Genomic DNA, 57671 nt, shown 5'->3' on the forward strand with positions numbered 1-57671 from the left:
TTCGGTCTCCTCGGCCGTGAACTTCGTCCAGCACGCCGGCCTCGAGGCCCTCGAGACCGAGGAGCCGGTCGCCGAGATGGTCGATGCCTTCGAGGACCGGCGCGATCTCGTCATCGACCTGCTCGACGACCACGGCGTCGACGTCGCCGAACCCGAGGGGGCGTTCTACATGATGCTGCCGGTCGACGAGGACGATCAAGCGTGGTGCGAGGGCGCGATCGAGGACGCCCACGTCGCTACGGTCCCCGGCAGCGCCTTCGGCACCCCCGGCTACGCGCGGATTTCCTACGCCGCGAGCGAAGAACGGCTCGAGGAGGGTATCGAGCGGCTGGCCGAGGAAGGTTACCTGTAGCGCTTCTCGAGATCTCGATACGGCGACTCGTTTTCTGTCGATCGCCATCGGCCGCGGGTTTATATCCGAAGGCGCGGCCACGCCCCGTATGGACTGTCCGACGTGTGGGAAGTCCCTGGCGACCGAACAGGGGATGCGCCAGCACCACACGAAGGTACACGGCGACCCGCTTCCGAATCGGACGTGCAGCGGCTGCGGGCTCGCGTTCTACGATCCGAAAGCACGTCGTGAGTACTGCGACGACTGCGATCCGAACGCCGGCGAACACAACGGGAACTGGCGCGACGCGACGGAACTGACCGACTGCACGCGCTGTGGGTCGACGTTCGAATACTATCCGTCCGACAAACCGGGCGTCTACTGTTCGGACTGCGTCGAAGCTGCTGAGGGGCTGCTCCCGGACAATCCGTCGATAAAAGCGGAGCGAGTAACAGTCGGTTGTCAGTCGTGTGGCGACGACCTCGAGGTGCGGCCGGCACGGATCGACGAGCAGGAACGGGGGTTCTTCTGTACGCTCGCGTGCTACGGCGACTGGCTATCAGCGAACGTCGTCGGCCCGGACCACCACCAGTGGGAGGGCGGGCCGATCGAATACGGCCGGTCGTGGTGGCAGGTTCGACGGCAGGCGCTCGAACGAGACGATTACGAGTGCCAACACTGTGGCGTTGAGGCGGCGGAACTCGACCGAAACCCGGACGTGCATCACCTCGAGCCCGTTCGGTCGTTCGAGGACCCCGAGGACGCACACGTACTGGAAAACGTGGTGACGCTCTGTCGGAGCTGTCACCGACGCGCCGAGGAAGGTCAAATAGCCGTTTCGTCCGCCGGCGAAAAGTAACACTATTGTGCGGCGGTTTCGTATGCGGAAGTGAAGTCCCGTGGTGGTGAGCAAATCCGATGAATTTGCGAACGACACGGGACGACGAGTGAAACGAAGAGTCCCGTGGTGTAGTGGCCAATCATATGGGCCTTTGGACGTGTTCGGTTCGTTCCGTCACGGAAGCAAGCCCATGACGGCGGTTCGAATCCGCCCGGGACTACTTTTGCGCCGACCAAACTCGTGAGACGTGAGTATCCCGGCGGTTCGAACCCGTTCTGAGATCTCCGGTAGAGTGAGGATAAACAACTGAACGCCGGGGTCGGCTATCTTGATTCAGCGAGAGAATCCCGCCCTTCCCGTGAGTGACGAGTGTTCCGACGCCCAGTCGGAACCGAGGAGCGAACAGGGCGGGAGTGAATCGCGTAAGCTCTGTGCAACAAACCACTCGGTTTCTCCTTGCTGAATACCCCACGTCACAAGAGTTATTTTTCTTGGGTGTCTTGTATCTGCTAAGGCCAAATGGAGTGTCATCTGCAAACAGGGTCGCACACAGTGTACGCACTCCAGTATCACTTCGTGACCGTCACGAAGTACCGAGCCGATATTCTCACAGATGAGCGGCTGGAGCGTGTCGCTGAAATCGCCCACGATATTGCAGATGACTTCGAGGCCGACATCAAGAACGTGGACGGCGGAACCGACCACGTTCACATCCTGTTTCGGACCAAACCAACCACAGACCTCACGAAGTTCATCAACTCGCTCAAAGGCGTCACGTCTCGCCGGATTCGCTCAGAGTTTCCTGAAGTGACACAGACGCTCGAAGATGCGTTCTGGCAACCGGGATACTTCCTCGCCACGACCGGCCAAGTGAGCATCGACGCGCTGATGGACTACGTGGAAAACCAGTAGTATGACCGCGACAACCACGAAAACGCTGGAGGCCACGCTCGCCCCGCCGACAGCCCACAAAGAGCGCAAACTGTGCGACCTGCTCGACACCTACCGGGCAGGACTCCACGAGGCGTTCGAGGCCGGGTGCGAGACGATGACCGCCACCAGTGATGTAGTGACGCCCTACAACCTGCCGTATCAGGCGAAGGCGGCCCTGTGTAACTACGTTCCGCAACTGCACGGAACCTACGATGCACAGGAGTTGGACGACGACCACCCAGTTCGACTCACCAACCAAGCAGCCGAGTTCGACCACTCACCGGAACGGGACTACGAGTTCACGTGGTGGGTGCCACAGCCCGGTCGCGGGACGAATTTCTGGATACCACTCCGTATCAACCCCGCTCAAGAAGAACTGTGGCACGACCTCGTGGACGGTGAAGCGTCGGCAGGCCAACTCCGCCTGCAACGTCACCGCACGTCGTGGACGCTTCACGTCACCGTCGAGTTCCCGGTCGAAGAACCGAACTACGAACCGACAGACGACGATGTAACACCAGTCGGCTTCGACATTGGCGAAGCACACCTGCTCGCGGGCTGTGCCTGCGAGCAGGGGACTTCGACTGACCCACTGCTCATCAACGGTGGTCGCGCTCGTCACCTTCGCAAAGAGATGTTCACGACGCTCAAGCGACTCCAAGAGCGTGACGCCGCACAGTGGCGGATAGACGAGCGATTCGACCACTACCAGAACGCACTCACAGACATCATCGAGAAGGCGTCTCGACGTGCCCTCGAGTACGCCTGTCGATTCGAGAAACCAGTCCTCGTGCTGGAAGACCTTTCGGACATCCGCGAAGACCTCGATTACGGTGAGTGGATGAACCGACGCCTCCACGCATGGGCGTTCGCTCGCTTGCAGGAGCGCATCGAGGACAAAGCACGAGAGGCTGGCATCCCGGTCGAATACATCCGCCCGGAGTACACGAGCCAGACGTGCCACGAGTGCGGCCACATCGGGTATCGGGACGGCGATGAGTTCCGGTGTCAGAACGACGAGTGTTGGGTGTCGGAGTACCACGCAGACATCAACGCGGCGGTCAACATCGCTGACCGCCACAACCCGTGGGGTGAGAGCCTGCCGCTGAAACCGGCGGGCGATGACATCTCACGGGATGGGAGCGCCTGTGACAGCGCCGTGACCCACCGAGAGACGAGCGAGAAATCCTCGCAGATGACTCTCTCGACTTTCCACGGGTCGGAACCCTCTGCCAGCAACAGCGAAACTTAGCTGGTATTCCCATGCCGGGAAGCCGCGCCGTTCACGGCGCGGAGGATGTCACTTCGAGACGAGCGTCTCGTCTTTGGCGACCACCTCGTCACGTTTTCGATCGACGAAGAGCGCGTCCTGCCACTCAGGATCGTCAGCATCCGTGTTCTCCGTTCCCGACTCGTCCTCGAGGGCCTCCAGTCTGGCGGCGGTATCGAATTTGGCAGCCGACAGCGACCTGTGGGCCTGCTCGCCGATCACTTCGATCTTGTGCCGGGCGCCTCCGGGGACGTAGACGAACTCCATCGGGCCGATTTCTATGACTTGATGGCTCCCGTCTTCGCGTTCGAGTGTGTACTTGGCTCGCCCCTCGAGACACAGGTTCACTTCATCGAGTCCGGGAACGTGCGTGTGCCAGTCGATCCGTCCGGATGGCTCGAGTTCGAAGTAGAGGAGTCGGAACTCGTTCGTTCTGATGATCAGTGGCGAATGCCGTACGGCCTCGGAATCCGCGCCGTGCGCCGCCGGCGTCTGAACCTTGTACATCGTTTGCTCGGGGAGATGCTTGTGGGCAAGGTCTTCCGGTGTTAGCTCCGAGTCGTCTTTCTGATCCATGACTAGGTGTCAAACGACGCGAACGGTATTGTTCTTATGCCCCGTGATCAATCGTCGTGAGCGCCGTTCGTGAACGGTGGTGGCGTGTTCTACTGTCGTGTAACAGAGCGAGGTGTCGCTCCAGATGGAGACCGCCGCCGACCTGCGCGCTCTCGAGTAGGACTGGCCGGTCAGGGCAACCGTACTGAACGAAACCCGATCGAATACCGCCGACCGGACGGACAGCACATTCGGGAGACCGTTCCGGTCACGGACTTCGATCCGCAATGGCCGAGCGGCCGGCGCTAACAACTCCATAGTAATCCTCGCGTCCTCGAGGAGAGAGGATATGTTCGGAACGAGCGGAATCCGTGGACCGGTCGGTGAAGAGATGACGGCTGCACTCGCGCTCTCGGTCGGTCGTGCCGTGGCCTCCGAGGGCTACGATCGCGTCGTCGTCGGACGAGACGCCCGGGAGAGTGGCGCGGTCCTAACCGATGCGCTGATCGCCGGGGTACGGGAGTGTGGCGGGGACGTTCTCGAGGCCGGCATCGTGCCGACGCCAACGGTCGCCCGAGCGGTCCAGCGGACCGGCGCGGACGCGGGTGTCGTCGTCACGGCCTCGCACAATCCTGCGTCGGACAACGGGATCAAACTTCGGGCTGCCTCCGGGACCGCCTTCGATCTCGAGCAACGCAAGGCGATCGCGACGCGCGTCGAAACCGACGAGTACGACCTCCGCCCCTGGGACGGACACGGGTCGCTCGAATCGCTCGAGGGCGCGCTCGAGCGACATGCGACGGCGGTGGCCGAGTCCGTGTCGATCGACGATCCACCGAGCGTCGTCGTCGATATCGGAAACGGGACCGGGGGGATCACCGCCCGCGTACTCGCGGATCTCGGCTGTGACGTCGTGACGCTGAACGGGCAACGGGACGGGCGCTTTCCGGGCAGGCCGAGCGAGCTGACGCGGGAGACGCTCGGCGACCTGTCGTCGGTCGTGGCGACGACGGCCGCGAGCCTCGGCATCGCACACGACGGCGATGCCGACCGGATGGTGGCCGTCGACGAGACCGGGACGTTCGTCCCGAAAGACGTCCTCCTCGCCCTGTTCGCACGCGAGGCTGCAACCGCGGGCGACACGGTCGCCGTGCCGGTGGGGACGAGCAGGGCCGTCGACGACGCGCTCTCGAGGACCGGTGCCTCGGTGACCCGAACGCGGGTCGGTGACGGTGCAGTGGCGGAACGCGCTGTGCAACCGGGGATCGTCTTCGGCGGCGAACCCAGCGGCGCGTGGATCTGGCCGGCCGAAACGCCGTGTCCGGACGGGCCGCTCGCGGCGTGCAAACTCGTCGAACTCGTCGCCGCGCGGGGACCGCTCTCGTCGCTCGTCGACGGCGTCGAGACGTATCCAATCCGTCGTACGTCCGTCAGGGTCGACGAGAAACGGGCCGTGATGGACCGGGTTCGCGAGGACGCCCGAGATCGGTACGACGACGTCGATCTGCTCGATGGCGTCTACGTCGGTGTCGACGACGGCTGGTTGCTTCTTCGGGCGAGCGGAACCGAACCGATCATCCGGCTCACGGCCGAGGCACGGGACGAGTTTCGAGCCGAACAACTGGAAGCGGACGGTATCGGACTCCTCGAGAGCGCGATCACGACCGTGTCGGGACTCCGACCGTGAGCGGCGATCTCGTGCTGGTCGCGAGTGCGTCGATCGGCCGTTCTCGAGGCCGAGAGCGTGTTTAACGGAGTGATAATGAAGTGATCCGTCTGCGACGTTGCCGGATAGAGACGTGGTGGAACGAACAACGATGCTGCGGTGGGATGTCCGCAGCAGTCGAGCGAACACGAACGTGACAATGAGGGATAATTGAGCCGATGACTCGGACGTTTCGCCGCGACGACGCGACAGCAGGGAGTACCGAGGCCGAATCGACCGGGCTGGAAACGCTGCTCATCGGTATCGATGCTGGGTGTCTTCCGGTTTTCGAGCGATTGTTCGAGGCCGATCGGATACCGACCATCGAACGGCTCTGCACCGAGGGGGTGACTGCGCCCCTCGAGTCGCAGATCCCCCCGTGGACGCCGAGCGCCTGGCCGTCGATCTATACGGGTGTCAACCCCGGGAAACACGGCGTCGTCGGCTTCGTCAGCTACGACGGCTACGACTGGCACGTGACGAGCAACGACGACGTCCGCGAGCATCCCCTGTGGACGCTGTTGGATCGCCACGGCCGCTCGAGCGTCGTCGTCAACGCGCCGGTCACCCACCCGCCCGACGAGTTCGACGGGGCGATGATCCCCGGATTCCTCGGCCCCGAGGACCCGCCGTGTCACCCCACCGGACTCTTAGACGACGTCCGCGACGCGATCGGCGACTATCGCGTGTACCCGAGCTACACGCGCGACGACGACTCGCTGTCCGACGACGCAAAGATCGAGGAGTACCGATCCCTCGTTCGGATGCGCGGTCGGGCGTTTCGCTACCTCGTCGACGAGTACGACCCGGACTTCGGCTTCGTCCAGTTCCAGAAGACCGACACGGTCTTTCACGAGTTCAGCGGGGAGCAACGACACGTCGATCGCGTCTACGAGACGACCGACGAGCAGATCGGGGCGATCCTCGAGGCCTGCGACCCGGACCGCGTCTTCCTCGTGAGCGACCACGGGATGGGCCAGTACGAGGGCTACGAGTTCCGGGTCAACGAGTATCTGCGCGATATGGGTTACCTCGAGACGACCACCGGCGGCAAGGGAATGCCGTCGTGGACGCCGATGCGGCGGCGACTCCGCGAGGGCGAGACGGTCGACACCTGGGAGCCGGGCACGGTCGCACGCGCGGCCTCGATCGCCGCCCGGTTCGGGATCACCGCCCGCCGCATCAGAGCGGCGCTCGAGCGGGTCGGGCTGGCCGACGTCGCCATCGAGTACGCTCCGGGCGGCGTCTCCAGAACGGCCAACGAACAGGTCGACTTCGCCGAATCGGCAGCTTACGTCCGTGCGCGGACCGAACTCGGGGTCCGCATCAACCTCGAGGGGCGGGATCCGAACGGCGTCGTTCCGCAGTCGGAGTACGAGGAACTGCGCGAGGAACTCATCCGGGCGCTACAGGCCATCGAAACCCCGGACGGGGAGCCGTTCTTCGAGACGGTCGCGCCCCGCGAGCAGTACTTCCACGGCGACGAGATCGAGGAAACGGTCGACATCGTCACGATCCCCGCCGACTTCGAACACATGCTCTCCGAGCAGTTGGCCGACGGCGACTACTTCGGTCCCGCCGAGCCCTGGAATCACAAGCTCGACGGGATCTTCGTCGCGGCGGGCGAGGGGATCGCCGAGAGTCCCTCGCTCGAGCGGGCCCACCTCTTCGACGTCGCGCCGACGATCATGGCCGCGATGGGGGTCCCCTACAGCGACCGCATGGACGGCAGCGTCGTTCCCGTCGTCGACTCCGTGGGGTCGGCCACCTATCCGGCGTACGCGGATCGGGACGACGAGTCCCGGCCGGCGACGGACGAGGCGGTAACCGATCGGTTGGCCGACCTCGGCTACATGAACTGAGTCGCTGACGGTTCGGGCCGTTGCAAGCCGCTTATGCGTGGTATAAGTATAGGTAGGCGGCCCCGACGACCGAATACGATATCTGGATCGCAATGGGAGTTATCGCAGAAGTCCATCTCGTCCACGACGATCTGCCGCTGGTACCGACGATCGAGCGCTGTTCCGGCGTGCCGATCCGATACGAGTACGAGACGACGGTCGACGAGCGACGACTGCAGTTCGTCTCCGCGTTCAGCGATGAACATGCCCCCCTCGAGGAAGCGATGGCCGCCGATCCGACCGTCTCGAATCCGACGCGTGTCGCCGCGTTCGACAATCGGGCGATCTATCGCGTCGCCGTCGATACCGACCTCGAGATCGTGCCCGATCGCTGTGCTGCGGCCGGGCTGTTCGTCTTCACGATCGCGAGCGACGAGGGCGGCTGGGTCACGCGGGTTTCCCTTCCCGACCGGGACGCGCTGTCCGCGTTCCGCGCCCACTGTCGCGACCGTGGGATCTCGTTTCGCGTGAACCAACTGTACGATTCGTCGGTCTCGGACGACCGGACCTACTTCCTGACCGACCGACAGTACGAGATCCTCATGATGGCCTACTACGACGACTATTTCGAGGTGCCACGCGGGGTCACACAGGACGACCTCGCCGAACGGCTCGGGGTTTCGGATTCGGCGGTCTCCCAGCGGCTTCGGCGAGCGATTTCGACGCTGATCGGTGCCACGATCGAAAACGGCCGCCCGCCCGAAGCGTTCGAGAACGATTGCGGTTGAACAATTGGTTAGAAAATGACACTAGTTTACATCGGAGACGATATTGGGTCCACTATGGTCGACCGGAATACGCCTCAAAGAGGCCCAATAGCGGCCCTTATCGGCAGTCGGATTTCCGAAGCCCCGAATCGAAGACACGAATATACGGGTATCCAGTTACTGTCGGTTAACTAATAGTTCTCGCGATCAGTTCGGGGTGATCGGCTCTCGAACTTAAAAGCTTGCCATCCGAATCCATAGATACTGGACCCCATCATCACTCAGGAAAGAGTGACTCTCAATGTCGGATGGAAATGATCTGCAGCGCTCGAATCGTACCAGTTCTCGTCGTTCTCGGTCGGCCGCCAGGGAGGACGGTCGGCGATCCCTCGAGGAGGTAAGTTCACGGACACGCTCGCGTCGCCGGTTCCTGGGAGGGGCGGTCGCGGCGTGTGTCGCCGGAGTCGGACTCACGTCGACTGTCAGTGCATCGACGGATCCGTACAGCCAGTATTACGACGACTACGCGACCGTCGTCGACGTGACCGAGGCCGGGGCGGACGCGACGGGCACCGAGTCGATCACGCCCGTTCTCGAGGAGCTTCGGGGTGACGACACGCTACTCGTGTTCCCGGAGGGGGAGTACTTCATGGATGAACAGTTCAGGTTCACGGGGTTCGAGAACTTCGGCGTCGTCGGCGAGAACGCGACGCTGATTCCGGCGAACTACCACGACTTCGACGGCCCCCAGTATCGGTTGTTCCGCCTCGGCGTCTCGTACAGTCCCGGGGGTCACCTCCGCTTCGAGGGGTTCGACGTCGATCAGTCGGCTCCCGAGACGGGGATCCGAACGATCGAGGCCTACGCGTCAGACCGCCTCGAGGTGCGTGACGTGACGGTTCGGGGCTTCCACGACAGCGGGACGTGGGGGCCGGGGCTGTTCAACGTCACCGACCCCGACGGTCGGGGGATCGTCGAGCGGTTCCGAGCGCCGGACGGCGGCGCGTGGGTGGAAAACACCCCGAACGCGGGCAACCGCTGGCGCGGCCCGATCGGGATCGAAGCGAACCAGAACGCGGGCACGCTCGAGTTCAGACACTGCTGGCTCGGCGGGTTTCCGAACAACGGACTCTACGCCGCGGGCGGTGACGGGACGATCATCGTCAACGGCGGTTGGTTCCGGAACAGCAACGGTGCGAACGTCCGCGTCGGCGGCCGAGACAGCGAGATCCGATGGCCGACCGTCGAAGTCGATTCGACGCGTCCGGAAGACGTGTCCCAGCGGGGCATCCGGATCGAAAGCGGACGGAACATCGAGATCCACGGTGCCGCCGTGGAAATCACCTCGCCCAAACCGACCAGTCACGCGATCTCGGTGATGAACACCTGCGAGAGCGCACGGATCGACAACACTCGCCTGCACCTCGAAGGGTCTGACGTGAACCACGGCATCGTCGTCTCCCCCGAATGCGGGGAGGCGACGATCGTCGAGACGGAGATCACCCACGAAACCGCGGGCGGCTATCCGCTCTGGATTCGGGACAGCGATAGGACCGAGCAGGTACTCGCCGAATACCTCACGATCACGGGGCAGGCGGGCGACGCCAGCGGCTTCCGCGACGGGATCCGCTGTGAACGCGACAACTGTCGGTTCAGCCACGTCGATGTCGCCCAGCATGGGCGCGACGGGGTGGACCGAAACGCCATCGTCAACACGGGGGCGGACCTGACGGTCTATCAGAGCGATCTCCGCGCCAGTCAGTATCCGTTCGTCGATCTCGGTTCCGACGCACTCGTTCGCGACTCGACGCTCGAGTCGTCGGGCGGTCACGAGGCGGTCTGTCTCTACTCCTCGTCGACGAATCCGACGTTCAAGAAGAACCGGCTGGTCGACGGGATTCGCGACCTCGGTGCAAGCGGCGTCACGACCTGGGAGAACACGTACCAGTAACGAGCGCCCGGGTTCGGGGCCGCGGCGAGGTGGCAGCTACCGGTCGGCGATTCCGGTTCCATGCCGCCGCTTGGCCCCGTTTAACGCCCGTATAATAACGCCACGCTGTCGCCACCGTCTCGCTACAGTGACTCCGTCGGACCGAGGCCGATCGTTGGCGAGAGGGGCGGTCGACCGTCCCGGGGGGAGACCGTGAACAGGAGTATCGCGAGCGGCGTCGTTTCGGTCGTCAGTGCCAAAGTAGTCGTTCTCGTCGTCACTGCGCTCTCGACGCCGCTTTTGTACCGGCTGCTCGGTGCAGCGGCCTTCGGCGAGTACGCGTTTTTGCTGTCGGTCTTCGCGATCTACATGATCTTCGTCAGCTCCGGCGTCACCGACGGCGTCCGGAAATTCCTCGCGGAGGACCGCGCCGCGGCCAACTGGAGCGAACACGTCGTCGGCTTCTACCTGCGGCTGGCGATCTCGCTCTCGGTCCTCGGGGCCCTCCTGCTAGTGGTTGCGACGCGGGTCGGACTCGTCAGTCGGGCGTTCGGACCCGAACTGACGAGCTATTTCTACGTCCTCGCTGCACTCGTCGTGACGGCGCAGTTCCGCGATTACGCCCGGAAGACGCTCATGGGCTTCGGCCTCGAGCGGTACTCGGAACCGCTGAAGATCGTCGACAAGGTCGGATTCGTCGTCGTTGCAGTGCCGCTGGTTTACCTCGGTGCCGGGGTGTTCGGCGCGCTTGCAGGGCAGTTGGTCGCGAGTACGCTCGTTGCTGCCATCGGGTTAGCCCTCGTCCATCGGCGGGTCTCGTTGTCGTGTCTCTTCAGTCGCCCGACGGAGCGGTTTCCCCGGAGACAGATGCTCACGTTCAACTCGATGAGCATCGCCCTGGTCTTCCTGTTGATGTCGCTCTATCACATCGACATCGTGATGCTCCAGCGGTTCACGGAGAGTTCCGCGGTCGGAAACTACAAGGCGGCGCTCACGCTCGCCGAGTTCCTCTGGTTTATCCCGATGGCCCTTCAGACGGTGTTCGTCCACTCGACATCGGAACTATGGTCCCAAAACCGGCTCCGGGAGATTTCGGATCTCGCGTCCCGGACGACGCGGTACACGTTCTTGCTGACGGCCGTCATGGCGGTCGGTCTCGCGGCGTTAGCCGATATCGCCGTGCCGATCTACTTCGGCGCGGATGCCACGCCGGCGATCACGCCCCTGTTGCTGTTACTTCCCGGATCGCTCGGCTTTGCCCTTGCACGCCCGATCCTGGCGATCTCACAGGGGAAGGGTATGCTCCGATATCCGGTCGCGGCCACCGGCGTTGCGGCCGTGATCAACGTCGTCCTCAACGTCGCTCTGATCCCCCGCTTCGGAATGCACGGTGCCGCTGTCGCGACCAGCGTCGGATACGGATCGATGTTTCTGTTCCACTGTTGGAGCGCTCGACTGGTCGGCTTCGATCCCCTCTCGGACGCCCGGCTCGGGCGTTCGATACTGGCGACCGTCCTCGCAGCCGTCCCGATCGTCACCCTCTCGACGGTCATCGGGAACCCGTGGCTCGCACTCGCGGTCGTTCCGCCCGCCGGCTTCGTGATCTTCGTCGTGTTCGCACTGCTCGTCGGCGCACTCGATCCGGCCGAGCCCTTCGAGGTGCTGTCGACGTTCCCCGACCCGCTCGGCGCGAAGGCGGACGCAATACGCGGTTGGCTCGCGGCCGGCGGGACGAAACAACGGGAGCAAAACAGGTTACACAGTCTGCTGTTCGTCGTCGGATTATCCCTGCTCGTCTCGGGGCTCACACTGGGGCTACTCGGCTCCGGGATCGAGAGCGTCGCGCCCTGACCGAGTCGGTACGTACCACGGACTCTCGAGCCCGGTTACCCCTTCCAATCGATCACTGTCGTGATACCGGAGCCGTCGAGACGTCCGGACAGCTGCGTACGTACCCGATCCTGCGCGTGTCCGGTGTTACTGGATCTGGATCTCGAGGCTGTCGCTTTCGGCCATGTCGAACACCATCGCCAGCAGGAGAAACGCCGTTCCGGCGACGAACAACAGCAGGCTCGTCACGCTCCCGACGGCCGGTGTGCCGGGACTCGAGAGCGCGGCAGAGACGACCATGCCGACGCCGAGGACGCCGGTCGTCGCCGTCGCCGCTCCGAAGAGGTAAAACAGTGCGAGCGGGTGGAAGTCCAATACGAGGTACTTCGTTTTCAGCCGCCACAGGAAGTTGCGAAGCAACATCGACGAGACCTTGGGAATGTACCGCCAATATGTAATACTCGACTCCTCGTCGCCGTAGACGGCCGGCATCGCCACGTCGGCGACGCGCATCCCGTGGACGTTTAGCTTCACCAGCAGATCGTTGCAGTAGCCGTAGTACTCGTAGAGGTTCTCGACCTCGATCGCCGCGAGGGCGTCGTGGGAGATCGCCGTATATCCGTTCTGGGGGTCCATCGTTTTCCAGTAGCCGGAGGCGATCTTCGTCAGGAAGGTCAGAACCGCGTTGCCCACGAACCGAAATCGTGGCATCGCGTCCCGGTACTCCCGGGACAGGAGCCGGTTGCCCTTCGCGTAGTCGGCCCCACCGTCGACGATCGGATCGAGGAGCCGCTGCATCTGTGAGAGGTCCATCTGCCCGTCCGCGTCGACGGTGACCGTCGCGTCCACGCCGTCCGCGAGCGCGGCGAGATAGCCGGTCTTGATCGCCCCGCCGGCACCGCGGTTTTCCGTGTGCTTGATCGGGACGACGCGGCCGATGGCGTCGTGGACCGCCGCCCGGTTCGTGAGCGCGGACGCACCGCCGTCGGCCACGAGCCGATCGACGGTCTCGCCGTCGCCGCGCTCGGCCGCGGTCGCGTCCGCCCGGGCAGCCTCGCGGATCTCGTCCCAGGTGCCGTCCGTCGACCGATCGTCGATCGCGTAGATCCGATCGACGTACGCGGGCATCTCGCGGATCACGTCACCGACGAACCCCTCCTCGTTGTAGGCGGGCAACACGACGCCGACGCTCGCGTTCCGGTACATCAGCGATCGCCTCCGCTCGTCCTCTCCAGCAGGTCGGTCGCGGTGACGACGTCGACGTCTTGCGTGTCGACGTACTCGAGCAGGTCCGCGAACGCGCGCTCGCTCATCCCGTTCTCGCCGATGTGTTCGAAGTGCAAGACCGCGAGCTGTCCGTACTCGGCGGCGAAGTCGACGTAGGATTTCGTCACGTCGCCGGCATCGCCGGCGAAGAAACCCGCGTTGTGTGGGTCGGTAAGCGGCAACCCGTTCGGACCGCCACCGAACCGGAACGCCTGCTCGTGGTACTCCCGGACGAGATCGCGGGCGGTCGAGCCCAGGACGTTTCGCGGCGTGACGAAGTGCTTCGCACCGTCCGCGAAGCCGCGGCTCTCGAGGGCCGCTTTCGTCCCCCGAATCAGCTCGTCCTGTGTTTCCGGCGGGAACTCGTCGAGGGACCGCGCGCCGGTTCGCGGCCGGGCCGCCATATCCCAGCCCGCGGCATCGAGTTCGGAGAGTGCAGCGTTCGTGAGCCGTCCCGTTTCGCCGACGGCCTCCGGGATGACTGCTTCGACGCCCGCGAAGCCGTACGCCTGCAGCTGCTCGAACGCGGCCGTGTAGTGGCTTTCGAGCGTGCCGTCGAACAGGAGCATGACCGCGCCGGTTTCGGGACGGTCGACCGCACGAAGGTCGTCGACCCGACAGTCGATCGGGCCGGTTGAGTCGGCACGACGGCGGGCGATCAGCCGTACCTCCCGGACGTCGGTCAGATCGGGCTGGCCCTCGACTCGATCGGTCCCGAAGTCGACCCGGACCCACCGATCGGTCGGCCCGACGAGCGTACGCTGCATGGCGTGGACGTTGCGCGAGTTCGGTGCGAACAACTCGAGCGTGAGGTGCAGCTGTTCGCGGCCGGTGAAGCTGACGGCAAGCGAGAGGCTCTTGTCGCTCAGATCCAGTCCGTCCGGAATCGTCCTGTAGACGGCTGCATACTCGGTATCCTCGGCGGCCGTGAGGTGGGCCGACTGCGAGCCGACGTACGGGTCGGCCGTCCCGGCCTCGAGTTGCCCGGCGTCGATCATCGGCGTCCATCGGCCGAGATCCTCGAAGCGGTCGATCGGGTCCCCCGGAAGGGACAGTCGGTCGCCGGCCTCGTCGCCGTCGTTCCCGTCGCTCGACTGGGATGTCGCCGGCTCGCCGTCCGCGCCACGCCACTCCCGCATCTGCGAGAGACAGCCGGCGAGGCCGAGCGTTCCGGCCGCTGCAACCGTCGTTACGAACGATCGGCGGTTTCTGTTCGTCATCGACCGCGTCGACGAACCGTTCGCCCTTGCTTATACGGCTATTAGTGCGGGCATCACGATCGAACGCCGTCGATCTCGAGCCGGCCGGTCGCCGAGGGGGCGAGTCGACGCGGCCGCAGCCGTCCGGTGGTGGCGTTTATCGACGCGATAATAATCCGAGACGCGCCGGAACTGCCGGGAAATGACTCGCGTCAGCGTCATCATCCCGACGTACAACAGAGCGGCGACGCTTCCGCGCGCGATCGACAGCGCGCTCGCACAGACGATCGACGACCTCGAGGTGGTCGTCGTCGACGACGGTTCGACCGACGACACCGAGTCGGTGCTGGCCGAGTACGAGGACCCGCGGGTGCGGCCCGTAATCCACGCGACCAACCGAGGCGCGAACGTCGCCCGGAACACGGGACTCGACCACGCTCGCGGCGAGTACGTCGCCTTCCTCGACTCGGACGACGAGTGGCAGCCCGCGAAACTCGAGCGCCAGCTCGCGGCCCTCGAGGATCGCTCGAGCGACTGGGTCGGCGCCTACTGCGGGACGGCGTACGATCTGTCCGGCGCGAGCGGACGGCTCCGGTCGGTCGCCGCGTCCGTACTCGCTCGCTCGGACGACGAACCGACGAAAGAAGGTGGCGAAGAACTGATCGGCGAGATCCTCGCGGACAACGTCCAGCCGGGCGCGGGGTCGACGCTACTCGTTCGCACCGAGGTCGCCAGAGAGGTCGGCGGCTTCGACGAGGACCTCGACCGGTTCCAGGACCCGGAGTTCTGTCTGCGCGTCCTCGAGTGCGGGAACCTCGCGTACGTCGACGCGGCACTCGTTCGCCGCAACGAGACCGGCCATCCGCCCGCGGACGTGACGAGAACTGCGAGCCGACAGTACCTGTCGGCCTACGAATCCGAGGTCGAGCGTTTCGAGGCTGAGGGCTACGAGATCCGCTCGAGGCACGAACTCATCATCGCGAAGCGGTACTTCGCGGAGGGGCGGTTCCTGCGGGCCCTCTGGCACTTCCGCAAGGCTGGGGCGTCGCCGCGGACGTATCCCGGCGTCTGCTGGGTCGCCGGGGCCGGGCTTCGACGGCGATCGCGACCGATCGTCGCGGCGCTCGTCGCCCTGCTGGTCGTAATCACGCTCGGACGGCACACGCGTTCCGAGTGAGCGGTCCCCACCGATCGTCTCGAATCGGCACCGAACAGCGCGAATCGACGCACGACGGGACGGTTGCAGAACTGAAACGGTACTGTTTCCATCGGTTATCGCACCTGTAGTAAACCCGTTCGGAACCGACGGGTCGACCGGATGAGACGTGATATCCACTCACGACGATCCGTATTGGCCGTCACAGCCAGTTGTGTACTCGCGAGTGCAAGCGCCGCCAGCGTCGTCGGCGATACCGCCCGATCGGACGCGGGGACCGTTTCTCGAGCGTCGTTCGTCGTTCGCGAGGGGACGCCCGAAGAGACGACGGTGTACGTGACGACCGCGGACGCCGAGGGACCGACGGCGGTCGTCGTCGGCGGGATCCACGGGAACGAAGTCGCGGGCTATACGGCCGCTGGCCGGATTGCCGACTGGCCGATCGACGCCGGCACGCTCGTCGTGATCCCGGCGGCCAACGCCGTCGCCATCGAACGCGGGACGAGAACCGATGACGACGGAAACAACCTCAATCGACAGTTCCCGGAGGGCGAACCCCCGGGAACGGAACTCGCAGGGGCCATCTGGGACGTCATCACCGAATACGACCCGGACGTCGTCGTCGATCTCCACGAGTCGACGGGCATCTACGCGGGCGATCCCATGGATGGCGTCGGCCAGGCGATCTTTCACGGCGAGAGCGATGCGGCCGCCGACACCGCTGCCGCCGTCGCCGACGCCGTGACCCGGAATTTCGTCGACGACCCCGAACTCGAGTTCCGGCCCGGGCCGTTCTCCAGCCCCGAGAGCGATCCGACCGGCTTGCTCGTCCACAAAGCCGCCCGCGATCTGGGGGCCGATGCGTTCCTCGCGGAGACGCTCTCGACGGGCGTCGAACTGGAAACCCGCGTCCGGTGGCACACGGCGATCGTCGACCGACTCCTCGCGGGCGAGCTGTTGCTCGAGGACGCCGGCGACGGCAGTCCTCCCGAGAACCGGGACGGCACGGAGCCCTCGGAACCGGTCGACGACGGCACCGACGACGAGGGCCAGACCGGGGAGTCACCCACTGCACGGATCACGACCGCCCCGGAATTGGGTTCCGACACGACGCTCGAGCCCGGGCAGACGGTCACGCTCGACGCGTCACAGTCGTCCGACCCGGACGGAGAACTCGTCCGCTACGAGTGGCGTCTCGGTGATACCGGCTCGTTCGACGAGACCGGGGAGACGATCGACGTGACGATCAGCGCGACCGGCGACCACCCGGTGGCGTTGCGCGTCGTCGACGACGACGGAGCGGCTGACGTCGATCGGCTCACGCTCTCGACGGACTGCTAACCGCTTCTCGTTGCAGTCCAGTACCTGCCTCGAAACAGAGACGCATCGTTACCCGCTGTCGGTCGATTCGGTACGCGACTCCCGCTCGACGAAACGCCCTCGTGGGGCCCGAATCAGTGGTCGGCCACACGCAGCTTCCAGAGGTCGTCGAACGTGATGACCTCGATGTCAGCACTGTCGATGTACTCGAGCAACGACTCGTAGTCGTCCTCGGCCATCGTGTTGTTGGCCTCGAACGTGTGGAAGTTCAGAATCGTACACTGGTTGTGTTTGGCAGCCAGATCGACACACCGCTTCGAGATGTCGAGGTCGTGCCCGATCGTCCGCGGGAGGGCGAGCGGATCGAAGCCGTAGACGCTCGTCGTGTTGACGTTGCCGGCCTGGTTGAACCCGCCACAGTAGTGATAGTCGGTCGTCCGCTCGAGGCTCGTCTTGTCGAAACTGTTGTGCGGATGGACGATGTAGTTCGCCCCCTCGAAGCCGTTGTCGATGTACCACTGTTTGTCCCGCCTGAGCCGTTCGTCGATCGTCTCCCCGTCGTCGAGTTCGTGAATCGGATCGTGGGTTCCGTGGACGACGATCTGATCGCCTGCCTCCTGTCGCTCCTGCAGTTCCGAGATCGACATGTGCCCGTCAACACCCTGTTCGGCCCACCGCGGCACCGGTGCCTGCACCGCTGGGAACCCGTACTCGTCGTGCAGCGGCGCGGCCGTCTCGTAGTAGTCGAGCGTTCCGTCGTCCCAGCTCAACATGACGTAGCCCTGATCGGGCGTCTCGTGGGTGCGCAGGTCGTCGATCCAGACTTCTGCCTCCGGCATCGAGTGCAGCACCTGCACCTCGAGCCGATCGAGGTGATCCAGCGAGGGCTCGGGCTCGCTTTGCTGGAAGACGCCGGGGCTCGTTCTGAACCAGCCGACATCGGGCGCACGATACCTGATCTGACGGAGGGAGTAGACCTTCTCGCTCCCGAACTGGTCGACGAGACGCAGGCTGACGGCGATACTGTCGGGCGTCGTCGTTCGCACCGCGACGGACAGATCCGTCGCCGTCAGGTCCTCGCCGTCGAGGCTCCGTTCCGCGATGACGTTCTCGCTCCCGTTTGACTCGAGCCTGAAGCTCTGTTCGCCGTCGAAAACGACGTCGGTGTCGGCCGTTCCCGAGCCCTGAACGACTGTCCAGGCGTCGAGATCGCCGAAGTCGTCCAGCGATTCGCCCGGCTGCCGGAACCGGTCCCGGCTATCGAACGCCGTCTCGAGCGCTGGGACGCCGTCCGCAAGCCCCGGCGTGGCCGAGTCGTCCGGCGCATCGGTCCCGTTCGACGAACCGGTGTCGTCCCGATCGACCGCCGACTCGATACGATCCGCACAGCCGGCCATTCCGACGGCACCGACTGCACCGGACAGTGCGAGGAACCGACGTCGCGTGGCGCGTTTCCGTGTCATTGGCGAGCCGATGCTACCGACAGCGATCCCATTATTATAGATCCGATAGGCCGGATCGACCGTCGTCGGGATCGACCCGGACCCGTCGAACCGGTGCTTAACGGTCGCATAGTAATTGCACGCTCGGCCGGAGGAAGGCTACGGAGGCGGACGTGCGGACGGCCGTTCGGACCCGTCCCCGCATCCGGACGCCGTCTGCGAGGTGGTCTTCGACGATGAACAGGGAACTCTTCGGTGTATTCGGCGGTATCGACACGTTCGAGCAGTTTCGATCCAGCGACGACTTCGACGAGGTACTCGCCGGGCCGACGCTCACGGTCGGAATCAGGGATTCCGACCTCGGCGTTCCGGGCTGGAGCGCCACGTACACCGGCGATGAGGGCCGTTGTCTCGTCTGGGGCGAATCGTACGTCCCCACGGACGACCCGAACGCGGCTCGCTGGCTCCTCGAGCGCTACCGGGCGGACGGTATCGATGCGCTCCGTGATCTCAACGGCTCGTATCTGGCCGTGATCGACGCCGAGCCGACCGACGAGGCGGTTATCGCCACGGACCCGGTCCGTTCCCGCGAGTGCTTCTACACCGACGAACCGGGACCTCGAATCTTCGGAACCGACGCCGCTTCGGTCGGTCGAACCGTCACGGAGCCGACGCTCGACCGAGACGGGGTCCTCGAGTTCCTGCATCTGGGGGTGGCCCTGGGCGAGAAGACGCCGCTCTCGGAACTCCGTCGGGTTCCGCTCGACAGCCGGCTCACGTCGACGGCGATCGACCCGCTCGACCGGTTCGTCTACGATCCCCAGCCGGCGGCGGACTTCGACGCGGTCGGGGAACTCGCCGATCGCCTCGAGCGGGCGCTCCGTCGGCGATCGGTCCTCCCCGGCCGAAAGGGCGTCCTCCTCTCGGCGGGCTATGACTCGCGGATCATCCTCTCGCAACTCCCCGAGATAGCCCACAGCTACACGGTCGGATCGCTAGACGCACAGGAGGTCCGCGGCGCGAGAGCGGTCGCCGCACAATACGGCGCGAGCCACACCGCCTTCCCGCCGGACGAGCGGTACCTCCGACCCGACGAGTCGAAGCGCCGGTACTCACAGGGGATCAAGGAGTCGTTGCACATCCATCACGCGGGCTACACCGACGAGATCGATGTCGACACGATGTATCACGGCCTCCTCTGTGATACGTTCTTCCGGGGCCACTTTACCGCCGAGAACACCGTCGACGTCCTCGGCAAGCGGGTTCCGACCGGTCGCCTCGAGTCCGACCCGGACCCCGTCGATGCCTTGCTCGAGAAGTTCGGGTACAGCCGCGAAACCAGCCTCGATCTCGCCGAGCGGACCTCGTTCGCCGTCGATCCGGACGCGTTCGTCCGAGGGGCGATCCGCGACGAGTTCGACTCGAGACGGTCGCGTGCGGACCGGATACAGAACGCACTGACCTGCTGTGGAATCGCCAATCAGCCATCGATGCCGTTTCACAATCACCTCTCAGATAACTTCCTGACGTCGTTTCTGGCGGCCGATCGGGACCTGATCGACTGGCATCTCCGGACGCCGCCGGAACGCCGAACGACGGAGACGTTCCTCCGGGCGTGCGAACGGATCGACGACGACATCTTGCGACACAGACCGCCGGACCGTCCACACGATACGACGCTTTTCAACGAGATCGAAGGCTTCGTCCGCCGGAAGACCCCGTTTCTTTCGTCGTTCGAACCTCCCTGGCCGGACCGGGAGGCACTCTTCGAACGACACGACTTCGATCAGCGGCATCTGGGCGACCTACCGCACGTCCACAGCCTCCCGACCCGTCACAAGCTCAGGGTCATCGACCTCCGCGGGTGGCTCGAGTTCCGGCCGGAGGGAGCAATGCGACTGCGCTCCTGGCTTCGACCCCCGGATCCAGCGGTCGCATAACCAGAGAGCCACAGCGGAGACAGGTCTATTATCCGATATGTGCGGCCGCGGCGAACTCCCGTGAACAGCGCCTAACAGCCACCTATTCAGTTTACGGGAAATAAACCGTGAGAAACCTTATATACCACGGGGAGTTAGCCTGGAATATGCGTCTGACGCCATCTTGGTTGCGCTCTTCGTCGGCGGATTCCGCTGAAGAGCGGTCCGAGGAGTCCGATCCTGATGCCGGGTCGACGGCGGTCTACGCCCCGGGCTGCGATTTCTTGGCGGGAGACGACACCGATACTCGGGTGGGGGAGTTCCTTCCGGAGTCCAACGCCGCTCTCGTGACCGTCCTCGACGAGATGGCCATGCCCGCCACCGTCGACGAAATTACCGACGCGTTGGTCGAACCAGCCGACCCGCCGATCGAAACGTGGGCGGCCGTCCACGAGCGCCTCCACGAGGAGCGGCTGCCGGCACTGGACGCATCGGGAGCCATCGAGTTCGACGAAACACAGGGACTGGTCGAGCGCTCGGCGACGCCCGTCGACGGGACTCGCTCGGTTTCGCCGGCCGTACTCGTCGCGATCTCCATCGGTGTACTGCTCGTCGTACTCGCGTTCGGTGTGGTTGTGACGAGCGCACAGATCGAACCGCAGACCTTGCGCCGGTTGTTCTCCCTCGGCAGTGTGACGGCAGCCGCCGTCAGTTGACGAGCCGGCGGATCGTAAGCACGGTAAACAGCGACAGGATGAGTGCGCTCAAGCCGATTCCTGAGAGAAGCGAAGTGAACGGCATCTCCATCACTGCACCGAGGAGGATCGCGTAGGAGACGACCGTCGCGAAGATATAGGAATCCTGCCAGTCGGGACTCTCAGCGGCTGTCTCGTCGGGCGAGTCCTCGGACGGATCCAGCTCGAGGAACGTGTCGACGCGATCGGCGAGGGGCTTTCGTTCGACGATCCCGCGGTTCTTCTGATACTCGATCAGGCCCGCGTTGTCGAGTTTCGAGAGATGGGACTGGTACAGCGGAATGTAGACGCGCTGGCGTTGGGTAGACGTGAGTCCTTCGACGGTAGTATCGTGTTCCCACGCGGCGACCTGTTCTGCGACGTCGCGCATGCGTACGGGCCCGTTGGTGCCCCGGAGATACCGGAGAACCATCCGCCGGCGTTCGTTCTGGAGGAGATGGAAGATTTCGTCTTTCGAAAACGGTGGCTCCTCGGAGGGGTTATCAGCTTCGTCAGCCGGGTCCTGAGCGTCGTCGGTCGTCCCCTGCCCACCTTTCTCTTCGGAGCTGATATGTTTCGCTTTCATTTCGCCAGTCTTCCGTAGTCAGAGGGAGGTAATAAAGCATAGAAACCGTGTATCCGAGAATTACTGATTTTATGTATTTTCATGGAGCGATACCTGTATTTTCTGTGTTTTTAAAACAGCGATATTGGAGTTTATAGGGGCTGAGAACCACCATATGAACTATCCAATAGGGTATTTATTTCACGTCTGATGAGGATACATCGTTCGGAATCTTATAGCGAGTTTTGGATCGTTCATGACCGCGTGACGTTCACGAAATCCATTGTTGTGAGTGGGCGGCTATTCACTGTCGGCTTCGTTATGGTTCGGTGCCGATCCGACCCGATGGGTCGGGCTTATTCTGGCGATAATAAACCATCACCACCCGCTAGTGACGAGGAAATGAGCGACACCGACTGGTGGTTTTTCGATCTCGCGGTCGTCATCGCAGTCACTGGCGGGCTCACGTTCGGGATCATTTCGGGTCTCTCCGGTATCGAACGAATCGTCTTGACGATTCCCCTCGTCCTCTTTCTACCCGGGTATGCGCTCGTCTCCGCACTCTTTCCGGACGAACCGAACGACGAGTACCAATCCTTCGACGACGAGAAGACGGGACTCGGGAATCCGTTGCTGGTCAGTGGCGGGCTCGAGGCGATCGAGCGGACGATCCTGTCAGTAGTCTTTAGCGTTGCCCTCGTTCCCGCGATTGCCCTTTTCGCGACCGTAACCCCTAGGGGTGTGGCGTTGAAACCGATCCTCCTCGGTCTCTCCATACTCACCGTCGTCCTCGCGCTCCTCGCGATCGTCTCTCGCTACCGTTGTCCGGCCGATAGACGGTTCGTGCCGTCGATTACGTCGGTCTCCCCGTTCTTCGATCGCGGACGGCCGAGTCCGTACGAGCGGACCAGCCGTCGACCGTACAACCTGGCGATCGTGATCGGGCTCGTCCTGTTGCTCGCGAGCGGTGGGTTCGCCCTTGCGAATCCGCCACAACACGACGGGTTCACGGAGTTTTCGGTCGAAACCGAGAACGTCACCGGCGAGACCGACACGATGTACGAGTCGACCTATACTACGGGCGAGCGACAGGAACTGCAGGCGACGATCACGAACCGGGAACACGAAGAACGGACCTACACGACGGTGGCGTTGCTCCAGCGGGTGAGTTACGAGGAGAACGCGACGACCGTCCGCGAATCGACCGAGGTAGACAGGCGGACTGCGACGGTCGCTGCCGGCGACTCCCACGGACAGACCCTCGCGATCACGCCGTCGATGCGGGGCGACGACCTACGGGTGACCCTGTTGCTCTACGTGGGCGAACCGCCGGCGGAGCCGACGACGGAGAACGCCTATCGTGCGATTCACCTGCCGATCGAGGTGACATAGATGTGGCCGTGGGAACACCTCGCGGTCGCGTACGTTCTCTACTCGCTGGCCGCGAGGGCGATCGCTCGAGAGCCGCCCTCGGCGTGCGGGGTACTCGCCGTCGCCGTCGGGTCACAGTTCCCGGACCTGCTCGACAAACCCCTCGCCTGGACGGTCGGACTGACGGACGCCGGCTACTCCGTCGGCCACTCGATCTTCGTCGCGCCGATCGTCTGTCTCGGTGCGTACGCGGTGGCCGCCCGGTGGGGCCGTCGAACGCTTGCAGGTGCGTTCTCGATCGCGTATCTCTCTCACCCGTTTGCGGACCTGCTCAGCCAACTGCTCAGAGATGGGGCGGTCGATCCCCGGACCGTCCTCTGGCCGATCGCGTCGCCGCCAGCGACCGCTCACGGGGGGTTTCTCGACCATCTCGGTCTGTACGTCGGCCGGTACGTGAACCTGCTTCTCGCCGGCGGAATGACGCTGCAGGTCCTGTTTCAGGTACTACTGGGGCTTGCGGTGTTCTCGCTGTGGGTCGCCGACGGCGCGCCGGTCGCGGCTGACATGTGGCGACTACTGCGCGCCCGTCGGGCTCGCTGAGCGGGTTGGCTGCCCGCAGAAGAGTGTCTTGACTCGAGTCGCTTTGTGTGCTACTGTGTCCGTTCTCGCAGTCGTTCGATGGAGCCCGACCGGAGCCAGAGCGATCGAGTCGACGTCGACAACGGTACCGATCGACTCATCGTCGCGGTGGGGTGACCGGCCGCTCGGCCTCGAACTGTCACTGTTCTCGAGCCGCCGGGCAACGAAAGGGCCGCGATCGGTCGCTCAGCGACCGAACTACCGCCGACGAAACGCGACGGCAGAAGCGCTATTTCGCTCGTCGTCGAATCCGTGGCTCGAGTCCGATCCGGTGCCGCCGACGACGCCGGCCCGGTAACGGGGAAGCGATTAGCTCTCCGCCGGGGACGGCGTACACATCGTCACGTCGCCGTTCGTGTAGACCGTCGCTTGCTCCGGCCGGCAGAGCTGCGTCCGTGAGAGGTCCGCAATCCGTGCGTTCTCGTCCGGGTCCGTGACGTATGTGGCATCGGTCGACTGGGCCGATCGATAGACCGTGTAGTCGTGATCCGCTCTACCGCCTTCGGGAACCGTCGCGGTCGTCGTCGACGGATACGCGCCGGTCCGTTTGAACAGCGTCTGATACGGGTGGTCGGTGTGGAGTTGCTGATCCGGCCGGATCTCGTCGCCCTGTGGCGAGCCGGTCAGTTCGGCGATCGACTCGGCCGCGGCGAGTTCCGACTCGTCGTATGCGAGGCGCTCGTGGTGGTCGGAAAACACCGGATCGTCGGCGTTGCTTTCCGGGGCGAGAAACATCGCACCCGGATAGGCGAGGACGACGACCAACAGGACGGCGGTGGCGAGCGACGGCGACAGGTTCCCGCGCAGCGTCTGCAACCCGATCGCGCCGAGAATAGCCATCGGCGCGTAGAGGAACGCGAACCAGCGGGTCGGGATGAACGTCCGGACGCCGAACATCGGTAACCCGAGGACGAACACCAACATGAACGCCGCCGCCAGCAGGAGGGTAAACACCGACTGTTCGGCGCGTCGCCTGTGGACGACGTACAGACACCCGACGAACGTCACACCGAGCAGGAACAGAAAGCCCAGGACGTCCACGTAGGGGACGATCTGGTCCAGCAGCGTCTGTGCGGTCTCGGTCCCCGCCTCGCCGCCGTCGGACGAGGACTCGCCTGCGGTGTTGAGAAAGCCGGCGCTCTCCTTGAGCGTCTGCGTGAAGTAGCTCAACACGGTCGCTAGAAACGACTCCTGCCGGTACGGCGTCAGCGACCACACGAAGATCGTCAGCCCGAGGTTGAAGACGACGAGCCCGACGAGGTTGACCGGCTTTTTCGTTCGGAACACGCTCGTATCGAGGCGCGTGAGCCCGAACGGGCCGACGACGAACACGACCTGAGCGATAAACGCCGCCAGCAGCAAGACGAGCATGATGAACGTCGATACCTGGTGGGTGAGGATGACGGCGACGCTCAGCAGTAACAGCAACGAGAAGTCCCGGATCGAGTACTCGATCCGCATCACCCTGAGCAGCGCGTACAACATCGCGAGGAAGAAGACGAGCCCCAGACTCGTGGGAATGTGATGTGTCCCCCACCGCACGACGTGACTCGCGAACGCGTAGAGGGCCGTCGCCAGTACCGCCCACCGCTGTGTGACGAGCAAGTTCGTCGTCGCGTAGACGAGCAGGACCGAGAGCGGCATCACGAGGCCGACGGAGAGGTACAACGCGGCGCGGATCGGAACGTCGTACAGCAACGACGAGGCGGCGACCAGCAGGTGGTAAAACGGCGATCCGTAGTGTTTGTCGTGGGAGATCGCACTCAGTGACTCCTCCGTGAGGATCGACTCGACGAGTTCGCGATGAGTCCAGATGTCGATCCCGATGTAGCCGGGCGTCGCGTACAGCGCGGTAAACCGGAAGACGACCGCGAAGCAAACGATCTGGAGCAACAACAGCCCCGGATGGAGGTCCCGGTCGCTTGCGAAGACGATCTGGGCGACGACGAGCGTCCCGACGACGCTTGCCGCCCCGAAAAAGAGGGGCGTTCTGGCTCCCTGGACGACCGTCAGCATCACGAGTGCGGCGAGTCCGGCGAAAACGATGCCCGGAAGCGCCATGGTTACCGGCGACGGCAGGTTCGGGACGGCCCGCGCGTCGTCGCGCTGATACAGCGAGAGGAGATACAGCGCACACGCGGTCCCGAGGACGATCGGTACCGTCTGGATGTAGATCTGTGACGCGAGGAATCTGAGCGGGAACAGTACGAGCGCGAGGACGAGTCCGACGATCGCTGCGACGGTGTCGAGTCGCAACGGCCGGAGTTCCGACAGCGAGCTATACGTCATGACTGACCCCCGTCGGATAGCCGGTCGCTTCCTCCCGGTCGAGTACTCGGCGATACAGCCCGGAGAGACGCTCGCCGAGCGAATCGACCGATAGCCCGTCGACGGCGTCGCGACCGTTGGCTCGGTCGCCCGTTTCGACGATCCGCTCGAGGCCGCCCAGGAGGGCACCGTCGTTGTCGCTGACGATACAGTTCGTCACGTCGCCGACCGTCTCGCGGACGAAGCCGACGTCGGTCGAGACGACCGGCAGATCACACGCAGCGGCTTCCTTGACGACCATCGGACCGCTCTCGCGTTTCGACGTGACAAGCAGGAGGTCGCTCGCGTTCATGTAGTAGGGCATCTCCGCGTGATCGACGCCGGTGACCGTTCGGAGTTCGACGTCGACCTCGGCCCGCTCGACGAGTCGCCGAGCCCGCGGGAAGTCCTTCACCGCTCGTGTCCGATCGTACGGGAACAGCGCGACCGGCCGGTCGGTCTCCCACCCGAGGTACTCGCGCGCGTGCGCTCGAGACATCGGCCGAAACAGGTCGGTGTCCACGCCGAACGGAATCAGTTCGTGATCCGTCTCGAGTTCCCGCGACATGGGCCGGCTCGGGACGACCGCGGCGTCCGCCCGTCGGACACCGTACCGACTGACCGATCGGAGCCACGACTGCTGGCCCATGAGGTCCGTTCCCCACAGGGACACCACCACGGGCCGAGTCGGCTGTGCGAGCGCGAACGGCGCGACGAGGCCGTAGTTCGCATGAACGATGTCGAACGACGACGAACGGACTGCCGAGAGAACGGTCGGATAGAACCGTGCGTACGCCGCGGGCGACCGGCCCGAATCGCCGCTGTGTCGGCCCGGGACTTCGAGGACCGTGCAGTCGACGCCGCGATCTTCGAGGGCCGATACTTGCTGGTCGAAAAACGGTCGCCGCGAAGTAACCAGTTGGAGGACGTTCATGATCGGTCCGGGTTCGCTGCGGGAGCGGGTCGGTCGGCCGTCCGCGTCTGTGCGATCGTCTCGAGCTGTTGCACGACGAGATCCGTCACGTCGATCCGATCCGCGAGCAGGCGCTCGCGCCGGCGGGCCCACGTGTCGTCGGGTTCCGCGAGGACCGAGACCGCCCGCTCGAGGCCGCGGACGTGTCTCTCCTCGCCGGTGTACTCGAACAGGAGTCCGTACTCCGCGTCGAGTTCCGCCGTGTAGCCCAGAGAGAGGGGGTTCACGTAGACGGCCGGCGTGCCGAGGACGGCGGCCTCGGCCGCGGTCGTCGCCCCCTCGCTCAGAACGACGTCCGCGGAGGCGAGCAGGTCGTGCATTCGCTCCGGTGCCGTCGTGAACTGGTAGGACTCGAGGGCCGCCGGCGGCTCGCCCTCCGCGGTGAGCAAGACCCGCAGGCCCGCCGCCTCGAGCCGATCGACGACCGCGTGCGGGTCGTCGAAACCGCCGTGGCCGACGTCGTGGGAGGCCGCCCAGCTACTGAGCCGAACCACTGCGAACGACTCCTCGGGCGCGAGATCGACGGCCTCGAGGACGGTCGGATCGGGATCGAACCGCTCGGGGTGGAGATAGGCGAGTTCGTGATAGCCCGGATACGTCACCTGTTTCGGGCCGATATCGTCTCGGTAACACTCCGGCGTCGAGATCGCGTCCGCGAACGGATAGCTGAGTTTCGTGACGAGGGTCGCGTGTTCGGTGTCGTAGAAGACCAGGCTCTTCGCGCCGACCACCGACGCGACGTGGGCGGCGGCGACGCCGCCGATGGCCGTGATTACGTCCGGCTCGAGTCGCCGCGCCCGCTGGAGCAGTCGGAGTTCGTACGTCGCCTGGACTGCCGCCAGCGAGACCAGCGAATCGGCGTCGCCGGCCAGTACCTCGTGGTCGATGTCGTACGCCTCGAGGAGTTGGACGGCGACGTCGCTCTCGCGGGCGAAGACGTGGATCTCGTGACCCCGATTTTCTAGCTCCGCGATGGCGTGTCGGAAGAAGTGGACGTGACCGGGGTGTTGGATCGTTATCATGACATGCATGTCACGACACCCCCATCTCCGAACAGGCTGGAACAGCGGTTCCGCCCGGCGATGGTCGGGTGGCCGTACGGCCCGTCACCGTCCCGGTTACGTATCGCTGGTCTCGCATCGCCTCACAACCCCCGGTAGACGAATCCTGCATCGACGGCGGCGTCTTCGCCGACCGTCCCGGTCACGTCGATCAGTGCGGGGTCGTCGGTGAGTTTCCTCGCTACCGACTCGAGATCCAACTGTTCGAACTCCGCGTGGGGCGTCGCGAGGACGACGGCATCGAAGCCCTCGAACGCGAGCTGTTCCTGGACCTCGATGCCGAACGATTCCCGGGCCGCGTCGCCGTCGGCGAACGGATCGTACCCGGCGATATCGATGTCGTACTCCTGAAGGGCGTCGATGACGGCGTCGATCTTCGAACTGCGAATGTCTCCGACGCCGGCTTTGTACGCCAGTCCGAGTACCAGAACGCGACTCTCGCGGAGCGTCTTGTGACTCTGGTTGAGCGCTTTGATCGTCAGCTCCGCGACGTGATCGGGGACCGATTCGTTGACCTGCCGACTCGTCTGCATGAGTTCGGGGTCAAAGCCCTCCCGTGCCGATCGGTACGCGAAGAAGTACGGATCGACCGGGATACAGTGGCCGCCGACCAGTCCCGGTCGGTACTCGTGGAAGTTCCACTTCGTGCCCGCGGCCTCGAGAACGGCCCGACCGTCGATGTCCATGTTGTCGAGGGCCATCGACAGTTCGTTGACGAACGCGATGTTGAGGTCCCGCTGGGCGTTCTCGACGACCTTGCAGGCTTCGGCGACTTCGATCGACGGGGCGGGGTGGACGCCCGCGTCGACGACCGACTCGTACAGCGTCGCGAGGTCTTCCAGCACTTTCTCGTTCTGTGCGCTGACGACCTTGACGACGTCTGCGAGACCGTGTTCGTCGTCGCCCGGTGTGGCGCGTTCCGGGGAGTAGCCGACGAAGAAGTCCGTGCCGGCGGTCAGTCCGGACGCGTCCTCGAGTGCCGGGGCGAGGACCTCGCGTGTCGTCCCCGGGTAGACCGTCGACTCGAGGACGACCGTCGTCCCGGGTTCCATTTTCGAGCCGACGGTGGCCGCCGCGCTCTCGACGTAGCCGAGGTCCGGCCGCTCGTCGTCGTCGATCGGCGTCGGAACGGCGATGATGACGTAGTCGGCCTCGGCGATCGAGGTCGCGTCCGTCGTGTAGGAGATATCGCCGTCCTGAATCGCCTCGTCCGGGAGGTCACCGGTCGTGTCGACACCCTCCTGGAGTCGGCCGACGGTCACGTCGTCGACGTCGTATCCGATCACGCGGTAGTCCGACTGGGCGAACCCGACCGCAAGCGGCAGTCCGACGTACCCCAGTCCGACGACACAGATCGTCGCTTCGCGCGTGGACCGGTCCGTCGGGTGTTCGAGGGCGGTTCCCTCATCGCTCGTTTCGAACGCGTACTGGCCGCTCGTTCCCTCGTCCGCTGTCTCCTCCGTATCGCTGATTATCGTAGTCATGGGTGATGCGTTGTCGCTGGACCGTCACACGACCGCGTGCGACGGCGATGTCCGAAACCGATGCGCCCGCGGTCCGCACGCGGTCCGCGGGCCGTGCCGTAAAATCCGCAAGTCGCTGTCGGGGGTTTACTATACCGCGGCTAAGCGACTGCAAGCGTGAGAGGGAGTGAGACCGGGCCGTGTCGGGGTTGTCGACGGGATCGACCGGTCGAGCCTGAACGGCCGTCTGAGCGCTTAGAACGTTATTAAACTCGCCCATATGGATCCATAATGAAGGGGCCACGGCTCGGATCTCGAGTGCGGTCGGCGAGTCCACCCCATCGGACTCGATCACGCACCGACCGTCACAGAATCGCGTACTCATGGTTTCCCATCCTCAGATCGGTGTCGGCGCCCGGTTCGAATCGATTCACACCGTCGTCTCGATCGACGCCGGTCCGACGTCGATCTCCCACCAGGACGTACACGCGATCCCCCCCGGAGTCGGCGGTCGATCCGGTGGACCGTTGGCCGTGATCCAACTGCTTCGCGTGACGTCGTTCTGGGAAGCTACCCTGATCGTGATTCTGTCCCTGCTGATCAGTGCCCTCGTCGGGATTCGCATTGCAGACGCGCTGTCGGAGCGCGAACTCGAGCTGCCGTCGCTCGCGCTCGGTACGGATCCGACGGGAGCGACGGACGACCCGTCCGACGCAGCCACTGCCGACCGCGAGCCACCCGGCTCGTATCTCTCGCCCGAAACGCCACCGAGGCTCCTGAGCGACGAGGGGACGGTGGTCCGATTGCTCATCGCGAACGACGGCCGCATTCGCCAGCGGACAATCGCGGCGGAGACCGGCTGGTCGAAGTCGAAGGTGAGCAGGATCTGTTCCCGAATGCACGCCGACGGGACGATAGAGAAGCGATCGCTCGGACGAGAGAACGTCATCGTCTTCGCTGAGCGACCGGTCGGCGACGAGACGCAGTCGGACGACGCCGAGAGTCCGGCCGCCTGAGCGCCGGTCACTCCTGTCAGCGCCGTCGTCCGGGTCGGACGACGACCGGCGTCCCCGAACCGACGACCGGCGGCGACGTGGCTCCCGCCGTCGTCGGACCACGTCATCGGCGTCTGTAACGACGTTCGATCGTGTAGTCGACCCCGAAGCCGCTATTTGCTGCCGACCGAAGCCGATCGGGACACCGTTCGGCCGTTTCGTTCCGATGTGCCGTCCCTGTCGACGGGCACGGCTCCGATAGGTACCGTGACCGCCCCGTCGATGCACGACGCCGCTGGTCGCCGACAGTAGCCGCGGGAGCGACGGATCGATCACTGCTACGACAGGAGCGACTCGAGCAGTCGTCCGTGCTTCGTACAGGGGAAACAGGATCGGCTGCGGGGTCGGAACGCGGCGGACGAACGCGTCTTATACAGTCGATAGCCGGCGTCGTATTCGCGGTACCGTCTTATTCGTGCTATAGTAATGGCCGCTATCGTCCACGGGGGAAACGGAGCCCGACCGTCCGCGATGGGCGGCTCGGACCGGAGATACCAATGACACGGAACAGGACTGAACGCAAGGCAGCGGTCTCGAACCGACTCGATTCGTCCGTCCCGCTCGACGAGTATGCCGGTGCACACCGGCCGGGTGGTGCGGTGCAGCCGCCGACGGTCACACGAACGGGGGTGAGTGGCTAATGTGCGGTATTATCGCGCGCATCGGTCACGGGAACGCGGCGGAACCGCTCCTCTCGGGCCTGGAGAACCTCGAGTACAGGGGCTACGACTCGGCTGGGATCGCCGTCCAGAACGGGTCCGGCGTCAAAGTCCACAAGTGTTCCGGCGAGGTGTCCCGCCTCAAATCGAAGCTCGATTCCCAGCCACACGGGAACATGGGGATCGGACACACGCGCTGGAGTACGCACGGGCCCCCGACCGACGAGAACGCCCACCCGCACACGGACACCGCGGGCGACGTCGCCGTCGTTCACAACGGTGTCATTGACAACTACGAGGAACTCAAGGCCTCCCTCCGGGCGGAAGGCCACGAGTTCGAGAGCGACACCGACACCGAAGTCATCCCACATCTCATCGACGAGTATCGGGCGGAGACCGGCGACACCGAACGAGCGGTTCGTCGGGCGGTCGACGTCCTCGAGGGGAGCTACGCGATCGCCGCCATCGTCGACGGCGAGGAGGCGGTCTACGCCGCGCGAAAGGGATCGCCACTGGTTCTCGGGCTCGACGACGAGGAGTGGTACCTCGCCAGCGACGTCCCGGCGTTTCTCGAGCGCACCGAGGACGTGATCTACCTCGAGGACGGTGATCTCGTCGTCCTCGATCCGGACGCCTACCGGATAACCGATCTCGACGGCAATCCGGTCGAGCGGGCCGTCGACACCGTCGACTGGGATCCGGAGGACGCGGGGAAAGGCGAGTACGACCACTACATGCGCAAGGAGATCCACACACAGCCGACGGCCCTCGCGAACACGATCGAGGGCCGGATCAAGGACGGCGACGTCGCCTTCGAGGACCTCCCGGCCGGCTCGTTCGAGGACGTCGAGTGCGTCCAGTTCGTCGCCTGCGGGACGTCCTATCACGCCGCGATGTACGGCGGCCAACTGGTGCGCGAGGCCGGGATCCGAACCGAGGTCCTGCGTGCGAGCGAGTACGAGTCCACGTCGGGGCCGGTCGACGAGAACACGCTCGCCGTCGCGGTCACCCAGAGTGGCGAGACTGCCGACACCCTCGACGCCGTTCGGACGGCGGCCGACCGGGGCGCGCGGACGCTCGCCGTCACCAACGTCGTCGGGTCGACGGCCGCGCGCGAAGCCGACGACGCGGTCTACATCCGTGCCGGCCCGGAGGTCGGCGTCGCGGCGACGAAGACCTACTCCTCGCAGGCGGTCACGCTCACGCTGCTCAGTCAGCGCATCGCCGGCGACGTCCCGACGGCGACCGCCGCCGACGATCGAGCGGCGATGCTCGAGGCGCTCGCGGACCTCCCCCAGCAGGTCGAGACCGTCCTGGAGACGAGCGAGGCCGAACCCCTCGCCGCGGACACCATCGACAGCGAGTCGTTCTTCTTCATCGGGAACGGCCCCGCCCATTCGGTCGCGCTCGAGGGGGCGCTGAAGTTCAAGGAGATCACCTACGAACACGCGGAGGGATTCGCTGCCGGGGAACTCAAACACGGCCCGCTCGCGCTCGTGACCGGGAAGACCCCGGTGTTCGCGGTCGCGACCGGCGATGCCGACGGGAAGACGAAGACGAACGCGATCGAGGCCAAGTCCCGTGGCGCGCCGATCGTCGCCGTCGGACCGGACGACCATCCCCTCGTCGACATCGCCGACGCCCACCTGTCGGTTCCCGATACTCACCCCGTCTGGACGGGGCTGCTCGCGAACGTCCAGTTACAACTGCTCTCCTATCACGCCGCGACACAGCTCGACCGCCCGATCGACAAACCGCGGAACCTCGCGAAGAGCGTGACGGTCGAGTGATCGCCTCACGCGGTCGTTAACTCCTTTTGCGCGCTGTTCGATACCCGGTCCAAACCGAGAGCTTTCTCTAGCAGTGCGGCGACGGAACGATGGGACTGAGAGACGGAAGCGACGGCCCGACTCGAGTCGCACACGGAATCGCGGAGCGCCGACCGTTGGCTTCGGCCGGTGGAGCAGCGCCGTCCTCGGCGCGACGACTCGGTACCAGTGAGTCCAGCGAAGCGACATCGACCGCCACCTGAACCGGGCCCAGGTCATCGTCCCGTCCGAGCCGGCGAAAGATGCACGTGGCTAACGCGTCCACTCGAGGCGGCGGTGGCGGCGCGGTCGCTCACTCGGACTGTCGTACTCGATCCCGTCGCCAGATTCGAGACGCGAACGCGGCGGACGATCGCCGACCGATCACGCGTGGCTCCGACGGCGACTGTGACAGCGTCCGCGACGGCGGCTTATGCCCGCGATTGTCGCGTTCGATGTACGATGCGATCGGCTCGCGGTTCGACGGACGGAGGTTGAGGGTTGGCACACAGTGGCTCGACGGCCGATCAAGAAGACGCCGACCGAGTCGGTCGATCACCGGACTCGAGTGCAACGAGCCGGAACAGCAACAAGAGAGCCGACCCCGCGTGACACACCGAGACCGGCAGCCGATTCGATTACCCGCCGTTCGACGCGAGCGTCAGTGTAATCTCGTCGTCCGAGCCGTCGATCTCGACGTCTCGTGCCGTTTGCTCGAAGCCGTCCGCCGACGCAGTCACCGTGTACTCGCCGTCCGCGAGGGCCGTGAACTCGACCGTCCCGTCGTCGCCGACGTCTTTCTCGTCGGTTTCGCCGGTGGTTAGGAACCCGGTGTCCTCCTCGAGTTGTACGGTCGCGTTATCGATCGCATCGCCGTTCTCGTCTTCGACGGCCACTGACAGCGTGTGGCCATCGGTCTCGCTGTCGTCGTCAGTACCGCTACTATTGCTATCGTCGCCGGTGTTTCGTTGTTCGAGTGTCAACGTCTTCGTCACGGCATCGCCGTCGACCCCGACGGTCTCGTTCGAGGGCCGGTATCCGTCGGCGTTCGCGGTCACCGTGTACTCGCCGTCCGCGAGCGAGAACTCGGCTTCCCCGCTTCCGTTGACCGACTCCTGCTTGCTCGAGTCCGGTCCGGTGTCGACGGTGACGGTGGCGGTATCGATCGGCTCCCCGCTCCGATTCTCGACGACCGTCGTCAACGGACGGAGATCGTCGCTGGCATCGGTTTCGTTGTCGCTCCCGGTGTCCGCTCCACCGTCGCTACTGTTACCGCTTTCCGTCTCGCCGTTTCCGTCGCTGGTCTCGTCGGACTCGTCGTCGCCGTCGCCGCTTGTCGTGTCGTCATCCGATGGATTGTCACCGCCGTCAGTCGGCTGGTCGAACCCGTCCACGCTGTCACTGACCGAGCCGATGGCGCTGCTAACTGAGGCACCGCTTGCAGCGAGTGCCAGCCCGGCCAACAGGAAGACGATGCCGGTGACGGTGAGCAAAATCTGGACGCTGCGTTGAATCGATCGGGTTTCCGTCCGGTTTTCTCGGGCATTACGGCGCATTATCGGTGAACGAGGGAAGACGCTGCTGGGTGTTGCATTACACACTCCTCGACTCGCCGACTGCCCCGCTCGAGGAACGTCGGCACTGCTGTTCGTCCGAGACTGGTATTCGAGATATCATTACCCGACAGTTCACCGTCTACCGGTTCACTATACGGTCCATAAGTCCGTTTCAGTCCGAGCAACCGATCGGCTCGCCGCTGCTTCGGCGGTTGCGACAGTGCTGTCTCATCGCCTCGGGGCCGACACGGTGAGCGGCTACCCGGTAGTCGAACGAGGCGGACACGGTACCATCTCGCCCTCGACGAGGAGGGCGGGTTGGGCCGCGCCGATCCGCGTTGCTGCCGATTCGTTCGTCGGTGCCACCGCATGCGTGATCGGCCGCCCGGATCTTAGCCGGCGTCGCTCTCCGTTCCGTCCGCCGAATCGTCGACGAGTTCGAAGTCGGTCGAGCCGCAAGAACATCCGTCCTGCCCGATAATCTTGATTTCGCCGTCCGGCCACTGCCGTGCTGCGTAGACGGAGTTACACGCTGTACACGTCGCAAGCACCCGTGTCACGTCGTCTCTGTGTGCCATCCCCGAGGGTGAGTTTGCAAACCAACTGAATGAAAGTTTCTACTCCGTCGCCGGCCAAAACGAGCGGCGTGACCGAGGCAGTTCAGCCGCGATAGACGGCGTTTCCGCTCGCCTCGATCAGCGAATCGGAGGCTGCGTCCGAGACCCATAGTGGGATACCGATCGGAGAGTCGTGGCCGGCAGCGACCACCGGGCCAATGTGGAGTGATTCGGGGCAGGGGGCGGCGGACATGACGACTGGGAACGCGTTCCTACTCGTTGAGATGCGATCGATACCCGTTGGGTTCGAATCCGCGCCGGCAGATCACGCGCTTGCGACCGACGGTGATCGCACTGATCTGGTCGTCGTCTTCCATCCGATCGATGACGTCCTCGAGGCGGTCCTGTGCCCACCCGGTCTCCTCGCGGACGGTCGATTGGTCGACGCGGCCGCCGCGTTTGACGAGCAGTCTGAGGATCTTGTCCTCGTCGGGGAGTTCGCCTTCGTCGACGCCGTACTCGATCTCTTCGGCGTAGCTCAACGTTTCGTCGTCGGGGTCGTCGTCCGGTTCCTCGGTCGCCGCCGCGGACTCGTCCGATTGGGCCTCGTCGGCCGATCCGCTCCAGAGAGAGGAAAGCCGCGTCCAGAGTGTGTTGAATACCATGTGTTGATCACGCTCCGCTGGGACTACCACAGCTTGAACGCCCACCTACCTTGATTTTATGTTTTGTGGATGACATTGGTGTGTGCGGTCGGTTACGGTCTGACTATCGTGACGGGACCGTCGGCGAATAGCGACGGCCTTGCGACCCGCAAGTCAGTTATCACTTTCAGCGACCGACAGGCTTGCCGACTCACGCGATCCGACGGATCACGGATATGTCCCAGCCGGCTGAGAGGGCAGTCGTTCACCTTTCTCCCGCCTCGAGTCGACGCAGGGTCGAAACCGCGGGACCGTCTCAGCGGTCGCTCGAACGGACGGTCTCGAGGTACGTCTCGGCGAGCGCATCGAGCGCCTCGTGGGCGTTCGTCGAGTGGGGTGCCGTCAGCGGCGAGACGCTGATGCGGCCCTCGACGACGGCCCGGCGGTCGGTCCCCTCGGGGTCCGGGAGCGACTCGGGGTTCATGTCCTCCCAGACGCGGTCTTTGAGTGTCACGTGCGTGCCGTCTCGTTCGGCGTCCATCTCGTACCGTTTCGAGGGACGGGTAATCTCGATCGGGGCGGGCTCGCCGTCGGCCACCGGAACGTTGACGTTGAGATACGCAGCCTGGTCGAAGACGCCGGTCTCGAGTGCGTGATCGGCCAGATAGCGCGTCACGCGGGTCGCCTCGGCGTAGTCGGCAGCGGTCAGGTCGGTGTCGGCCAGCGAGGTGCCGTCGACGGGGACGTACATCGACGTGGCGATCGCCGGCACGTCGAAGAACGCGGCCTCGACGGCGGCGCTGATCGTTCCCGATCGGCCGAGAACGTACTCGCCGAGGTTCGCGCCCTTGTTACAGCCCGCGACGACCAGATCGGGGAACGGACCGAGTTCGGCCAGCCCCGCGACGACGCAGTCGGCTGGCGTCCCGTGGACCGCATACCCCAACTCGTGTTCGTCGACCTCGACCTCGTGGGAGAGCGAGCGACCGCAGGCGCTGCGGTCGTCGGCCGGGGCGACGACGGTCACGTTGGCGCGCTCCGAGAGGGCGTCGTACAGCGCCCTGATGCCGGTACTGTCGATCCCGTCGTCGTTGGTCAACAGGATCTCGAGGTCGTCGCTCATATCGCTCCCGTTGGACGGCGACGCGAAAAGCCCACCGCTTCCGGCGACGGCTCAGGCGATCCGGTCGACGATCGTCTCCTCGTCGACGACCAGGTTGTACGCGCCCTCGTCGTCGTTCCACAGCGCGAGGGCCCCCTCGAACGAACAGAGTTCGCCGTAGTCTGCCTCGAGTAGGTCCCGGTTGAGGGCGGTCTCGTTCGTGACGACGGCGTAGTGGTCGGTGTCTTCGCTGCCGTCGCTGATCTTGAAAAGCGGGTTGGCTCCCTCGGCGGAGAGCGAGCGGCTGAGCTTCGCCGCCACCAGATCGATCCGCTCGGTGACGTGGCGTTCCATCTCGGCCATCTTCGCCCACTCGCCGGTATCCAACGACGTGTCGATCCGCCGGCGGCCGTCGACGCGCAACAGCGAGTAGGAGAACTGGACATCGACGTTCTCGAACTCGCCGGGGGCGTGGTCGGCGTCGTCGGCCGGCGTCGCCTCGTCGAGTCGTCGCTGGAACGACGGGGTCTCGAGGTCGGGCCGGACGTCGAACGACCAGCCCCGATCCGACGGCGTCTCGCCGGGCCAGAGGCGAACGGCGGGGCCGTAGACGGTCACCGCGCCGCGACGGTAGTCGGCCGGGTCGTCGCCGTTCTCGTCCCCGTTGTCCGCCGCCACCGCGACCGCGTCGCGCTCCCAGAGCCGCTCGCCCTCGAGTTCCCGTTCGACCTCGCGCAGTCCGACGCTCGTGTTCTTGTCCGCGGGGGCCATCGCGAGGAGGGTCCCCTCGGGCGCAAGCGTCTCGAGGGCCGACCGGGCGACGGCGACGGGGTCCTCGAGTTCGCTCAGGACGTTACAGGCCAGCACGAGGTCGAACCCATCGTCGGGCGCGGTCGGGTCGAAGCCGGCCGACCCCTCGCCGTCGGCGGCCGCCGCGGGGTCGAATTCCTCGGCGGTGGTCCGGTGGATCGTCGGGTGGACGTTCCGGTCGGTCTCCGAGAGCAGCGTCTCGAGGACGTCGGCGGCGGCACTGGGTTCGACCGCGTGGTACTCGACCAGGGCGTCGTCGGGCAGGTAGTCACAGAGCCCGAGCGCGGGGCCGCCGACCCCCGCGCCGATATCGAGGACGCGGAGGTCACGACCCAGCAGCCCCCGGTCGGCGAGGTCGTCGAGCGCGTACTGCACCGCCGCGTAGTAGGCCGGCAGGTGATAGATCGCGTAGCCGGCCGCGGCGTCGTCGTCGTACTCGACCGATCGGCCCTCGAGGTAGTCGGCCTTGAACCGCCGGATCGTCGACCGCAGCAAGTCGCCCGAGGCACCCTCGAACCAGTTCGGTCCGTAGCGGTCGGCCAGCAGGTCCTCGAGGCGGCGTTCGTAAGCGGCGGGGAATCGCTCGACCGGGCCGCGATGGGGCTGGACCGGTTCGTCCGCGACCGGGACGAACGTGCCGTCGTCGCGCTCGATCAGCCCGAGGTCGGCGGCCTCCTCCCTGAGGAGTTGCCGGACCACCGCGGGATGGGGGTTGCCCTCGACGTAGTCACAGATCTCGTCGGGATCGATCGGTCGGACGTTGCGCAGATACTTCGCGTTCGATCGGACGGCCTCGCGTTGGTCACTCATTCTCGGACTCGTTCCGGGTATCGCTTGTTCCGTGCCAGTTCGCCGCCGCCTCCCGGTAGAGCGCGGCGAGTTCGTCGGCGTCGGCGTCGGCGACCGCGGCGGCGGCGTCGGCGACCGCATCCGCGCCGTCGAACGTCGCCTGAATGTCCGCATAGACCCGCGGCGTTCCCGCGGTCACCTGTCTGGCGAGTCGCCCCAGTTCCTCGTAGATCGGCGTTTCGAACCCCTCGGGGACCGGCTCCGCCGCGAGCGCGAACGAAAGCACCGCGGCGTGGGTCGCCGCCTGGACCGTCTCCATGGCGTCGTCGTGTTCGGTCGCCGTCGTCTCGACCAAGTCGTTGCCCCGGGCCGCGAGCCCGGCCAGCAACTCGTCGGTGACCGGCCCCGACTGCTCGCGGACGACGGCGATCGATCCGGGTGCCCGTTCGGGGGCGAAGAGCGGATGCAGGCTCGCCCGTTCGCGGTCGGGTGCGTGTCGCTCCATGGCCGCGAGCGCGGGCTGCATGACGCCCGAAACGTCGACGATCGCTCGCTCGGCCCGCTCGGACTGGGCGGCGATCGCGTCGGCGACCGTCGCCATCGGCACCGCGAGACAGACGGCGTCGTAGGTCCGGTCGCCCTCGAGGGCGGCGACCTCGCCGCCGACGGTCTCGGCCGCGGCCGCCGCGGCGTCGTCGTCGACGTCGGCGAACGCGATCCGGGCGTCGATCGCCGCCCCGAACCACGACCCCATCGACCCCGCGCCGACGATCAGTACGTCCATCGCCCGCCCCTACCCCCCGACGTTGCAAAAGCCGTTCGATCCGTCCGATTCCGTGACTGACCGCGACGGGCGGCCGCTCGAAACACACTTGCCGTGACGGCCCGACCCCGATCGGCGGCATCCGGTAGCGATAGTTCACCCGTCCGGTTGTCGTTGTTTGGGCCGAGCTACTTGAGGCCGCGCCACCGAAGGTCGAGCATGACACGGATCGGAATCGTCGGTGCGGGTGCCGGCGCAGCGGCCGCGACCAACGCGCTCGAGCGAACGGCACCGGACGCCGACGTAACGGTACTCGAGAAGTCCCGCGGGGTCTGCGGGCGGGCCGCGACCAGACGCCGCGACGGGACGGTCTATGACTACGGCGCGAACTACGTCAAGTCCGACGACGAACGGGTCGGCGACGTGCTGACCGAAGCCCTCGACACCGACGGGCTGGTCGATATCGAGGAGCCTGTCTGGACCTTCGACGCCGACGGCGAGGTATCGCCGGGCGAGGACCGCGACGATCACAAGTGGACGTACCGGCAGGGACTGACTCAGATCGCCAAGCGGCTGTTCGCCCGTAGCGACGCGACGATCCACCGGGAGACGCGGGTCGAACGGGTGATTCGGGACGCCGACGGCAGTACTGACGGCGTCTGGCACCTCGAGGACACCGACGGCCGGCGGTGGGGGCCGTTCGACGTCCTCCTGTTGAATCCGCCAGCGCCACAGACCGCCGAACTGCTGCGGTCGGCCGACTGGGAGAGCGACGTTCGGGACCGCCTCGTCGATGCCATCGACGCCGTCCCCTTCCGGACGATCTGGACCGGGATCTTTCACTACCCCTTCGAACTCGAGACGCCCTACTACGCGCTGGTCAACACGGACAAGGCCCACGAGGTGGGCTGGGTGGCCCGCGAGGAGTGCAAACCCGGCCACGTCCCCGACGGCGAGTCGCTGCTGGTCGTCCAGGCCAACCACGAGTGGTCGGTCGACCGCTACGACGAACCACCGGCGGAGAACCTGACCGAACTGGCGGCCCTGACCGCCGACCTGCTCGAGGACGACCGGCTGCGCGAGCCCGACTGGACCGACCATCAGGGCTGGCGGTACGCCCTCCCCGAGGCCGGCGTCGCCCGCGACCCCCTCCAACTGGCCGAGGCCGACGGCCTCTACTGTCTCGGCGACTGGGTCGCCGGCGAGGCCCGACTGCACGCGGCGTTGCGCAACGGCCTCGAGGTCGCCGAGCGCGTCGCCGACCGCCGGTAATCGATCACAACGCCCCGGCGACCGCGTTCAACACTGCGGTCTCGACGAACAAGACCACGTGATCGCCGCCCTCGACGACCGTCTCGCCGCGGGGCGTTATCAGTTCACCAGCGCGGCTGATCGCGCCGACGACCACCCCGTCGGGCAGGTCGGCCATCGCCGACTGAATCGAGCGTTCGAAGAGAACGCTGTCGGCGTCGATCTCGATCTCGAGGACTTCCGCGCGATCGGACTCGAGCATGGCGACGTTTTCGGTCCGCTGCTCGCGGGTGAACCGAGTGATCTCCTCGGAGGTGACCAGCCGCGGGTTGACCCCGACGTCGATCCCGACCGTCTCGAAGAGGTCGACGTACGCGGCGGACTCGACGACCCCGATCGTCCGCTCGACGCCGATTCGCTTGGCAAGCAGGGAGACGAGCAGGTTCCGCTCGTCGCTTTCGAGGGCGGCGACCACGATATCGGACTCGTCGACGTGTTCCCGGACGAGGAAGTCGATGTCCGTCGCGTCGCTTTCCAACACGAGCGTGTCCGGCAGACGCTCGGCCAGTTCCCGCGCCCGCCCGGGGTCGCGTTCGATCAGTCGCGACTCGACCCCCTCGGCCTCGAACAGCCGAGCGGTCTGGTAGCCGATCTCCGTCCCGCCGACGATGACGACCTCGCGGGCGTCCTCGAGGGTCGGTGCCGGCGTCAGCGCACTCGCGAACGACCGGACGCTCTCCCCGGAGCCGATCACGACCGCCGCGTCGCCGGCCCTGATGACCGTCTCGCCCCGAGGCACGACGACCTCGTCCTCGCGTAACAGGGCCACGAACGTCAGCGACTCGAACCGGTCGGCCGCCGAGACGGTCTCGCCGGCGATCGGGCTCTCCGGGCCGATTTCGAACTCGGCCATCCGGACGAGTCCGCTGGCGAACGTCTCGACATCGTGTGCGCCCGGCAGCCCGGCGATTCGGACGATCGTCTCGGCGGTCTGGAGGTCCGTACAGACCATGAAATCCACACCGAAAGCCCCCATCGATTCCTCCCAGGTGCGAAGCAGGTTCGTCTGCCTGACGCGGGCGATCGTGAACGGGTCGCCGACCGCTTTGGCCGCTCCGCAGACGACGATGTTCGTCTCGTCGACGTCCGTACTGGCGATGACCAGGTCCGCGTCCGCGATGTCGGCCTCCCGGAGCGTCTCGATGTCGGTCCCGTCGCCGCGGATCGTCAACACGTCGTGGGAGTAGGTGACCTCCTCGACCCGCTCCGAGTCCCGATCGATGACCACGACGTGGTGATCCTCGTCGAGGCTCGCCGCGATGTTCGAGCCCACCTGCCCCGCGCCGACGACGATTACGCGCATCGATGGCTCACCCGCGTTCGCGGACTCGAGACGGTGGGGCTGGCGCTCATATCCACAGTGTCGGCAGCGGTTCGGAAGTGGGTTCGGCCTGCTTCTCGAGGCCGGCGGGCGTCGTCGACCCGGCGGCGTCCTTCGGTCAGGGCATCTCGTGGACGGTCAGTTCGACGTCACGCTGGCGGCCCTCGATGTCCGCGACCAGCCGCTCGACGACCGTTCGGGCCTCGTTGAGCAGTTTCGGCTCGACCTTCCGGACGACCCAGTCCAGCGAGACGAGTCTGGGCAGCGAGATGGCATCCTCGTTGGCCGAGTGTGGATCGTAGACGGCCTCGAAGTAGATCCGGCTTGCCGTCTCGGCGTCCGGTGGTGCCGACTCCGGCTCGGGTTCGACGCGCCACTCCCCGCGGGCGTCGAGGTGGTTGACGAGTCGCCACGTGAGCGACGTCGGGGCCGAGATGTCGGTCACCCGCGAGCGGGCCGTGTAGCTGAGCTTCCACCACGCCAACTCGAGGTCGTAGACGGAGCCGACGCCGCCGTCGCCGTTGACGCGGACCTCCTTCAGGTGGTCCGTGTACCGCGGGTACTCGGTGAACGAGCGGACGTACGGAAAGACCTCCTCGGGCGACCGATGGGCGAGCGTGCTGAGGAGAATTCGGTCCACGGCGGCCGTACGACGGGTTCGAAAGTAAGGATTGCCATCCGATCGACGCCGTTGGCGCGAGCGCGCGCCGCTGTCAGCCGCTCGAGGGCGTCTCGCTCCCGCGGGTGTCGCCGGTCCCCTCGATCCCATCGCGGACCGCCTCGATCCGGTCGCCGATCGGCGGGTGATGGGTCGCCAGGCTGTAGAGCAGCCCCGCCTCGCGGCGCGTGTCGTTCGCGTCCGCGAGGCGTTCGAGGGCCGCGACCGTCGCCTCGTGGCCGACGCGTCGGGCAGCGTAGGCGTCGGCCCGGAACTCCTGCCAGCGTGCGAGCCCGCCCAGCAAGACGACGTGATACACCGCATAAAGGCCCATGAACGGCAGGAAAAAGCCGAGGAAGCCAAACGCCTCCTCGAGCGCGCCGAAGCCGACGAGGTCGGCCCCGGCGATCCAGACGCCGAAGACGGCGACGGTCAGAAGGCCGCGTTGCCAGAGGTGCCGGCCCGCGACGTGGCCGAACTCGTGAGCGAGGATCGCGCGCAGTTCGTCGTCGTCGCACTCGGTGAGCAGATAGTCGGTGAGAAAGACGTACCGCAGACCGGGGACCGTTCCCGCGACGAGAGCGTTTGCGGTCTTGGTCGATTCCCCCTCGAGCAGGAAGAGTCCGCGGGGCCGATAGCCCACCTCCTCGCAGAGCCGGTCGACGCGCTCGCGGCGTTGGCCCTCGAGCGGAACCCGATCCTGAAAGAGCAGGATCAGGTACGGCGAGAGGCCGAAGCCGACGAAGACGACGGCCCCGAGCCCGGCGAGCAACACTGGCAGCGACGATCCGAAGACGGACTGAATCGCGAAAAAGCCCGCCAGTGCGACCCCGACGGAGACGGCAGTGATCCCCATCACTGCGAGGACGCCCGTGACGACCCGCCACAGCGAGGCCGACGTGTCCCGGAGCGAACGCACCGTCGGGTAGGTGCCAAGCGCCATCCCAACGAGCGGCAGCGTCACGACCCCGAACGAGACCAGCACGATCGCGCCGAACTCGAGGACGGCGAAGCCGCCGATCTCGAGGCTGGCCGTTCCGATCGCGGCGAGTACTCGGTCGATCACCTCGAGCGCGTACAGCCCGATGATCGCTGCGACCGGGAGGGTGAACCCGCCGACCTGCTGGGCGCGGTTGAGGCGGTGGAGTCGGTCCTCGATTGGTTCGTCCGACGCCTCGACTCGAGTCGCATACGCGCGAAAGACGAGAAACGGAACCACCGCGAGTCCGATCAGGAAGGCGGCGGCGACGAACATACCGGAACTTCACCGGTTCGGCTCAAAATACTGTTGGGTGAGCCACATGACGGGGGTCGAGCCACAGCGTTCTGCGGTCCCCACGCGACTCGAGCCGAGCGGGTCTCGAACGCCGAGACCGGTCCCCGTCCGGCGTTGCGGTCGACGGCAACCTTCTATACACTGCCGGGTCAACGGGCTGCCATGCGAGACGTCTGTATCGTCGGCGGGGGCGTCGCCGGCCTCGCCGCTTCGATCTTCACCGCCCGCGCGGGACTCGACACGCTCGTCGTCGACGGTGGCGAGTCGATCCTCGCGCGCAACGCCAGCCTCGAGAACTATCCCGGTTTTCCCGACGGGGTCGACGCCCGGCGCTACCTGCAACTGAGCCGCGAGCAGGCCCGCACCGCCGGTGCCGAGTTCGAACTCGGGCGCGTAACGCGTGCGGAACCAGTAGACGAGACGGACCTCGAGGCGGGCTTTCGCCTCGAGACCGAGGGTGGCGAGCCGCTCGAGGCCCGCCGGGTGATCGCGGCTTCGTGGTCGGACAGCGACTACCTCGTGCCGCTGGACGTGGGTCGAATCCAGCGTGGGAGCAAGCACTTCGTGAACGTCGACGGGGCCGGGCGGACGGCCGTCGACGGTGTCTACGCCGCGGGTCGGCTGGCCGAGGAACCCCACCAGGCGATCGTCGCGGCCGGCCACGGCGCGAAGGTCGGCCTCGCCGCCGTTCACGACTCGGACGCGAACTTCTATCACGACTGGGTCACCCCCGAGGGCTATTTCACTGGCCGCGGCCGTGAGGTACCGCCGGGCTGCGAGGAGATCGACGACGACGAGCGCCTCGAGCGGGATGAGACCGCGAGAGCGCGCATGCTCGAGGCGTTTTCCGAGCCGGTAGACGAGGAGCCGACGATGCACCCGAGTGTTTCGGAGTAGTCGCAGACGTTCGATCTGTCACCGTAATCGTGGAGTCCTCGACAGTCGATCGAACCGACAGTCACGTCGTCACCGACTGTGCTACGGTTGCTACTCGCGTAATTCGTAGGTATCGAGCAACGTCTCCGAACCGATCACCTGCAATACGTCGCCCTTGTCGAGCGACTCCCCGCAGTCGCTCTTGTCTACAGTCGTCACATCGCCCTCCTCGAGGTCGCCGCTGACGTCCCACGTACCGCAACTTCCACCGTCCTGAAGCTTGATTTCCGTTTCACCGGCGGTCAGTCGCTGCACCTCGGTCAGGCCGATCGTGACGGTTCCGCTCCCTTCTTCATAGACGAACTCCGCTCGAGGGGGACTGTCGACGAGGTCAGTACTCAGCACGGTAGCGCCGAGAACTGCCATCGACATCGTGACCATCCCGATCAGGAGGACGGTCCCGATGACGACCGAGACGCCCCGGTCGTCACGAGATGATCGAGGTAAACGCATTGAACGCACTTACTATCACAGTCACTAACGGTTTTCGGTGGCGACTTCCGGAGGGAACGACGTGCGATCAGGGGACGACGGTACGCCTAAAGGGACCCCCTTCGAAGTACTCGGCATATGCTCGAGGGAGTCAACGTCGCGCTCGGGGTGACGGGATCGATCGCGGCCGTCAAGACGGTCGAACTCGCCCACGAGTTGCGACGCCGGGGGGCGACGGTTCGCGGCGTGATGACCGACAGCGCACAGGGGATCGTCCACCCTTGGGCCGTCGAGTTCGCGACCGAGAACGACGTCGTCACCGAGATCACGGGGGGCGTCGAACACGTCGATCTCTGTGGGTACGACGGCTGGGCCGACGTGTTCCTGATCGCGCCCGCCACCGCGAACACGGTCGGCAAAATTGCGGGGGCCGTCGACGACACGCCGGTCACGACCTGTGCGACGACCGCACTCGGAGCCGACACGCCGGTCGTGATCGCGCCGGCGATGCACGAACCGATGTACGACCATCCCGGCGTCCTCGAGGCCATCGACACCGTCACCGAGTGGGGGGTCGAGTTCGTCGATCCGCGTCTCGAGGAGGGGAAGGCCAAGATCGCCAGCGAGGAGGCGATCGTCTGTGACGTCGCCCGCGCGGCCGGCGATCGCCCCCTCGAGGGCGCGTCGGTCGTCGTCACCAGCGGCGCGACCAGCGAGTCGATCGATCCCGTCCGGATCATCACGAACCGCTCGTCGGGCAAGATGGGCCGGGCGGTCGCAAAAGCCTGCTACGTTCGCGGCGCGGACGTGACGCTGGTCCACGACGGCCCCGAGGTACCATACGCCGACGTTCGCGACGTCGAGAGCGCCGCGGAGATGCTCGCGGCGACACGGGCGGCCTGCGAGGACGCCGACGCGCTGGTGTCGGCGGCCGCCATCGGCGACTACACCGTCGCGGAAAGCGACGAGAAGATCCGCTCGGGCCAGGAGTTGACCCTCGACCTCGAGCCGACGCCGAAGCTCATCGACGAGATCCGCGCCGAGTTCCCGGAGCTGCCGATCGTCGGCTTCAAGACCGAAACCTCCGGCGACGAGGAAGCGATGATCGGGCAGGCCCGGACGACCCTCGAGCGGGCGGGGCTGGCCTTCGTCGTCGCTAACGACGCGAGCGTAATGGGTGAGGACCGGACGAGGGCGCTGCTGGTCCACGCCGGCGATGCCGCCCGCTACGAGGGGACAAAGGCCGGACTGGGCGGCGAGATCGCCGAGTCGATCGCGGCGGTACTGAGTGCGGACGAGACGTCGAAGTAATCGGATAGGTCGGTTCAGGAGAATTATATAGGTGCAGTTCATCGCCCGAACCGATGGGAATACGATCGGGTACGGGACCACACGCGCTGCCGGCCGGGACCGGTAGCACGAGGTGATCGCGGTGGCACAACAACACCGTCCGCCGGACGCCGACGCTGACGAGGCCGACGGCAGCGAGAGTGACCACGGTGACGAGGTCGACGATCAACTCACCAAGGGAGAGATCTTCGAAGTACTGCGCAATCAGCGGCGGCGATACGTCCTCCAGTTTCTCAAACAGGACGACCGTCCCGTCGAACTCGGCGACCTCGCCCAGCAGATCGCCGCCTGGGAGTACGAGACGACCCTCGAGGGAGTTACACCCGAACAGCGAAAGCGGGTCTATACGACGCTGCAACAGACACACCTCCCGAAGATGGACACGTCGGGTATCCTCGAGTTCGATTCCGATCGGGGCGTCATCGAGCCGACCGAACGAACTCGGGACATCAGCGTCTACCTCGAGATCGTCCCCGGCCGGGAGTTCGCCTGGCGGGAGTTGTACCTCTCGCTCGGTGCGATCAGCTGTGCGCTGGTCGCCGCGCTCTGGCTGGAGATCTATCCGTTGACCGCCCTCTCGAACCTCGCCTGGACGGCCATCATCGCCGTGACGGTGACGGTCACCGCCGTCGCACATATCTATCACGAACGCAACATGCGGCTCGGCCACGGCGAGCAGCCACCCGAACTCAGCTACGGCGAGCAGTAAGGGGCCCGAGACGCCGTGGCGACGGGACGAGACGGAGAACCGACCGGATTTCGACGCCTGCAATTCTCGTTCGCGCGTATCGTCAAGTTTTACTCCGCTACCGTCCCACCGACGACATGGATCAACTCAAGCAGTCCCTGCTCGAGGCCCCGATCATCGAGAAGAACGGCTATCACTACTTCGTCCATCCGATCAGCGACGGGGTCCCCAAGCTCGACCCGACCCTACTGCGTGAAATTGTCATCCGAATCATCCGGAAGGCCCAACTCGAGGAAGTCGACCGGATCGTCACCCCGGCGGCGATGGGCATTCACATCTCGACGGCGGTCTCGCTGATGACCGACATCCCGCTGACCGTGATCCGCAAGCGCCAGTACGGCCTCGACGACGAGGTCGCGATCTCCCAGAAGACCGGCTACTCGGAGAACGAAATGTACATCAACGACGTCCGGGAGGGCGAGCGGGTGCTGGTTCTCGACGACGTCCTCTCGACGGGCGGGACCCTCGCGGCGGTCCTGGACGCCCTCGGCGAGATCGGCGCGGAGGTCATCGACACGGTCGCGGTCATCAAGAAGGTCGGCGGCGAGAACAAGGTCGACGACGCGGGCTACGACGTCAAGACGCTGATCAACGTCGACGTCATCGACGGCGAAGTCGTCATCATCGACGAAGAGGGCGACAACTGAGACGTCTCGATACGTCGCGTTAGCCTTCGAGAACCGACCCGGACCCGAGCCGCCGCGTTACCGAATTCCTGTTTTCACCCCCGATAACGAACGCATCTGTGCATTTGTGTTCCAATCGGTGCAATAAACCCCAGTTCAACCTTCTCCCGTTGTCGGTAAGTTTATAATGATTGTCTTGGTTACTCATGTTTATGTCCGACATACCGGATGTATCAACTGTAGATCGATCGCGACGACAAATGCTTGCTCTCCTTGGTGGCAGTGCATCGGTCGGACTGGCTGGGTGTTCGGCCCTCCTCAGCGACGACGAGGAAGACGAGGAAACGGACTTCGAGACGACAAAACACGCCGAGAAAGCACAGGAGGCCTGGGAGCGCATCGTGAACAACCCGGGTCCCGACGCGGAAGAAACGCGTACTAAGGCGTACATCGATATCGAGGAGGCCGTGCGGGACGACATGGTCATGCTCCCGATGTACCACAGCAAGGGTGAATTCTTCTGGTACGACAACGTCGAGCTTCCCCGGCTCGGTTCCCTCGGCCGTCACCACGTGAAACATAACCGGACGACAGTCGAGGGCGATTCGGAACTGAACCTGATCAACGCTTCCTTCGACGAGCTGGACCCGATCATGTCGACGGACACCGCGTCCGGCGAGGTCATCGTCCAGCTCTACGACACGCTGACCAACTATCCGGCCGGCGTCGCCGAGGTCGAGAATCAACTGCTCGATTCCTTCGAGACGTCCGACGACGGGCTGACGTGGACGTTCACGCTCAAAGATGGCGTCCAGTTCCACGACGGACGAGACCTAACTGCCGACGACGTCAAGTACTCGTTCCGTCGGCTCGCCGAATCCAAGTTCAGCGAACGATCGAACTTCATTACCAGTTCGACGACCGGCCTCGGTATCGAACACGAAACGACCGACGACGGCGGTATCGTCCCCGATTCGCTGGCGATCGACGTCGTCGACGACCTCACGCTCGAGGTCACCCTTCAAGAGCCGAACCCGGCCGTCCTAGACGTCCTCACGCACACCGGATTCGCCGTCGTTCCGGAGGGTCTCGTCGGCGACATCGAGGGCTACGACGGCGAGGTCAGCCACGACGAGTTCCGTACCAAGATGGCCAACGGGACCGGGCCGTTCGAGTTCGACGAGTTCAACCCCGGGGAAGACGTTCGGCTCGTCCGCAACGACAACTTCTACGGGACCGTCGCGAGCGTCGAATCCATCCACTGGGAAATCAACGAGGACCCAGAATCGAAGTTCACCTACGCGATGGAGAAAAACGCCGACTTCTTCGAGATTCCGACCTCGTACTACGATCCCGGCCTCATCGACGCCGAAACCGACGACAACAATCGGGAGTTCGGTACGTACGGGGAGTTCGAGAACGGCGAGACCACGAACTACCTCGCGGTCCCCGAACTCGGCACGTTCTATTTCGCGTTCAACGTCACGAACGTCCCCGCACCCGTTCGAAAGGCAGTCGCGCACGTCGTGAACCACGAGGAGTTCATCAACGACATCCTCCAGAACCGCGGCTTCGAGGCGTTCAGCTTCACGCCGCCGACGATGTGGCCGACCGGACAGGACGGCTATCAGGACTGGAAAGACGAGTGGCCCTACGGCGTCAACGACATGCAACGCAGCGAAGCGAAAGACCTCCTCGAGGAGGCCGGCTTCACCGAGGACGATCCGTTCGAGATGGAAGCGACCGTCTACAAGTCGAGTCCGACGTTCCAGAACATGGCCGACGAGATCAAACGCAGGCTCTCCGGAATCGGCGTCGACCTCAACACCAAGACGACGGAGTTCTCGACGCTCCAGGACCGCGGTGAGGACGGCGATCTCGAGATGTACTCGCTCGGTTGGATCTGGAGTTGGCCGGACGTCGCGTACGGCCACTTCGGCTTCGAGCCGAAGAACACCGATACGTCGAAGATGCCGAACGAAGCGACCGGCTACTACCTCGACTGGCAGGCGAACCTCGAAGACGAGTCCTAACGGCGACGCGACCCCGCTGCCTATCCCCGTTCCTGAGACAAAACGAAGCAAAATATTCAGATGCATGTGGGAAAACTAAGCGAACGGACATCTATGAAAGATTGTTTGAAAAACGACCTCCGAACCGCCCGTAAGCACCCATGAGTCGGTGGAGATACTTCTTCAAGCGGCTCCTGCTCTCCGTACCGGTCCTCTTTCTCGTAATGACGTTCATATTCGTACTATTACGGATGGGACCGGTCGACCCCGTGGCCGCTCGACTCGGCCCCGAGGCGTCGGGAGCCGAGGCCGCGCGAATGCGCGAACGGCTCGGACTCAACGACCCTCTCTGGGAACAGTACCTTGACTTCGTGACGAACTTCCTGACCCTCGACCTGGGTCAGTCCTGGGTCATTTACGGTGACATGGAAGTGACCCGCGTCATCTCGTTTGCGGGTCCGCCGACGCTCTGGCTGGGGTTCTGGGCGATCCTGCTCCCGCTGTTCATCGGTATCCCGCTCGGGTTCTACGCCGGGTTGCGGCCCAACAGCGGGAGCGACTACATCGCCTCCGTGAGCGGTATCCTCTGGCAGGCGATGCCGAACTTCTGGCTGAGCATCATCCTCCTTGCCGTCCTTCGCAAGACCAAAGGCGGTGGCTGGTTCGGGTTCGATTGGTACACGTTCGGCCCGGATATCAGCAGTATCACAGGAACGCCCGATCTGACGTTCGTTACGGCGGCCGGTATCGATTGGAGTACGATCGCTAGTGATATCAAACTCATCCTTCCGCCAGCGCTGGTCCTCGGATCGGCCTCGATGGCCGCGGAACTCCGTATCGGGCGGACCGCCATCCTCGAGACGATCAACTCGAACTACGTCGAGACGGCCAAAGCAAAGGGGCTGACCGACCGCGTCATCATCTGGAAACACGTCTTCAGAAACGCATTGATTCCGCTGGTACCGGTCATCACGAACGAGGCGTTCCTGTTGATCGGTGGCTCGGTCATCGTCGAGTATATCTTCAACATCAACGGTCTCGGGAAGATCTTCTTCCAGGCGACGCTCCAGGGAGACCTACCGCTTGCCGGGGCGTTGCTGTTTATCTTCACGCTGGTCATCATCCTGTTGAACATCTTCCAGGACCTCCTATACACGATCATCGATCCACGAGTGGGGTACGAACGATGAGTATGAGTACATCCTTCGAACCGAACGAGACGACAGACGAATCGAGGCCCCTCCGTAAACGCGTCGCCGACAATCCCGACCCGGCGCGGTTCTGGTTGCTTGGCACCGCCGTATTGGTCGCCCTCGAGTTCGGCCGATACATGGGGTGGGTCTACCAGCTCGTGGGGGCAGTCAAGTACGTCATCGGCCTGGTGGGGCTGCTACCCAGCTGGATCGGCGACTCGGTCGGCGAGGCGACCGTTCCGATAGTCAGCTACTTCGTCAGCGACGCGATCACGTTGCTGTTGCTGTTCGGACTCTCCGTTCTCGTCACCAGATTCACGTCCTGGTCCGCTACGGACCGGTTCGATGTCGGTCTGAGCGATCGCATCGTCCGCTTCCTCGAGCGGGCCGTCCTGACCGCCGTTCTGGCCACGATCGCGGTTCTGCTGGCGTTCACGCCGGTCGGCGGACTCGTCGACGGCGCGATCGACGGCGTGTTCAACACCCTGTCGTCGATTCCGACGCTCACGAGCCGCGAAGTCATCTCCAATCAGGGCCACAGAACGCCCGGCGGTGGCTGGGACGGAACGTTCCTCGGCCTCTCACCGGCAGTGGCGTGGGGGATTCGTACGTTACTCGTCTACGGCTACGCGCTTGCCGTGATCGTCTGGACCTGGAAAGGGTATACGATCTTTCGGGAACACTACCGGCAGGCGGACTGGACGCCGCGTGACGACACGCTCAGTCGATTCCGATCCCACTACTGGGGACAGTTCGGCCTGATCGTCGTGCTCATGTTCATCGTCACGGCGTTGTGGGCACCGGCAATCAGTCCCACCACGGCAGACCAGAACATCGCCTCTCCCTACGAGTACGAGGTCGAGTATCTCACCGACGACGGCGAAGTCGCGACGACCACGCCCGGACAGGCGAACCTCAACAGCCAATCGAACGGGCAAAACACCATTAGTCCAATGAGTTACGACGACTACGACCGGTGGGCACCGCTGGGGACGACATCATCGGGACAAAACTTGCTCACCCATATTGCCTACGGCGCGCAGACGTCACTGGTGATCGGGCTGCTCGCGATCGGCCTCGGCGGACTGATCGCGGTCACGATGTCGATGCTGACCGCCTACTACAAAGGACTCGTCGACGTCCTGACAGTGATCGCGAGCGACACGATCATCTCGATCCCGGCATTTCTGCTCGTGATGATGTTATCAGTCATCTTCAACCAGGGGAATCACCCGATCGCGGAACCGCTCAACGGCGGACTTCTCCTCGGGCTGATCTTCGCGTTCGTCTACTGGCCGGGGATGTGGCGGACGATCCGCGGCCCGTCGTTACAGGTCGCCGAGGAGGAGTGGGTCGACGCCGCACGGAGCTACGGACAGTCACCGGTCAACACAATGCGTAAACACATGGCCCCGTACATTGCAGGGTATATAATGATCTACGGCTCTCTCCTGCTCGGCGGGATCATCATCTCCACGGCCGCGCTCTCGTTCCTCGGCCTGGGTATCGAAGGGTCGACCCCCGAATGGGGACGACTCGTCAGCGACGGGCGATCGTTCGTCGGCACGTCGTCGTGGCACGTCGCGACCATCCCGGGGCTGATGATCGTCCTCGTGGTCACCGCCTTCAACGCACTGGGTGATGGCCTCCGAGACGCGATCGATCCGGAGGCGGATACCGGCGGGACAGATGACACTGGTACCGCAGCAGCCGGAGGTGGTGGATAATGTCGGCGGAGACGGCAACCGAGCCGATCCTCGACGTTCGGAACCTCCAGACGGCGTTTTTCACCGACAAGGAGACTATCCGAGCGGTCGACGGGGTCTCGTTCGACATCCGACGGGGCGAAACCGTCGGCATCGTCGGCGAGAGCGGATCGGGCAAGAGCGTAACCGCCCGGTCGATCATGGGGCTCGTCGACTCGCCGGGACGGACCCTTCAGGGCAGTAGCGTCCGTTTCAACCACCTCGAGACGGTTCGAGAATACGCCTCGAAGTTCCCGGATCGTACCGTCGACCTCGAGACGGTGGCGGCCGACTACGACCCGGTTGCCCTGTTCGAGCGTGAGACGATCGATATCACGCCGGCGGCGTTCGGCTGCGAGAGGGCCGGTGACGTGCCGCTTGCGGACGTCGTTGCCGCCGGCTACGGCGACGAACTCGGTCTCGTCGAGGAGGACGACTGCGTGTTCGTCACGGACGGGAATCCCGAGACGCCGACGGAGATCACCGACGGATTCGTCGAGATCACGCGTCTCAGCGGCGAACCGCGGCGACGCATGCGCGGTGGACGGATCGCGATGGTGTTCCAGGACCCGCTGACGAGTCTCAACCCCGTCTACACGGTCGGAAACCAGATCAAGGAGTCCGTCCGGCTCCACCAGGGACTGCGGGGTGAAGCGGCGACGCAGGAAGCGATCGATCTGCTCGAGGCCGTCGGCATCCCTGACGCGCGTCGCCGCGTCAACGAGTATCCACACCAGTTCTCCGGCGGGATGCGTCAGCGAGCCGTGATCGCGATGGCGCTTGCCTGCGAGCCGGAGTTGCTGATCTGCGACGAGCCGACGACGGCACTCGACGTGACGATTCAGGCCCAGATCCTCGACCTGCTCGCCGATCTACAGGCGGAACGGGATCTCTCGATGATGTTCATCACCCACGACATGGGTGTGATCGCGGAGATCTCCGATCGAGTAAACGTCATGTACGCCGGGGAAATCGTCGAAACGGCCGGCGTGAACGAGCTGTTCTCGGATCCGAGGCATCCGTACACGCGCGGCCTGCTCGAGTCGATTCCGGGACAACAATCCGGAGACCGGCTCCAGACGATCGAAGGGAACGTTCCGACGCCGAACGAACCGGCGACGTCCTGTCGGTTCGCACCGCGGTGTCCGAAGGCGTTCGACGAGTGCGACGCCGTTCATCCCGTTCCGGTCCCGGTCGAAGAGGGGACCGACGATCACACCGCGGCGTGCTTGCTCTGTCCCGGCGACCGCTCGACGAACGAGGCGGTCGACCAGCATCGACGACGAAACGCGAGACGAACCGGAGGCGATACCGAATGAGTCACGAACTGAGCCAGGAGCCGATAGCGACCGAGACCGACGTACCGACCGACAGCGACGGCGACGTGATGATCGAAGTCGAGGGGCTAAAGACCTACTACGAGGACGGCGGCCTCCTCGGTGGAACGCCGGTCAAGGCCGTCGACGGTGTCTCGTTCGATATTCACCGTGGCGAGACGCTCGGCCTCGTCGGCGAGTCCGGCTGTGGCAAGACGACGCTGGGGCGAACGCTCCTTCAACTCGAGGACGCGACCGACGGCGAGGTCCGGTTCGACGGCGTCGATATCACGACCCTCGAGGGCGACGATCTCCACGAGTGGCGACGAAACGCCCAGATGGTGTTTCAGGACCCCGAATCGAGCCTCAACGACCGAATGACGATCGGCGAAATCGTCCGTGAACCGCTGGACGTTCACGAGTGGGAGACGCCGCAAGCGCGACGCCAGCGCGTCAAGGAGTTGCTCGATACCGTCGGTCTCCAGCGCGAACACTACTACCGCTATCCCCACCAGTTCTCCGGCGGCCAGCGCCAGCGGATCAGTATCGCCCGTACCTTGGCGCTCGAGCCGGACTTCGTCGTCCTCGACGAACCGGTCTCGGCGCTCGACGTCTCCGTGCAGGCCGAAATCATCAACCTGCTCGAGGACCTCCAAGACGAGTTCGGGCTGACCTACCTGTTTATCGCACACGACCTCTCCGTCGTCCACCACCTCTGTGACCGGGTCGCAGTGATGTATCTCGGGAACGTCATGGAGATCGGGCCGACCGAGGAACTGTTCACCGATCCGTCGAACCCGTATACGCACGCGTTGCTGTCGGCGATTCCGGAACCCGATCCGACAGTCGAACGCGACCGAATCACGCTCCACGGGACGCCGCCGAACCCGCGGTACCCGCCCGCCGGCTGCCCGTTCAGTACGCGCTGTCCGGCACGAATCCGTCCGGCGGAGTACCGTGATCTCGACGACGAACTCTGGAATCGGCTCAATACGCTTCGTGAACTGCTCAGCGAGCGCCAGCGCGCGGACCGCTCGGTTCGCGATCGACTCCGCGCGGCAGTCGGGAAAGACACGCGCTTCGGGACGGTCGAGGAGACCTACGACGAACTGTTCGGGGACCTGGAGGTGCCCGCGCGCGTCCAGTCGGTTCTGGACGAAATCGCGACTCTCGCTCGGGATCACAACGAGAGCGAGGCGATCGCCGTCTTCAACGAGGCGTTTGGCAGCGCCTGTGACGACGAACCGCCGGCGTATCACGACATGAGCGATGGTGGCCACCAGAGCTACTGTCACCGGCATACCGACGAGTATCGATCCCCGGATGCCGTCATCGAGAACCGCCACGGGTGACGATGCCACCGAGCGACGGGTTCGGTGACCGACTCCGGGTGTTCGGGCGCGTCGGACTGGACGCGATGACGTACGCGATCGCCGTCGCGACACTCACCGGTATCGGTGCCCTGATCATCGGCGTCGCGACCGGTGGCGGAGTCGTCCGTGCGAAGGCCCTGCTGTTCGTCGCCGGATGGCTCCTCCTCGCGTACGCGACGGTCCGGCTGTGGCCGACGTCTCCCGACGACGTGGGACCGCCATCGAACCGTGGCGTCGCCGGAGCGATACCGGCTGCCCGCGATTCGACGCGGTTTCAGTCGCTCGTCCGGTCGCTGCCGCCGCTTCGGTGGATCCAACTGCCGCCGCCGGAAAAGCGACTCACGCCGCCGGGGAAACTCCTGCTCGGCAGTCTCCTGGTGCTGTTGCTGTCGTTTCTCATGGAGACCGCATTCGGGGTCGGCTGAGGTCTCCATCTCCGGAAAGAATTAACCGGCTCCTCTGAGGACAGTGGGGTATGCACGACGATATCGGCGCTGCCGATCCCGGTTCGTTCCGACGCCGGGATCCACAGGGTGTCCAGACGGAAGCCTGGAAACAGACGCTCGAGGATACGGAAGCGATCGCCCAAGAGCGTCGCGACGAGGGCTGGGACGTCGTCACCGTCATGGCCGCACACACCGACACGGTAAGCCGTGACATGGGCGAAGACGATCGATTCGGACTCATGCACGTGATTCCGAACAACTACGTCGAGACCGTTACCGATACCTTCGACAGCGACGAGTTCACCGAGTATCTGGTGTATGGCACCGAGATAGACGGGTTCATGTTCGTCGTCACGGAACTGATCGACCCGGAGACCGAGCGATCGATGCTGATCCCCAGTCGATACGACCTCGCGCGCGCCGACGGCATGATCACGGCCGCCGAGGATGACGGTGCCCTCTATACCCACTTCAAGACGATCGACGGGACGATCCTCGGAACGTTCGAACACGACGAGTACGACCCCTTCATCGCCGGCAACGCATAACCGTCGGAGCCACCGTTCTCGTCGCACTCTCCGTGGCGTGAACCGCCTCGGGGTCAAGCCCCGATGCACTCGGCCTGCTCCGCCTGTAGAGCGACCGATCAGTGTAGTCTTCGTCCCGGTTCACAGCCGGCGTCCTGATGTCACGTGCGCGCGGGCCCGCGAGCGAATGACGAAAATTCAAGCGGGTTGAAACTCCCGAGTCGGCGACGCGGTACGGCGAACCCCAACGGATCCGTCAACGGGATGTGCCGTCGGACGACGATCGCGATGGCGCTTGCCTGCGTCCCCGCCGTCTCTCCGTGACGAGACGCCGTCCGGTCTCTCCTTCATGGCGGGTTCGCGCCAGTTTCCACGACCTTCCGTTCTCTCATCATAGATAGCATACGATGCTATGTTGGTAGAGAACAACACGCATAGTATGGCACCAACCGAACTAGCCAGCGAGGAGTGGTGGCAGGAGTATCGAGACGTCGTAAACGCAGACCCGGAGATGGCCCAGCACGGCCGCGACGCCTTCGACGAGAACTTCGTTATCGGCATCGGCGACGACCACTTCCTGCTGGAGATGCGGGACGGCGAGGTGCGGGACGTCCGGGCACCGGGGCTGGACGACGCGTGGTCGTTCGGCGTCGTCGGGCCGCGCGAGGCCTGGGACGAGTTCGTCAGCGAGGTCCCGGCGGCCCACCACAACGAGGTGTTTGCCTCCTTCTACCGGACCGCGGTCAAGGGCGAGGAAGGGTACTTCGACCTCATCGGCAATCATAAAACGATCTTCCAGAACTTCCGGTCGGTCCAGCGTGCGCTCGAGTTGATGCGGACGGCACACAACGGCGGCGAACCGCCCACTGTGGGGACGCACCGACCGGAAGAGCCGACGGACGAGCCCATTACAGGCCGGTACGTCACCGTCGACCTCAACGGCGTCGACCACCGTATCTACTACGAGGCCGCCGGGCCGGAGGACGGCATTCCCCTGCTCTGTCAGCACACGGCCGGCTGTAACAACCAGCAGTGGCGCCACGTCCTGAACGATCCGGAGATCACCGACCACTTCCGGGTGATCGCATACGACCTGCCGCGCCACGGGAAGTCGGTCCCGCCGTCGAGCGAATCGTGGTGGACCGACCAGTACGATCTCACCGCCGAGCGGTTCACCGACACCATCGTCGCCATCGCCGACGCGCTCGAACTCGAGGAGCCGGTCTTCATCGGCTCGAGC

The 57671-nt window shown here is 64.9% G+C and carries 49 protein-coding genes and 1 tRNA gene (2 of these 50 cut by a window edge); 31 read left to right on the forward strand and 19 right to left on the reverse strand.

The features are described from left to right. The 5 genes from ACSBP4_RS11065 to ACSBP4_RS11085 all read left to right on the forward strand — a co-directional run. Window positions 1–352, forward strand: partial view of a pyridoxal phosphate-dependent aminotransferase gene (locus tag ACSBP4_RS11065; RefSeq protein ID WP_049964826.1) — the 3' end only. The gene continues 794 nt to the left of window position 1, outside the view; the window shows 352 of its 1146 coding nt (coding positions 795–1146); its start codon lies beyond the left edge, outside the window; it ends in the stop codon at window positions 350–352. An 88-nt stretch (window positions 353–440) separates the two neighbouring features. Continuing rightward, entirely contained in the window at window positions 441–1190 is a 750-nt protein-coding gene (locus tag ACSBP4_RS11070) for an HNH endonuclease (protein WP_435552228.1), read from the forward strand. 99 nt (window positions 1191–1289) lie between these two features. Next, window positions 1290–1392 (forward strand) — tRNA-Gln (locus ACSBP4_RS11075). A 299-nt stretch (window positions 1393–1691) separates the two neighbouring features. Beyond that, window positions 1692–2084, forward strand: a complete 393-nt coding sequence (tnpA, locus tag ACSBP4_RS11080; RefSeq protein WP_435552229.1) for an IS200/IS605 family transposase — start codon at window positions 1692–1694, stop codon at window positions 2082–2084. A gap of 1 nt (window position 2085) precedes the next feature. Then, a complete protein-coding gene (locus tag ACSBP4_RS11085) occupies window positions 2086–3357 on the forward strand; it encodes an RNA-guided endonuclease TnpB family protein (protein WP_435552230.1) in 1272 nt (423 codons plus the stop codon). A 48-nt stretch (window positions 3358–3405) separates the two neighbouring features. Here the strand turns inward: ACSBP4_RS11085 and ACSBP4_RS11090 are convergent, their stop codons facing one another. Further along, window positions 3406–3951, reverse strand: a complete 546-nt coding sequence (locus ACSBP4_RS11090) for a cupin domain-containing protein (protein ID WP_049964822.1) — start codon at window positions 3949–3951, stop codon at window positions 3406–3408. A 328-nt stretch (window positions 3952–4279) separates the two neighbouring features. Between ACSBP4_RS11090 and glmM the strand changes: the two genes are divergently transcribed. From glmM to ACSBP4_RS11115, 5 genes are all read left to right on the forward strand, one after another. Further along, window positions 4280–5617, forward strand: coding sequence for a phosphoglucosamine mutase (gene glmM / locus ACSBP4_RS11095; protein ID WP_435552231.1), 1338 nt, complete (start codon window positions 4280–4282; stop codon window positions 5615–5617). 197 nt (window positions 5618–5814) lie between these two features. Next, complete coding sequence (locus ACSBP4_RS11100; RefSeq protein WP_435552232.1) at window positions 5815–7497, forward strand: alkaline phosphatase family protein; 1683 nt, start codon at window positions 5815–5817, stop codon at window positions 7495–7497. Window positions 7498–7589: 92 nt separating this feature from the next. Further along, the gene (locus tag ACSBP4_RS11105; protein WP_006181242.1) at window positions 7590–8264 is read left to right on the forward strand and encodes a helix-turn-helix domain-containing protein; all 675 of its coding nucleotides are present in this window, start codon (window positions 7590–7592) and stop codon (window positions 8262–8264) included. Between the two features lie 280 nt (window positions 8265–8544). Beyond that, complete coding sequence (locus ACSBP4_RS11110) at window positions 8545–10194, forward strand: right-handed parallel beta-helix repeat-containing protein (RefSeq protein ID WP_435552233.1); 1650 nt, start codon at window positions 8545–8547, stop codon at window positions 10192–10194. 192 nt (window positions 10195–10386) lie between these two features. Continuing rightward, on the forward strand, window positions 10387–12024 hold the full coding sequence (locus tag ACSBP4_RS11115; protein ID WP_435552234.1) for a flippase: 1638 nt from the start codon (window positions 10387–10389) through the stop codon (window positions 12022–12024). A gap of 126 nt (window positions 12025–12150) precedes the next feature. Here the strand turns inward: ACSBP4_RS11115 and ACSBP4_RS11120 are convergent, their stop codons facing one another. After that, window positions 12151–13209 carry a glycosyltransferase family 2 protein gene (locus ACSBP4_RS11120; RefSeq protein ID WP_435552235.1) on the reverse strand — a complete coding sequence of 353 codons (1059 nt, stop codon included), beginning with the start codon at window positions 13207–13209 and terminating at the stop codon, window positions 12151–12153. After that, window positions 13209–14489: a polysaccharide deacetylase family protein gene (locus tag ACSBP4_RS11125; RefSeq protein WP_435552237.1), complete on the reverse strand. Its 1281-nt coding sequence runs from the start codon at window positions 14487–14489 to the stop codon at window positions 13209–13211. Before ACSBP4_RS11125 ends, ACSBP4_RS11120 begins: the two co-directional genes overlap by 1 nt. 181 nt (window positions 14490–14670) lie before the next feature. Here ACSBP4_RS11125 and ACSBP4_RS11130 point away from each other — a divergent pair, with 181 nt between their 5' ends. Continuing rightward, entirely contained in the window at window positions 14671–15645 is a 975-nt protein-coding gene (locus ACSBP4_RS11130) for a glycosyltransferase family 2 protein (RefSeq protein ID WP_435552238.1), read from the forward strand. A gap of 141 nt (window positions 15646–15786) precedes the next feature. Continuing rightward, the gene (locus tag ACSBP4_RS11135) at window positions 15787–16965 is read left to right on the forward strand and encodes a PKD domain-containing protein (protein ID WP_435552239.1); all 1179 of its coding nucleotides are present in this window, start codon (window positions 15787–15789) and stop codon (window positions 16963–16965) included. A 113-nt stretch (window positions 16966–17078) separates the two neighbouring features. Here the strand turns inward: ACSBP4_RS11135 and ACSBP4_RS11140 are convergent, their stop codons facing one another. Further along, entirely contained in the window at window positions 17079–18407 is a 1329-nt protein-coding gene (locus ACSBP4_RS11140) for a polysaccharide deacetylase family protein (protein ID WP_435552240.1), read from the reverse strand. Between the two features lie 215 nt (window positions 18408–18622). Between ACSBP4_RS11140 and ACSBP4_RS11145 the strand changes: the two genes are divergently transcribed. Both ACSBP4_RS11145 and ACSBP4_RS11150 read left to right on the forward strand, forming a co-directional pair. After that, the gene (locus ACSBP4_RS11145) at window positions 18623–20326 is read left to right on the forward strand and encodes an asparagine synthase-related protein (RefSeq protein WP_435552241.1); all 1704 of its coding nucleotides are present in this window, start codon (window positions 18623–18625) and stop codon (window positions 20324–20326) included. A 146-nt stretch (window positions 20327–20472) separates the two neighbouring features. Further along, window positions 20473–21021 (forward strand): hypothetical protein, encoded by a 549-nt coding sequence (locus tag ACSBP4_RS11150; protein ID WP_435552242.1) that lies wholly within the window; start codon window positions 20473–20475, stop codon window positions 21019–21021. Here ACSBP4_RS11150 and ACSBP4_RS11155 read toward each other — a convergent pair. Continuing rightward, the gene (locus ACSBP4_RS11155; RefSeq protein ID WP_006650300.1) at window positions 21014–21625 is read right to left on the reverse strand and encodes a DUF7344 domain-containing protein; all 612 of its coding nucleotides are present in this window, start codon (window positions 21623–21625) and stop codon (window positions 21014–21016) included. The two genes, ACSBP4_RS11150 and ACSBP4_RS11155, sit on opposite strands and share 8 nt — an antisense overlap. A gap of 381 nt (window positions 21626–22006) precedes the next feature. Here ACSBP4_RS11155 and ACSBP4_RS11160 point away from each other — a divergent pair, with 381 nt between their 5' ends. Then, entirely contained in the window at window positions 22007–22996 is a 990-nt protein-coding gene (locus ACSBP4_RS11160) for a DUF1616 domain-containing protein (protein ID WP_435552243.1), read from the forward strand. After that, window positions 22997–23575, forward strand: coding sequence for a metal-dependent hydrolase (locus ACSBP4_RS11165; RefSeq protein ID WP_435552244.1), 579 nt, complete (start codon window positions 22997–22999; stop codon window positions 23573–23575). 348 nt (window positions 23576–23923) lie between these two features. On the opposite strand, the gene ACSBP4_RS11170 is transcribed toward ACSBP4_RS11165, so the two are convergent. From ACSBP4_RS11170 to ACSBP4_RS11185, 4 genes are all read right to left on the reverse strand, one after another. Next, complete coding sequence (locus tag ACSBP4_RS11170; protein ID WP_435552245.1) at window positions 23924–25903, reverse strand: hypothetical protein; 1980 nt, start codon at window positions 25901–25903, stop codon at window positions 23924–23926. Further along, window positions 25893–26855 carry a glycosyltransferase gene (locus ACSBP4_RS11175; protein ID WP_435552246.1) on the reverse strand — a complete coding sequence of 321 codons (963 nt, stop codon included), beginning with the start codon at window positions 26853–26855 and terminating at the stop codon, window positions 25893–25895. The genes ACSBP4_RS11170 and ACSBP4_RS11175 overlap by 11 nt, the downstream gene beginning before the upstream one ends. After that, window positions 26852–27925 carry a DUF354 domain-containing protein gene (locus ACSBP4_RS11180; protein WP_435552247.1) on the reverse strand — a complete coding sequence of 358 codons (1074 nt, stop codon included), beginning with the start codon at window positions 27923–27925 and terminating at the stop codon, window positions 26852–26854. Before ACSBP4_RS11180 ends, ACSBP4_RS11175 begins: the two co-directional genes overlap by 4 nt. 113 nt (window positions 27926–28038) lie before the next feature. After that, window positions 28039–29439, reverse strand: a complete 1401-nt coding sequence (locus ACSBP4_RS11185; protein ID WP_435552248.1) for a nucleotide sugar dehydrogenase — start codon at window positions 29437–29439, stop codon at window positions 28039–28041. Between the two features lie 362 nt (window positions 29440–29801). Here ACSBP4_RS11185 and ACSBP4_RS11190 point away from each other — a divergent pair, with 362 nt between their 5' ends. Continuing rightward, window positions 29802–30434, forward strand: a complete 633-nt coding sequence (locus tag ACSBP4_RS11190) for a helix-turn-helix transcriptional regulator (protein WP_006650307.1) — start codon at window positions 29802–29804, stop codon at window positions 30432–30434. 679 nt (window positions 30435–31113) lie between these two features. Beyond that, window positions 31114–32922, forward strand: coding sequence for a glutamine--fructose-6-phosphate transaminase (isomerizing) (glmS, locus tag ACSBP4_RS11195; protein WP_049964803.1), 1809 nt, complete (start codon window positions 31114–31116; stop codon window positions 32920–32922). Between the two features lie 656 nt (window positions 32923–33578). Here the strand turns inward: glmS and ACSBP4_RS11200 are convergent. From ACSBP4_RS11200 to ACSBP4_RS11225, 6 genes are all read right to left on the reverse strand, one after another. Beyond that, complete coding sequence (locus ACSBP4_RS11200) at window positions 33579–34496, reverse strand: carboxypeptidase regulatory-like domain-containing protein (protein ID WP_435552249.1); 918 nt, start codon at window positions 34494–34496, stop codon at window positions 33579–33581. A gap of 392 nt (window positions 34497–34888) precedes the next feature. Next, window positions 34889–35074: a hypothetical protein gene (locus ACSBP4_RS11205; RefSeq protein WP_049964802.1), complete on the reverse strand. Its 186-nt coding sequence runs from the start codon at window positions 35072–35074 to the stop codon at window positions 34889–34891. A gap of 251 nt (window positions 35075–35325) precedes the next feature. Continuing rightward, window positions 35326–35718, reverse strand: coding sequence for a helix-turn-helix transcriptional regulator (locus ACSBP4_RS11210; RefSeq protein WP_006181220.1), 393 nt, complete (start codon window positions 35716–35718; stop codon window positions 35326–35328). Between the two features lie 295 nt (window positions 35719–36013). Continuing rightward, the gene (gene surE / locus ACSBP4_RS11215; protein ID WP_049964800.1) at window positions 36014–36820 is read right to left on the reverse strand and encodes a 5'/3'-nucleotidase SurE; all 807 of its coding nucleotides are present in this window, start codon (window positions 36818–36820) and stop codon (window positions 36014–36016) included. A gap of 51 nt (window positions 36821–36871) precedes the next feature. Beyond that, entirely contained in the window at window positions 36872–38419 is a 1548-nt protein-coding gene (locus tag ACSBP4_RS11220) for a small ribosomal subunit Rsm22 family protein (RefSeq protein WP_435552250.1), read from the reverse strand. Next, entirely contained in the window at window positions 38412–39182 is a 771-nt protein-coding gene (locus ACSBP4_RS11225; protein ID WP_435552251.1) for a prephenate dehydrogenase, read from the reverse strand. The genes ACSBP4_RS11220 and ACSBP4_RS11225 overlap by 8 nt, the downstream gene beginning before the upstream one ends. A gap of 198 nt (window positions 39183–39380) precedes the next feature. Between ACSBP4_RS11225 and ACSBP4_RS11230 the strand changes: the two genes are divergently transcribed. Then, a complete protein-coding gene (locus ACSBP4_RS11230) occupies window positions 39381–40433 on the forward strand; it encodes an NAD(P)/FAD-dependent oxidoreductase (RefSeq protein ID WP_435552252.1) in 1053 nt (350 codons plus the stop codon). Between the two features lie 4 nt (window positions 40434–40437). On the opposite strand, the gene trkA is transcribed toward ACSBP4_RS11230, so the two are convergent. From trkA to ACSBP4_RS11245, 3 genes are all read right to left on the reverse strand, one after another. After that, window positions 40438–41775 carry a Trk system potassium transporter TrkA gene (trkA, locus tag ACSBP4_RS11235; protein ID WP_049964796.1) on the reverse strand — a complete coding sequence of 446 codons (1338 nt, stop codon included), beginning with the start codon at window positions 41773–41775 and terminating at the stop codon, window positions 40438–40440. Between the two features lie 136 nt (window positions 41776–41911). Then, the gene (locus tag ACSBP4_RS11240) at window positions 41912–42433 is read right to left on the reverse strand and encodes an SRPBCC family protein (protein WP_006649412.1); all 522 of its coding nucleotides are present in this window, start codon (window positions 42431–42433) and stop codon (window positions 41912–41914) included. A gap of 73 nt (window positions 42434–42506) precedes the next feature. Beyond that, window positions 42507–43706, reverse strand: a complete 1200-nt coding sequence (locus tag ACSBP4_RS11245) for a M48 family metalloprotease (protein ID WP_435552253.1) — start codon at window positions 43704–43706, stop codon at window positions 42507–42509. Between the two features lie 183 nt (window positions 43707–43889). Between ACSBP4_RS11245 and ACSBP4_RS11250 the strand changes: the two genes are divergently transcribed. Further along, window positions 43890–44624 (forward strand): NAD(P)/FAD-dependent oxidoreductase, encoded by a 735-nt coding sequence (locus ACSBP4_RS11250; protein ID WP_373631187.1) that lies wholly within the window; start codon window positions 43890–43892, stop codon window positions 44622–44624. A gap of 90 nt (window positions 44625–44714) precedes the next feature. On the opposite strand, the gene ACSBP4_RS11255 is transcribed toward ACSBP4_RS11250, so the two are convergent. Continuing rightward, window positions 44715–45116: a type IV pilin gene (locus ACSBP4_RS11255; protein WP_435552254.1), complete on the reverse strand. Its 402-nt coding sequence runs from the start codon at window positions 45114–45116 to the stop codon at window positions 44715–44717. Between the two features lie 117 nt (window positions 45117–45233). On the opposite strand from ACSBP4_RS11255, the gene coaBC reads away from it, so the two are divergent. From coaBC to ACSBP4_RS11310, 11 genes are all read left to right on the forward strand, one after another. Further along, window positions 45234–46406, forward strand: coding sequence for a bifunctional phosphopantothenoylcysteine decarboxylase/phosphopantothenate--cysteine ligase CoaBC (gene coaBC / locus ACSBP4_RS11260; protein ID WP_435552255.1), 1173 nt, complete (start codon window positions 45234–45236; stop codon window positions 46404–46406). 112 nt (window positions 46407–46518) lie between these two features. Next, window positions 46519–47154 (forward strand): DUF7344 domain-containing protein, encoded by a 636-nt coding sequence (locus ACSBP4_RS11265; protein WP_006649417.1) that lies wholly within the window; start codon window positions 46519–46521, stop codon window positions 47152–47154. A gap of 116 nt (window positions 47155–47270) precedes the next feature. Next, window positions 47271–47840, forward strand: a complete 570-nt coding sequence (hpt, locus tag ACSBP4_RS11270; protein WP_435552256.1) for a hypoxanthine/guanine phosphoribosyltransferase — start codon at window positions 47271–47273, stop codon at window positions 47838–47840. A 239-nt stretch (window positions 47841–48079) separates the two neighbouring features. After that, window positions 48080–49852 carry an ABC transporter substrate-binding protein gene (locus ACSBP4_RS11275; RefSeq protein WP_435552257.1) on the forward strand — a complete coding sequence of 591 codons (1773 nt, stop codon included), beginning with the start codon at window positions 48080–48082 and terminating at the stop codon, window positions 49850–49852. A gap of 140 nt (window positions 49853–49992) precedes the next feature. Further along, on the forward strand, window positions 49993–51021 hold the full coding sequence (locus tag ACSBP4_RS11280; RefSeq protein WP_049964790.1) for an ABC transporter permease: 1029 nt from the start codon (window positions 49993–49995) through the stop codon (window positions 51019–51021). Next, entirely contained in the window at window positions 51018–52751 is a 1734-nt protein-coding gene (locus tag ACSBP4_RS11285; RefSeq protein ID WP_435552258.1) for an ABC transporter permease, read from the forward strand. Before ACSBP4_RS11280 ends, ACSBP4_RS11285 begins: the two co-directional genes overlap by 4 nt. Beyond that, window positions 52751–54088: an ABC transporter ATP-binding protein gene (locus ACSBP4_RS11290; RefSeq protein ID WP_435552259.1), complete on the forward strand. Its 1338-nt coding sequence runs from the start codon at window positions 52751–52753 to the stop codon at window positions 54086–54088. Before ACSBP4_RS11285 ends, ACSBP4_RS11290 begins: the two co-directional genes overlap by 1 nt. Further along, complete coding sequence (locus tag ACSBP4_RS11295) at window positions 54085–55437, forward strand: ABC transporter ATP-binding protein (RefSeq protein WP_049964787.1); 1353 nt, start codon at window positions 54085–54087, stop codon at window positions 55435–55437. Before ACSBP4_RS11290 ends, ACSBP4_RS11295 begins: the two co-directional genes overlap by 4 nt. 2 nt (window positions 55438–55439) lie before the next feature. Then, window positions 55440–55883, forward strand: a complete 444-nt coding sequence (locus tag ACSBP4_RS11300; protein WP_049964786.1) for a DUF7555 family protein — start codon at window positions 55440–55442, stop codon at window positions 55881–55883. A gap of 50 nt (window positions 55884–55933) precedes the next feature. After that, window positions 55934–56452 carry a DUF7529 family protein gene (locus ACSBP4_RS11305; protein ID WP_049964785.1) on the forward strand — a complete coding sequence of 173 codons (519 nt, stop codon included), beginning with the start codon at window positions 55934–55936 and terminating at the stop codon, window positions 56450–56452. Window positions 56453–56870: 418 nt separating this feature from the next. Next, window positions 56871–57671: the 5' portion of an alpha/beta fold hydrolase gene (locus ACSBP4_RS11310; protein ID WP_435552260.1), read on the forward strand. It continues 567 nt past the right edge of the window; only the first 801 of its 1368 coding nucleotides appear in the window; its start codon is at window positions 56871–56873; its stop codon lies off the right edge, out of view.

The organism is Natrinema sp. CGMCC1.2065, from assembly GCF_051225675.1.
Taxonomy (GTDB): Archaea; Halobacteriota; Halobacteria; order Halobacteriales; family Natrialbaceae; genus Natrinema; species Natrinema thermotolerans.

Excerpts from the sequence above, each read along its gene's own strand:
- ACSBP4_RS11070 (WP_435552228.1), top strand. The coding sequence starts at position 441 with ATGGACTGTCCGACGTGTGGGAAGTCCCTGGCGACCGAACAGGGGATG.
- tnpA (WP_435552229.1), top strand. The coding sequence starts at position 1,692 with ATGGAGTGTCATCTGCAAACAGGGTCGCACACAGTGTACGCACTCCAG.
- ACSBP4_RS11085 (WP_435552230.1), top strand. The coding sequence starts at position 2,086 with ATGACCGCGACAACCACGAAAACGCTGGAGGCCACGCTCGCCCCGCCG.
- ACSBP4_RS11090 (WP_049964822.1), bottom strand. The coding sequence starts at position 3,951 with ATGGATCAGAAAGACGACTCGGAGCTAACACCGGAAGACCTTGCCCAC.
- glmM (WP_435552231.1), top strand. The coding sequence starts at position 4,280 with ATGTTCGGAACGAGCGGAATCCGTGGACCGGTCGGTGAAGAGATGACG.
- ACSBP4_RS11100 (WP_435552232.1), top strand. The coding sequence starts at position 5,815 with ATGACTCGGACGTTTCGCCGCGACGACGCGACAGCAGGGAGTACCGAG.
- ACSBP4_RS11105 (WP_006181242.1), top strand. The coding sequence starts at position 7,590 with ATGGGAGTTATCGCAGAAGTCCATCTCGTCCACGACGATCTGCCGCTG.
- ACSBP4_RS11110 (WP_435552233.1), top strand. The coding sequence starts at position 8,545 with ATGTCGGATGGAAATGATCTGCAGCGCTCGAATCGTACCAGTTCTCGT.
- ACSBP4_RS11120 (WP_435552235.1), bottom strand. The coding sequence starts at position 13,209 with ATGTACCGGAACGCGAGCGTCGGCGTCGTGTTGCCCGCCTACAACGAG.
- ACSBP4_RS11125 (WP_435552237.1), bottom strand. The coding sequence starts at position 14,489 with ATGACGAACAGAAACCGCCGATCGTTCGTAACGACGGTTGCAGCGGCC.
- ACSBP4_RS11130 (WP_435552238.1), top strand. The coding sequence starts at position 14,671 with ATGACTCGCGTCAGCGTCATCATCCCGACGTACAACAGAGCGGCGACG.
- ACSBP4_RS11135 (WP_435552239.1), top strand. The coding sequence starts at position 15,787 with ATGAGACGTGATATCCACTCACGACGATCCGTATTGGCCGTCACAGCC.
- ACSBP4_RS11140 (WP_435552240.1), bottom strand. The coding sequence starts at position 18,407 with ATGACACGGAAACGCGCCACGCGACGTCGGTTCCTCGCACTGTCCGGT.
- ACSBP4_RS11145 (WP_435552241.1), top strand. The coding sequence starts at position 18,623 with ATGAACAGGGAACTCTTCGGTGTATTCGGCGGTATCGACACGTTCGAG.
- ACSBP4_RS11150 (WP_435552242.1), top strand. The coding sequence starts at position 20,473 with ATGCGTCTGACGCCATCTTGGTTGCGCTCTTCGTCGGCGGATTCCGCT.
- ACSBP4_RS11155 (WP_006650300.1), bottom strand. The coding sequence starts at position 21,625 with ATGAAAGCGAAACATATCAGCTCCGAAGAGAAAGGTGGGCAGGGGACG.
- ACSBP4_RS11160 (WP_435552243.1), top strand. The coding sequence starts at position 22,007 with ATGAGCGACACCGACTGGTGGTTTTTCGATCTCGCGGTCGTCATCGCA.
- ACSBP4_RS11165 (WP_435552244.1), top strand. The coding sequence starts at position 22,997 with ATGTGGCCGTGGGAACACCTCGCGGTCGCGTACGTTCTCTACTCGCTG.
- ACSBP4_RS11170 (WP_435552245.1), bottom strand. The coding sequence starts at position 25,903 with ATGACGTATAGCTCGCTGTCGGAACTCCGGCCGTTGCGACTCGACACC.
- ACSBP4_RS11175 (WP_435552246.1), bottom strand. The coding sequence starts at position 26,855 with ATGAACGTCCTCCAACTGGTTACTTCGCGGCGACCGTTTTTCGACCAG.
- ACSBP4_RS11180 (WP_435552247.1), bottom strand. The coding sequence starts at position 27,925 with ATGCATGTCATGATAACGATCCAACACCCCGGTCACGTCCACTTCTTC.
- ACSBP4_RS11185 (WP_435552248.1), bottom strand. The coding sequence starts at position 29,439 with ATGACTACGATAATCAGCGATACGGAGGAGACAGCGGACGAGGGAACG.
- ACSBP4_RS11190 (WP_006650307.1), top strand. The coding sequence starts at position 29,802 with ATGGTTTCCCATCCTCAGATCGGTGTCGGCGCCCGGTTCGAATCGATT.
- glmS (WP_049964803.1), top strand. The coding sequence starts at position 31,114 with ATGTGCGGTATTATCGCGCGCATCGGTCACGGGAACGCGGCGGAACCG.
- ACSBP4_RS11200 (WP_435552249.1), bottom strand. The coding sequence starts at position 34,496 with ATGCGCCGTAATGCCCGAGAAAACCGGACGGAAACCCGATCGATTCAA.
- ACSBP4_RS11205 (WP_049964802.1), bottom strand. The coding sequence starts at position 35,074 with ATGGCACACAGAGACGACGTGACACGGGTGCTTGCGACGTGTACAGCG.
- ACSBP4_RS11210 (WP_006181220.1), bottom strand. The coding sequence starts at position 35,718 with ATGGTATTCAACACACTCTGGACGCGGCTTTCCTCTCTCTGGAGCGGA.
- surE (WP_049964800.1), bottom strand. The coding sequence starts at position 36,820 with ATGAGCGACGACCTCGAGATCCTGTTGACCAACGACGACGGGATCGAC.
- ACSBP4_RS11220 (WP_435552250.1), bottom strand. The coding sequence starts at position 38,419 with ATGAGTGACCAACGCGAGGCCGTCCGATCGAACGCGAAGTATCTGCGC.
- ACSBP4_RS11225 (WP_435552251.1), bottom strand. The coding sequence starts at position 39,182 with ATGGACGTACTGATCGTCGGCGCGGGGTCGATGGGGTCGTGGTTCGGG.
- ACSBP4_RS11230 (WP_435552252.1), top strand. The coding sequence starts at position 39,381 with ATGACACGGATCGGAATCGTCGGTGCGGGTGCCGGCGCAGCGGCCGCG.
- trkA (WP_049964796.1), bottom strand. The coding sequence starts at position 41,775 with ATGCGCGTAATCGTCGTCGGCGCGGGGCAGGTGGGCTCGAACATCGCG.
- ACSBP4_RS11245 (WP_435552253.1), bottom strand. The coding sequence starts at position 43,706 with ATGTTCGTCGCCGCCGCCTTCCTGATCGGACTCGCGGTGGTTCCGTTT.
- ACSBP4_RS11250 (WP_373631187.1), top strand. The coding sequence starts at position 43,890 with ATGCGAGACGTCTGTATCGTCGGCGGGGGCGTCGCCGGCCTCGCCGCT.
- ACSBP4_RS11255 (WP_435552254.1), bottom strand. The coding sequence starts at position 45,116 with ATGCGTTTACCTCGATCATCTCGTGACGACCGGGGCGTCTCGGTCGTC.
- coaBC (WP_435552255.1), top strand. The coding sequence starts at position 45,234 with ATGCTCGAGGGAGTCAACGTCGCGCTCGGGGTGACGGGATCGATCGCG.
- hpt (WP_435552256.1), top strand. The coding sequence starts at position 47,271 with ATGGATCAACTCAAGCAGTCCCTGCTCGAGGCCCCGATCATCGAGAAG.
- ACSBP4_RS11275 (WP_435552257.1), top strand. The coding sequence starts at position 48,080 with ATGCTTGCTCTCCTTGGTGGCAGTGCATCGGTCGGACTGGCTGGGTGT.
- ACSBP4_RS11280 (WP_049964790.1), top strand. The coding sequence starts at position 49,993 with ATGAGTCGGTGGAGATACTTCTTCAAGCGGCTCCTGCTCTCCGTACCG.
- ACSBP4_RS11285 (WP_435552258.1), top strand. The coding sequence starts at position 51,018 with ATGAGTATGAGTACATCCTTCGAACCGAACGAGACGACAGACGAATCG.
- ACSBP4_RS11290 (WP_435552259.1), top strand. The coding sequence starts at position 52,751 with ATGTCGGCGGAGACGGCAACCGAGCCGATCCTCGACGTTCGGAACCTC.
- ACSBP4_RS11295 (WP_049964787.1), top strand. The coding sequence starts at position 54,085 with ATGAGTCACGAACTGAGCCAGGAGCCGATAGCGACCGAGACCGACGTA.
- ACSBP4_RS11300 (WP_049964786.1), top strand. The coding sequence starts at position 55,440 with ATGCCACCGAGCGACGGGTTCGGTGACCGACTCCGGGTGTTCGGGCGC.
- ACSBP4_RS11305 (WP_049964785.1), top strand. The coding sequence starts at position 55,934 with ATGCACGACGATATCGGCGCTGCCGATCCCGGTTCGTTCCGACGCCGG.